The organism is Billgrantia campisalis (assembly GCF_022341425.1).
Taxonomy (GTDB): domain Bacteria; phylum Pseudomonadota; class Gammaproteobacteria; order Pseudomonadales; family Halomonadaceae; genus Halomonas; species Halomonas campisalis.
In genome coordinates this window covers 54,900-110,850 of record NZ_JABFUC010000005.1, presented here as the reverse complement: position 1 = coordinate 110,850, position 55,951 = coordinate 54,900, and the positions used below count along the sequence as shown (strand labels likewise).

Annotated in this window: 51 protein-coding genes and 2 tRNA genes (2 of these 53 only partly in view); 18 read left to right on the top strand and 35 right to left on the bottom strand. The window is 66.7% G+C overall.

Annotated elements, in window-relative coordinates; translation table 11 throughout:
* Nucleotides 1–525, bottom strand: the 5' portion of a protein-coding gene (locus HOP52_RS07670; RefSeq protein WP_238976796.1) for a SprT family zinc-dependent metalloprotease. Its footprint begins 24 nt before the window's first position; only the first 525 of its 549 coding nucleotides appear in the window; the start codon lies at nucleotides 523–525; its stop codon lies beyond the left edge, outside the window.
* 88 nt (nucleotides 526–613) lie between these two features.
* Between HOP52_RS07670 and HOP52_RS07665 the strand changes: the two genes are divergently transcribed.
* On the top strand, nucleotides 614–1,264 hold the full coding sequence (locus HOP52_RS07665; protein WP_238976795.1) for a YecA/YgfB family protein: 651 nt from the start codon (nucleotides 614–616) through the stop codon (nucleotides 1,262–1,264).
* A 281-nt stretch (nucleotides 1,265–1,545) separates the two neighbouring features.
* On the opposite strand, the gene HOP52_RS07660 is transcribed toward HOP52_RS07665, so the two are convergent.
* Nucleotides 1,546–2,667 carry a phospholipase D-like domain-containing protein gene (locus HOP52_RS07660; protein WP_238976794.1) on the bottom strand — a complete coding sequence of 374 codons (1,122 nt, stop codon included), beginning with the start codon at nucleotides 2,665–2,667 and terminating at the stop codon, nucleotides 1,546–1,548.
* Nucleotides 2,668–2,799: 132 nt separating this feature from the next.
* Between HOP52_RS07660 and plsB the strand changes: the two genes are divergently transcribed.
* Nucleotides 2,800–5,241 carry a glycerol-3-phosphate 1-O-acyltransferase PlsB gene (gene plsB / locus HOP52_RS07655; protein WP_238976793.1) on the top strand — a complete coding sequence of 814 codons (2,442 nt, stop codon included), beginning with the start codon at nucleotides 2,800–2,802 and terminating at the stop codon, nucleotides 5,239–5,241.
* A gap of 15 nt (nucleotides 5,242–5,256) precedes the next feature.
* Here the strand turns inward: plsB and HOP52_RS07650 are convergent, their stop codons facing one another.
* From HOP52_RS07650 to ampD, 6 genes are all read right to left on the bottom strand, one after another.
* On the bottom strand, nucleotides 5,257–5,958 hold the full coding sequence (locus HOP52_RS07650; protein ID WP_238976941.1) for a class I SAM-dependent methyltransferase: 702 nt from the start codon (nucleotides 5,956–5,958) through the stop codon (nucleotides 5,257–5,259).
* Nucleotides 5,959–6,014: 56 nt separating this feature from the next.
* Entirely contained in the window at nucleotides 6,015–6,719 is a 705-nt protein-coding gene (tsaB, locus tag HOP52_RS07645) for a tRNA (adenosine(37)-N6)-threonylcarbamoyltransferase complex dimerization subunit type 1 TsaB (RefSeq protein WP_238976792.1), read from the bottom strand.
* 242 nt (nucleotides 6,720–6,961) lie between these two features.
* Nucleotides 6,962–7,618, bottom strand: coding sequence for an adenylate kinase (adk, locus tag HOP52_RS07640; RefSeq protein WP_238976791.1), 657 nt, complete (start codon nucleotides 7,616–7,618; stop codon nucleotides 6,962–6,964).
* Between the two features lie 259 nt (nucleotides 7,619–7,877).
* Complete coding sequence (gene aceF, locus HOP52_RS07635) at nucleotides 7,878–9,875, bottom strand: pyruvate dehydrogenase complex dihydrolipoyllysine-residue acetyltransferase (protein WP_238976790.1); 1,998 nt, start codon at nucleotides 9,873–9,875, stop codon at nucleotides 7,878–7,880.
* 63 nt (nucleotides 9,876–9,938) lie between these two features.
* Nucleotides 9,939–12,611 (bottom strand): pyruvate dehydrogenase (acetyl-transferring), homodimeric type, encoded by a 2,673-nt coding sequence (aceE, locus tag HOP52_RS07630; protein ID WP_238976789.1) that lies wholly within the window; start codon nucleotides 12,609–12,611, stop codon nucleotides 9,939–9,941.
* 346 nt (nucleotides 12,612–12,957) lie between these two features.
* Nucleotides 12,958–13,509: a 1,6-anhydro-N-acetylmuramyl-L-alanine amidase AmpD gene (ampD, locus tag HOP52_RS07625; RefSeq protein WP_238976788.1), complete on the bottom strand. Its 552-nt coding sequence runs from the start codon at nucleotides 13,507–13,509 to the stop codon at nucleotides 12,958–12,960.
* 76 nt (nucleotides 13,510–13,585) lie between these two features.
* Here ampD and nadC point away from each other — a divergent pair, with 76 nt between their 5' ends.
* Nucleotides 13,586–14,431 carry a carboxylating nicotinate-nucleotide diphosphorylase gene (gene nadC / locus HOP52_RS07620; RefSeq protein ID WP_238976787.1) on the top strand — a complete coding sequence of 282 codons (846 nt, stop codon included), beginning with the start codon at nucleotides 13,586–13,588 and terminating at the stop codon, nucleotides 14,429–14,431.
* A 15-nt stretch (nucleotides 14,432–14,446) separates the two neighbouring features.
* Here nadC and HOP52_RS07615 read toward each other — a convergent pair whose 3' ends face one another.
* Nucleotides 14,447–14,986 carry a GNAT family N-acetyltransferase gene (locus HOP52_RS07615; RefSeq protein ID WP_238976786.1) on the bottom strand — a complete coding sequence of 180 codons (540 nt, stop codon included), beginning with the start codon at nucleotides 14,984–14,986 and terminating at the stop codon, nucleotides 14,447–14,449.
* Between the two features lie 101 nt (nucleotides 14,987–15,087).
* On the opposite strand from HOP52_RS07615, the gene tsaA reads away from it, so the two are divergent.
* Entirely contained in the window at nucleotides 15,088–15,831 is a 744-nt protein-coding gene (gene tsaA / locus HOP52_RS07610; protein ID WP_238976785.1) for a tRNA (N6-threonylcarbamoyladenosine(37)-N6)-methyltransferase TrmO, read from the top strand.
* A 74-nt stretch (nucleotides 15,832–15,905) separates the two neighbouring features.
* Here tsaA and purC read toward each other — a convergent pair whose 3' ends face one another.
* From purC to dapA, 4 genes are all read right to left on the bottom strand, one after another.
* On the bottom strand, nucleotides 15,906–16,619 hold the full coding sequence (purC, locus tag HOP52_RS07605) for a phosphoribosylaminoimidazolesuccinocarboxamide synthase (RefSeq protein ID WP_238976784.1): 714 nt from the start codon (nucleotides 16,617–16,619) through the stop codon (nucleotides 15,906–15,908).
* A 196-nt stretch (nucleotides 16,620–16,815) separates the two neighbouring features.
* On the bottom strand, nucleotides 16,816–17,610 hold the full coding sequence (locus HOP52_RS07600) for an MBL fold metallo-hydrolase (protein ID WP_238976783.1): 795 nt from the start codon (nucleotides 17,608–17,610) through the stop codon (nucleotides 16,816–16,818).
* A complete protein-coding gene (locus HOP52_RS07595) occupies nucleotides 17,610–18,581 on the bottom strand; it encodes a lipoprotein, NlpB (RefSeq protein WP_238976782.1) in 972 nt (323 codons plus the stop codon). Before HOP52_RS07595 ends, HOP52_RS07600 begins: the two co-directional genes overlap by 1 nt.
* Before the next feature lie 57 nt (nucleotides 18,582–18,638).
* Nucleotides 18,639–19,523, bottom strand: coding sequence for a 4-hydroxy-tetrahydrodipicolinate synthase (dapA, locus tag HOP52_RS07590; RefSeq protein WP_238976780.1), 885 nt, complete (start codon nucleotides 19,521–19,523; stop codon nucleotides 18,639–18,641).
* A 220-nt stretch (nucleotides 19,524–19,743) separates the two neighbouring features.
* On the opposite strand from dapA, the gene HOP52_RS07585 reads away from it, so the two are divergent.
* Complete coding sequence (locus tag HOP52_RS07585) at nucleotides 19,744–20,220, top strand: peroxiredoxin (protein WP_238976778.1); 477 nt, start codon at nucleotides 19,744–19,746, stop codon at nucleotides 20,218–20,220.
* Between the two features lie 53 nt (nucleotides 20,221–20,273).
* Here HOP52_RS07585 and HOP52_RS07580 read toward each other — a convergent pair whose 3' ends face one another.
* Nucleotides 20,274–21,374, bottom strand: a complete 1,101-nt coding sequence (locus HOP52_RS07580; RefSeq protein ID WP_238976776.1) for an AI-2E family transporter — start codon at nucleotides 21,372–21,374, stop codon at nucleotides 20,274–20,276.
* A complete protein-coding gene (locus tag HOP52_RS07575) occupies nucleotides 21,371–21,619 on the bottom strand; it encodes a sulfurtransferase TusA family protein (RefSeq protein WP_238976775.1) in 249 nt (82 codons plus the stop codon). The genes HOP52_RS07580 and HOP52_RS07575 overlap by 4 nt, the downstream gene beginning before the upstream one ends.
* Nucleotides 21,620–21,754: 135 nt before the next feature.
* Here HOP52_RS07575 and HOP52_RS07570 point away from each other — a divergent pair, with 135 nt between their 5' ends.
* A complete protein-coding gene (locus tag HOP52_RS07570) occupies nucleotides 21,755–23,209 on the top strand; it encodes a M48 family metalloprotease (RefSeq protein ID WP_238976773.1) in 1,455 nt (484 codons plus the stop codon).
* Between the two features lie 156 nt (nucleotides 23,210–23,365).
* On the opposite strand, the gene nadA is transcribed toward HOP52_RS07570, so the two are convergent.
* Complete coding sequence (nadA, locus tag HOP52_RS07565; protein WP_422677695.1) at nucleotides 23,366–24,394, bottom strand: quinolinate synthase NadA; 1,029 nt, start codon at nucleotides 24,392–24,394, stop codon at nucleotides 23,366–23,368.
* 344 nt (nucleotides 24,395–24,738) lie between these two features.
* Between nadA and HOP52_RS07560 the strand changes: the two genes are divergently transcribed.
* Complete coding sequence (locus HOP52_RS07560; protein ID WP_238976770.1) at nucleotides 24,739–24,984, top strand: hypothetical protein; 246 nt, start codon at nucleotides 24,739–24,741, stop codon at nucleotides 24,982–24,984.
* Nucleotides 24,985–25,133: 149 nt separating this feature from the next.
* On the opposite strand, the gene HOP52_RS07555 is transcribed toward HOP52_RS07560, so the two are convergent.
* A complete protein-coding gene (locus HOP52_RS07555; RefSeq protein WP_238976768.1) occupies nucleotides 25,134–25,325 on the bottom strand; it encodes a CsbD family protein in 192 nt (63 codons plus the stop codon).
* Nucleotides 25,326–25,670: 345 nt separating this feature from the next.
* Here HOP52_RS07555 and HOP52_RS07550 point away from each other — a divergent pair, with 345 nt between their 5' ends.
* Entirely contained in the window at nucleotides 25,671–26,279 is a 609-nt protein-coding gene (locus tag HOP52_RS07550; protein ID WP_238976767.1) for a PAS domain S-box protein, read from the top strand.
* A gap of 15 nt (nucleotides 26,280–26,294) precedes the next feature.
* Entirely contained in the window at nucleotides 26,295–28,877 is a 2,583-nt protein-coding gene (locus HOP52_RS07545; protein WP_238976765.1) for a chemotaxis protein CheB, read from the top strand.
* 43 nt (nucleotides 28,878–28,920) lie between these two features.
* Here the strand turns inward: HOP52_RS07545 and HOP52_RS07540 are convergent, their stop codons facing one another.
* The 4 genes from HOP52_RS07540 to HOP52_RS07525 form a co-directional block, all read right to left on the bottom strand.
* A complete protein-coding gene (locus tag HOP52_RS07540) occupies nucleotides 28,921–29,139 on the bottom strand; it encodes a DUF3185 family protein (protein ID WP_238976763.1) in 219 nt (72 codons plus the stop codon).
* 183 nt (nucleotides 29,140–29,322) lie between these two features.
* A complete protein-coding gene (locus tag HOP52_RS07535) occupies nucleotides 29,323–29,715 on the bottom strand; it encodes a PRC-barrel domain-containing protein (protein ID WP_238976762.1) in 393 nt (130 codons plus the stop codon).
* Between the two features lie 343 nt (nucleotides 29,716–30,058).
* Entirely contained in the window at nucleotides 30,059–30,667 is a 609-nt protein-coding gene (locus HOP52_RS07530; RefSeq protein ID WP_238976760.1) for a Crp/Fnr family transcriptional regulator, read from the bottom strand.
* Nucleotides 30,668–30,993: 326 nt separating this feature from the next.
* On the bottom strand, nucleotides 30,994–31,713 hold the full coding sequence (locus tag HOP52_RS07525) for a Crp/Fnr family transcriptional regulator (RefSeq protein ID WP_238976758.1): 720 nt from the start codon (nucleotides 31,711–31,713) through the stop codon (nucleotides 30,994–30,996).
* 362 nt (nucleotides 31,714–32,075) lie between these two features.
* On the opposite strand from HOP52_RS07525, the gene HOP52_RS07520 reads away from it, so the two are divergent.
* The 3 genes from HOP52_RS07520 to HOP52_RS07510 all read left to right on the top strand — a co-directional run bounded on the left by HOP52_RS07520 (nucleotide 32,076) and on the right by HOP52_RS07510 (nucleotide 35,442).
* Entirely contained in the window at nucleotides 32,076–33,185 is a 1,110-nt protein-coding gene (locus HOP52_RS07520; protein ID WP_238976757.1) for a diguanylate cyclase domain-containing protein, read from the top strand.
* Between the two features lie 220 nt (nucleotides 33,186–33,405).
* A complete protein-coding gene (locus tag HOP52_RS07515) occupies nucleotides 33,406–33,624 on the top strand; it encodes a glycine zipper 2TM domain-containing protein (RefSeq protein WP_238976756.1) in 219 nt (72 codons plus the stop codon).
* 489 nt (nucleotides 33,625–34,113) lie between these two features.
* Nucleotides 34,114–35,442: a peptidoglycan-binding protein gene (locus HOP52_RS07510; protein ID WP_238976755.1), complete on the top strand. Its 1,329-nt coding sequence runs from the start codon at nucleotides 34,114–34,116 to the stop codon at nucleotides 35,440–35,442.
* Nucleotides 35,443–35,542: 100 nt separating this feature from the next.
* Here the strand turns inward: HOP52_RS07510 and HOP52_RS07505 are convergent.
* The 9 genes from HOP52_RS07505 to HOP52_RS07470 all read right to left on the bottom strand — a co-directional run bounded on the left by HOP52_RS07505 (nucleotide 35,543) and on the right by HOP52_RS07470 (nucleotide 41,748).
* A tRNA-Lys gene (locus tag HOP52_RS07505) sits at nucleotides 35,543–35,618 on the bottom strand.
* Between the two features lie 30 nt (nucleotides 35,619–35,648).
* Nucleotides 35,649–35,724, bottom strand: a tRNA-Lys gene (locus HOP52_RS07500).
* Between the two features lie 78 nt (nucleotides 35,725–35,802).
* Nucleotides 35,803–36,660: a 23S rRNA pseudouridine(2605) synthase RluB gene (gene rluB, locus HOP52_RS07495; RefSeq protein WP_238976754.1), complete on the bottom strand. Its 858-nt coding sequence runs from the start codon at nucleotides 36,658–36,660 to the stop codon at nucleotides 35,803–35,805.
* Nucleotides 36,657–37,529, bottom strand: a complete 873-nt coding sequence (gene scpB / locus HOP52_RS07490) for an SMC-Scp complex subunit ScpB (protein ID WP_238976753.1) — start codon at nucleotides 37,527–37,529, stop codon at nucleotides 36,657–36,659. Before scpB ends, rluB begins: the two co-directional genes overlap by 4 nt.
* The gene (locus tag HOP52_RS07485; protein ID WP_422677694.1) at nucleotides 37,526–38,473 is read right to left on the bottom strand and encodes a segregation and condensation protein A; all 948 of its coding nucleotides are present in this window, start codon (nucleotides 38,471–38,473) and stop codon (nucleotides 37,526–37,528) included. The genes scpB and HOP52_RS07485 overlap by 4 nt, the downstream gene beginning before the upstream one ends.
* A 105-nt stretch (nucleotides 38,474–38,578) precedes the next feature.
* A complete protein-coding gene (locus HOP52_RS07480; protein ID WP_238976752.1) occupies nucleotides 38,579–38,827 on the bottom strand; it encodes a DUF2442 domain-containing protein in 249 nt (82 codons plus the stop codon).
* Entirely contained in the window at nucleotides 38,811–38,981 is a 171-nt protein-coding gene (locus HOP52_RS19785; RefSeq protein ID WP_422677693.1) for a DUF4160 domain-containing protein, read from the bottom strand. The genes HOP52_RS07480 and HOP52_RS19785 overlap by 17 nt, the downstream gene beginning before the upstream one ends.
* A 33-nt stretch (nucleotides 38,982–39,014) precedes the next feature.
* The gene (radD, locus tag HOP52_RS07475; protein WP_238976751.1) at nucleotides 39,015–40,862 is read right to left on the bottom strand and encodes a DNA repair helicase RadD; all 1,848 of its coding nucleotides are present in this window, start codon (nucleotides 40,860–40,862) and stop codon (nucleotides 39,015–39,017) included.
* 67 nt (nucleotides 40,863–40,929) lie between these two features.
* Nucleotides 40,930–41,748 carry a crotonase/enoyl-CoA hydratase family protein gene (locus tag HOP52_RS07470; RefSeq protein ID WP_238976749.1) on the bottom strand — a complete coding sequence of 273 codons (819 nt, stop codon included), beginning with the start codon at nucleotides 41,746–41,748 and terminating at the stop codon, nucleotides 40,930–40,932.
* A gap of 352 nt (nucleotides 41,749–42,100) precedes the next feature.
* On the opposite strand from HOP52_RS07470, the gene HOP52_RS07465 reads away from it, so the two are divergent.
* Nucleotides 42,101–42,610 (top strand): hypothetical protein, encoded by a 510-nt coding sequence (locus HOP52_RS07465; RefSeq protein WP_238976748.1) that lies wholly within the window; start codon nucleotides 42,101–42,103, stop codon nucleotides 42,608–42,610.
* Between the two features lie 105 nt (nucleotides 42,611–42,715).
* Here HOP52_RS07465 and purL read toward each other — a convergent pair whose 3' ends face one another.
* Nucleotides 42,716–46,666: a phosphoribosylformylglycinamidine synthase gene (gene purL, locus HOP52_RS07460; RefSeq protein WP_238976747.1), complete on the bottom strand. Its 3,951-nt coding sequence runs from the start codon at nucleotides 46,664–46,666 to the stop codon at nucleotides 42,716–42,718.
* A gap of 156 nt (nucleotides 46,667–46,822) precedes the next feature.
* On the opposite strand from purL, the gene mltF reads away from it, so the two are divergent.
* Nucleotides 46,823–48,286, top strand: a complete 1,464-nt coding sequence (gene mltF, locus HOP52_RS07455) for a membrane-bound lytic murein transglycosylase MltF (protein WP_422677698.1) — start codon at nucleotides 46,823–46,825, stop codon at nucleotides 48,284–48,286.
* 12 nt (nucleotides 48,287–48,298) lie between these two features.
* Nucleotides 48,299–50,281 carry a GGDEF domain-containing protein gene (locus tag HOP52_RS07450; protein WP_238976745.1) on the top strand — a complete coding sequence of 661 codons (1,983 nt, stop codon included), beginning with the start codon at nucleotides 48,299–48,301 and terminating at the stop codon, nucleotides 50,279–50,281.
* On the opposite strand, the gene tadA is transcribed toward HOP52_RS07450, so the two are convergent.
* Nucleotides 50,276–50,740: a tRNA adenosine(34) deaminase TadA gene (tadA, locus tag HOP52_RS07445; RefSeq protein WP_238976744.1), complete on the bottom strand. Its 465-nt coding sequence runs from the start codon at nucleotides 50,738–50,740 to the stop codon at nucleotides 50,276–50,278. The genes HOP52_RS07450 and tadA overlap by 6 nt on opposite strands.
* A gap of 64 nt (nucleotides 50,741–50,804) precedes the next feature.
* On the opposite strand from tadA, the gene HOP52_RS07440 reads away from it, so the two are divergent.
* Together HOP52_RS07440 and HOP52_RS07435 are read left to right on the top strand one after the other, a co-directional pair.
* Nucleotides 50,805–51,626 carry an acyl-CoA thioesterase gene (locus tag HOP52_RS07440; RefSeq protein ID WP_238976743.1) on the top strand — a complete coding sequence of 274 codons (822 nt, stop codon included), beginning with the start codon at nucleotides 50,805–50,807 and terminating at the stop codon, nucleotides 51,624–51,626.
* A gap of 8 nt (nucleotides 51,627–51,634) precedes the next feature.
* A complete protein-coding gene (locus tag HOP52_RS07435) occupies nucleotides 51,635–51,817 on the top strand; it encodes a hypothetical protein (RefSeq protein WP_238976742.1) in 183 nt (60 codons plus the stop codon).
* A gap of 70 nt (nucleotides 51,818–51,887) precedes the next feature.
* Here HOP52_RS07435 and HOP52_RS07430 read toward each other — a convergent pair whose 3' ends face one another.
* From HOP52_RS07430 to HOP52_RS07420, 3 genes are all read right to left on the bottom strand, one after another.
* Nucleotides 51,888–52,760, bottom strand: coding sequence for a bifunctional nuclease domain-containing protein (locus tag HOP52_RS07430; RefSeq protein WP_238976741.1), 873 nt, complete (start codon nucleotides 52,758–52,760; stop codon nucleotides 51,888–51,890).
* Between the two features lie 143 nt (nucleotides 52,761–52,903).
* Nucleotides 52,904–54,181, bottom strand: a complete 1,278-nt coding sequence (locus HOP52_RS07425; RefSeq protein WP_238976740.1) for a Y-family DNA polymerase — start codon at nucleotides 54,179–54,181, stop codon at nucleotides 52,904–52,906.
* Entirely contained in the window at nucleotides 54,178–54,636 is a 459-nt protein-coding gene (locus tag HOP52_RS07420; RefSeq protein WP_238976739.1) for a LexA family protein, read from the bottom strand. The genes HOP52_RS07425 and HOP52_RS07420 overlap by 4 nt, the downstream gene beginning before the upstream one ends.
* 146 nt (nucleotides 54,637–54,782) lie before the next feature.
* Between HOP52_RS07420 and HOP52_RS07415 the strand changes: the two genes are divergently transcribed.
* Nucleotides 54,783–55,951, top strand: the 5' portion of a protein-coding gene (locus tag HOP52_RS07415; protein ID WP_309674584.1) for an acyl CoA:acetate/3-ketoacid CoA transferase. 811 nt of this gene lie beyond the right edge of the window; only the first 1,169 of its 1,980 coding nucleotides appear in the window; it begins with the start codon at nucleotides 54,783–54,785; its stop codon lies beyond the right edge, outside the window.

Below are 55,951 nucleotides of genomic sequence, written 5' to 3'. Positions count from 1 at the left end.
GACCAAGGTCTGAGCACAGTGGCGGCAGCGATAACACCGCCCCTGGCGCACCAGCGCATGGCGCCGAACGCTAAAGGCGTGCTCGCGACAGGCGCAGACGTAGCGATAGGGGGCCGGGCTCGCTCGGCCGGTATCGAAGCGATGGGTCACCCGCGGCTCGAGCCGGAAGAGTCCGCGCATCACCGTCTTCCACTCGCGCCCGTGGGGCCTGGCCCGGTGCCCGTCGCTCAGATGGTGGACCAGCCAGTGGGCCATCTCGTGGGGGACGACCTCGACCAGAAAAGCGGCGCGATTCTCCCCAAAGAGCACCGGATTGAAGCGCAGCCCACCACGGCCGAAGTGCGCCTGGCCGGCGCACTTGCCGCGCAGGTCGCACCACACCGCCGGCCTGGGCAGCGTGGGGTGCACCTCGCGGCACAGCCGCCAGGCGGCTTCGACCCGCGCATGCAGCGCCTGCTCCAGGGCCGCGGGGTTGAGGGCGGCGAGCCGCTCTGGGCAGGGATCGGGAAGGGCCGGTTGATTCATGGGATGCTAGAATGGCGGGCCGGGACGGCGACGTCCAGCCCGCCGGCGTTGCCGTACCGCCACCCTGATAGCGCAAGCGAGTGATCCAATGTCCGATACGCCCCTGCCCCAGCCCCTGCTCGAGGATGACGAGCTCGAGCGGCTCGACGACTTTCTCGACTCCGAGCGGGTCGACCCCGATGCCCTGGACCTGATCTCGGCCCACGGCTTCCTGGTGGCCCTGGCGGTGGCGCCGCGGGAGGTCGAGCCGGCGGTGTGGGTGGCCGAGCTCTTCCACGGCGAGCCGGCCTTCGCCGATGACGCCCAGCGCAGCGAGATCCTCGCCCTGCTGGAGCGGCTGCGCACCAACGCCATCGCCACCCTGGAGCAGGGCGGGCTGCCCGAGCCGCCCTGCGAGGCGACCCTCGACGGCCTGCCCGCGGAGGAGACCCCCATCGGCGACTGGTGCGCGGGCTTCATGGAGGGCGTGTTCCTCGACGAGGCGGCCTGGTTCGAGCAGGACGAAGAGACCGTGGCCACCCTGCTGCTGCCCTTTATGGCGCTCTCGGGGCTGTTCGACGACGAGCCCGACATGGCCGAGTTCCTCGCCGACGGCCCGCGCCTGGAGGCCCTGGCCGCTCAGCTGCCCGAGCTGGTGCTGGACCTCTACCTACACTATCGGGTGCCACCGGAGACGCCCAAGCCCACCCCGCGCAAGAAGAAACCAGCAGGGCGCGGTCCCGGCAAGGGCAAACGGTAAGCGGCTGCGGGCAGGGGGCAGCGCGTTACTCCCTGCCTGCCGCCCCCGTATCCCAAACCCCGAACCTCACACCTCAAACCTCACCCCTCGCCCCTCTAACCTCGCCCCTCGCACCTCGCACCTCGCCCCTCGCACCTCGCACCTCGCACCTCGCACCTCGCCTCTCGAACCTCGCCCCTCGCACCTCGCACCTCGCCCCTCGCCTCTCGCCTCTCGCACCTCGCCTCTCGCCCCTCGCCCCTCGCCCCTCGCCCCTCGCACCTCGCCCCTCGAACCTCGCCCTAGCGAAGCCGCGTCAGCCAGGCATCCAGGTTGCCGAACCACCACTCCTTGAAGCGCTGAAATCGCGGCCGCCGGGCCCATTCGTGGCGGTGGATCTCGTGGCTGGCGGCGAAGTTGCGCTCGAACAGCGCAGCGACCTCGCCGGCGAAGCGGGCATCGTCCACCTCCTGGTTGGCCTCCAAGTTCCAGTGCAGGCTCCAGTGGTCGAAGTTGCACGACCCGACGCTCGACCAGTGGTCCACCAGCGAGAACTTGGCGTGAATGAAGCTCGGCTCGAACTCGAAGATCCGCACCCCGGCCTTGAGCAGGCGACGGTAGAAGCGCTGCCCCGCATAGCGCACCCCGGGATGATCATGATCCTTGCCCGGCAGCAGCAGGCGCACGTCGACGCCGCGCCGCGCCGCTCTGGCCAGGCGCAGGCGCAGACTGAAGGTCGGCACGAAATAGGGCGTGCACAGCCAGATCCGCCGCTGAGCCGAGGAGACCCGGCCGTAGAGCGAGTGGCGAATCGCCTGGTAGCGATAGCCCTGGCCCCATACCACCCGGCCGCGCATGCCGCGAAAGTCGTCGCGATGCGTAAGCGAGGTGCTCAACTCGCGCACCAACCCCGCTGGCCCCTCGCCGCGGGTCATCGGTGAGTCCCACAGCCGCGAAAAGAGTCGCACCCAGTCGGCTACCACCGGACCTTCGATGCGCACCGCCACCTCGTACCAGGCGTCGAGAAACTCGTCGACGGCACCGAAGCCCCCGGTGAAGGCGACCCGGCCATCCACCACCACCAGCTTGCGATGATCACGGGTCAGGTTGCGGGCCAGGGAGTGGAAGCCCAGGGGGTTGAACAGGCGCAGCGCCACGCCGCCCGCCTCCAGGCGCCGCCGATCCTCCCCGGCGAGCCCCATGGCCCCGTAGCCGTCCAGCACCAGCGCGACCTTGACGCCGCGCGCCACGGCCCGCGTCAGCGCATCGATCAGCGCCGTCGCCAGCCGTCCCGACTCCATCAGATAGAGCTCCACCAGCACCGAATGCCGCGCCCCCTCGATGGCCTCGAACATCGCCGGGAGGAACCGTGATGATTCCGCCAGCAGCTGGAAGCGATTGCCATCCCGCCATACCCCATGCATGGCATGCCTCCCCGTGTCCCTGTTGCACCGCTGAATTGACGCATGTTTGCGCGTCGAGGAAAAGCGCTCCCGACTGACCCTACCGCCGGGAGGGCGCTATACTGACGTCCCTCCCCCGGCACAGGCAGACGGATGGCCCTGGCACGCGCCCTGCTCACCCCCTTGCGCGCCGCACTGAAGCGACTGCTCGGCGCCTGGGTCGATATCCGGCTGATCGAGCCGGCACCCGAGGCGCTGGCGTTGGACCCGGCGCACCCGACGCTCTATGTGCTGGCGCACCCCGCCCTTAGCGACACCCTGCTGCTGGAACGGCTCTGCCAGCGCCATGGCCTGCCGTCTGCCCAGGGCAAACGCCGCTGCGGGTCGCTCGCGCTGCCCGCCTGCCTGGCCCTGCCGCCCCGTCGCCGGCGCCTGGTGCGGCGACGAGCACCGCATCGGGCGCCCTTCCACCAGGCGTTCACCTATCTGGCCGAGCAGCCGGACGCGGATATCCAGCTGGTGCCGGTCAGCGTGTTCTGGGGACGCGCCCCGGGCAAGCGCTTCGGCGTCTGGCACCTGCTGGCCGCCGACAGCTGGCAGCTCACCGGGCGCATGCGCCGCCTGCTGTCGGTGGTGGTCAACGGCAAGCGCGTGGAGGTGCGCTTCGGCGCCCCGCTGCGCCTGCGCGACCTGCTCGATGAGCGCGGCACCGAACTTGCCAATCGCAAGGCCGCCCGGCTGCTGCGGGTGCACTTCCGGCGCATGCGCAGCCGCGCCCTGGGGCCCGACCTCTCCCACCGCCGCACCCTGATCGAAGGCGTGGTACGCAGCCCCGAGGTGCGCCGGACCATCGAGGCCCAGGCAGCGGCCGAGAATCGCTCCCCGCAGCGCCTCGAGCGGCGCGCGCTGGGCTATGCCCAGGAGATCGCCTCCAACATGGCCTACCCGGTGCTGCGCTTCATGGATGGCCTGCTACGCCGGCTCTGGAACCGGCTCTATGACGGCGTCGACGTCAGGGGCCTGGCGCGGGTCAAGACGCTCGCCGAGGACCACACCCTGGTCTATGTGCCCTGCCACCGCAGCCATATCGACTACCTACTGCTCTCCTACGTGCTCTATCGCGAGGGGCTGATGCCGCCCCATGTCGCCGCCGGGCGCAACCTCGACATGCCCCTGATCGGGCCGCTGCTGCGCCGCGGTGGGGCCTTCTTCATGCGCCGCAGCTTTCGCGACGACCCGCTCTACGCCAGCGTCTTCACCGAATACCTGCACCGCCTGCTGGCCCGCGGCCATCCGCTGGAGTACTTCATCGAGGGGGGCCGCTCCCGCAGCGGGCGCATGCTGGCCCCGCGGCACGGCATGCTCTCCATGACCCTGCGCTCCTTCCGCCGCAGCGCGGCCGGCGCCGGCACCGAGCGTCTCGCCTTCGTACCGGTCTATATCGGCTACGAACGGATCATCGAGAACGCCAGCTACCAGCGGGAGCTGCGCGGCGGGAAGAAGCGCAAGGAGACACCCCTGGCGCTGCTGCGGGTCCTCGGCCAGCTGCGCCAGCCCTTCGGCCGGGTGGCGGTCAACATCGGCGAGCCGCTGCGGCTCGCCGAGTATCTCGACACCCGGGTTCCGCGCTGGCGTGACGACGAGACCGAGCCGCGCCCCGACTGGCTGGACGACACGGTGCCCCACCTGGGCGGCGAGCTGGCAAGGCGGATCAACGCCGCCGCAGCGCTCAACCCGGTCAACCTGGTGGCGCTGGTCATGCTGGCCACCCCCCACCACGCCATCGAGGCCGGGCTGATGACCCGCCAGCTAGCGCTGCTGGCCGCGCTGCAGCGGCAATGCCCGGGCGGCGAACACGCCAGCCTGCCCGACGGCGAACCCGCCGACTGGGTCGAACAGGTGATCGCGCTGAACATGATCGAGCGCCGCCCCCATCCGCTGGGCGACATCCTGGTGGCCAGCGCCGAGCAGGCCGGACTGCTGGCCTGGTATCGCAACAATGTGCTGCACCTGTTCGCCGTGGCAGGACTCGCCGCCTTCGCCTTTCACCATCAGCCGCGCCTCACGCTCGGCGAACTGCACGACCTGCTGGCGCCGGCCTGGCCGATCCTGGCCCGCGAGCTGTTCCTGCCCGAGGCCGAGCTGCGCGCGCCGCTGGCGGCGATGCTGACGGCCCTCGCCCGACAGGGCCTGCTGAGCGTGGACGGCGACGCCTGGCAGCGCCCCGCCGAGCTGGAAGCCGGCGAGCAGTTGCGGCTGCTCGGTCGGCAGATGCAGCCCTCCCTGGAACGGGGCTATCTGCTGCTGTCGGTGCTGCTGGAGCGCCCGCCCGGCAGCCTGGGGCGAGACGACCTGACCCGGCAGAGCCAGCAGATGGCGGAGCGCCTGGCGCTGCTCTCGGGGCTCGACGCCCCGGAGTTCTTCGACCCGCAGCTGTTCGCCAACCTGGTCGAGAGCCTCGTGGTCACCGGCTGGATATGGGAGGCGCAGGAGCGGCTGTGGTTCGACGAGCGCCTGGAGCAGGCCGCCCAGCGCTCCCGGGCGCTGTTCGACCCGGCGCTGCGTCATCGGCTGCAGCTGGTGACAGGTGGCTGACCCGGGCTCAGCGGGTTAGCGGGTTAGCGACCGATGGACATAAAGATCATAGCGGCTGGTCTTGCCCTCGATCACGTGGCGGGGGGCCGGTCCCGCGATGGGCGGGGCCTTGCGCGGCCGCTTGACCACCACCCGATGGCTGGCCACGTCCAGGGCCGCCTCCAGTAGCCGCGGGGCGTCCTGGTCGTCACCGGCCAGGGTGCGAAACAGCCGCATCTCCTTCTTGACCAGCGCCGACTTGTCGCGATGGGGAAACATCGGGTCCAGGTGGATCACCTGGGGCGGGAACGCCGCCTTCGCCACCAGGGCCTCGAGGTCGCAGGTCGCGTCACCGGCCACCAGCTGCATGCGCGCGGCGATCTCGGCGGTTTCCGGGTCGGCCAGGGCCCGCACCAGGCCGTCCTCGAGCAGCGCGACGATCGCCGCCACCCGCTCGATCAGCAGCACCCGCGCGCCGAGACTGGCGAGCACGAAGGCGTCGCGCCCCAGGCCGGCGGTGGCATCCACCACCGCGGGGGTCACCCCCTGACCGAGCCCGCAGGCGCGGGCAATCAGCTGCCCGCGACCGCCGCCGAAGCGGCGCCGATGGGCGGCGCGGCCGCTGGCGAACTCCACCGCCAGGGGAAGGCCGTAGCGTTTCACGTCGCCGGCCAGGGTCAGGCGGCCGTCGCGCCGCGTCAGGGCGAGTTCGGCCTCGCTCGCGACGGGCAGCCCCAGGCGCTCGGCGAGCTCGACCAGGGCCGCGTCGGTCACCGCCACCGTAGGGAGCTCGCTCACCGCGGCGTCTTCCAGGCCACCTGGTCGCGCAGGTAGACCGGCTGGACCAGATGAGCCGGCTGCCCCTCCCCGGCCTCCAGGTCGCGCATGGCCAGCAGTGCCATATCGGCGGCCTCGACCTCCAGCTCCGGCAGCCGCTGGCCGAGCCCCGCCTGCACCTCGGCGGGCATCTGCTCCCACAGCCCCCAGCCGGAACCGACACCGACCCAGTCGTGGTCGTCGTGGCCGGCCGGCAGGCGCAGGCGCTCGGGGGGCATCACCGCCTCCTCGAGGAGCGGCTCCGGCAGGCCGTTCCGGCACTGCCAGGCGGCCACATAGATCTCGCCCATGCGGGCATCCAGGGCGGTGACCAGCCAGCGAAAGTGGTGGCGGCGATGGGCGCCCAGCGCCAGCGCTGCCAGGGTCGAGACACCGAGCAGCGGACGGTCCAGGCCGTAGGCCAGGCCCTGGGCCGTGCCCGCGGCGATGCGCAGCCCGGTGAAGGAGCCCGGGCCGCGGCCGTAGGCCACGGCATCGAGTTCAGCGGGGCGCACGCCGGCCTCGGCAAGCACCTCATCGATCATCGGCAGCAGGCGGCGGGTATGTTCACGCGGCGTCATCGCGAAGCGGGCGACGAGTTCGTCGCTGGCGCCCTCGCGGCGGCGCAGCAGGGCGGCGGAGCAAGCGCTCGAGGAGGCATCCAGGGCCAGCAGGGTCGGCATAGGGTGGGCACGTCGTAACAGCGAATGAGGCGGCCATTATATCGGCATGGCCCCTAAACGACGATGGCCCGCGTTAGCGAGCCATCATGAACAGAGCGAAGGAAAGTGCGGATTTGCGTTGCGAGCGAAGAGAGGTTGATCGCCGCCGGAGCACAAAAACCGGAGCCTATGGGTTACTAGGTGAGGATTTTGAGCACCGCCGGCGGTCAAGATATCGAGCGCAGCAGCAAATCAGCCTTTCCTTAGCCCTCCAGGGCCTTTATTACCTGACCGGTGATATCGTCGACGCTGCCGACGCCCTCGACCCGGTGGTAGGCCGGCGCGGCCTGGGGGTCCTGCTTGGCCCACTGCTGGTAGTAGTCCACCAGCGGCGCGGTCTGCTCGTGGTAGACCGCCAGGCGGTTGCGCACCGTGGCTTCGCGGTCGTCGTCACGCTGGATCAGCGCCTCGCCGGTGACGTCGTCCTTGCCGGCTTCCTTCGGCGGGTTGTACTCCACGTGGTAGACCCGGCCGGAGCCCGGGTGCACGCGACGGCCGGCCAGGCGCTTGACGATCTCTTCATCCTCGACGGCGATTTCCAGGACGTGGTCGATCTTCACGCCGGCGTCCTTCATGGCGTCGGCCTGGGGAATGGTGCGCGGGAAACCGTCGAACAGGAAGCCGTTCTCGCAGTCCGGCTGGCCGATTCGCTCCTTGACCAGGGCAATGATCAGGTCGTCGGACACCAGGCCACCGCTGCTCATGATCTCCTTGACCTTGAGCCCCAGCTCGCTGCCTTCCTTGACCGCCGCGCGCAGCATATCGCCGGTGGAGATCTGCGGGATGTTGAACCGTTCGCAGATGAACTGGGCCTGGGTGCCCTTGCCGGCACCCGGGGCGCCCAACAGGATCAAACGCATCTGGTTGCTCCTTGAAAGCGTGGTAAATCTTGTGGTGATAAAGAGTTGGAAAAGAACGATAACCGTGGCGCCGCGGACAGACAACCACACCAAGGTCAATAAGACACCTAATACTGACCAAAGCGCCTGATTTTTCAATCCATTAACGGCCAACTAGCACTTTGGTATTCCCATCGACCCAGCGCCGGAGGCGACCCGAAACAGCGGCGGCGCCCCCAAGGGCGCCGCCGCTGACGTGCTGGGACGATGGCCCGCCGCCCTACAGCAGCAGGCGCCGGATATCGGTCAGCACATCGGCCAGGAAGGCCGTGAAGCGGGCCGCATCGGCGCCGTTGATCGCCCGGTGGTCGTAGGAGAGCGACAGCGGCATCATCAGCCGCGGCGTGAAGTCGCTGCCATTCCACACCGGCTTCATCTGCGCCTTGGAGACGCCGAGGATGGCGACCTCGGGCGCATTGACGATGGGCGTGAAGGCGGTACCGCCGATGGAGCCAAGGCTCGAGATGGTGAAGCAGCCGCCGGTCATCTCCTCGCGCTTGAGCTTCTTGGTCTGCGCCTTCTTGCCAAGCTCCGCCATGGTGGTGGCGATCTCGATCAGCGACTTCTTGTCGGCATCGCGAACCACCGGCACCATCAGGCCGTCCGGGGTGTCCACGGCGACACCGATATGGACGTACTTCTTCCATACCAGGGTCTCGCCGTCGCCCTTGAGGCTGACATTGAACTGCGGGAACTTCTTCAGCGCGAAGGCGCACGCCTTGACCATGAAGGGCAGCGGGGTGAGCTTGGCCCCCTGGGCCTCGGCCTCGGCCTTCATCGCCTTGCGGAAGGCCTCGAGCTCGGTGATGTCCGCCTCGTCGAACTGGGTCACGTGGGGCACGTTGAGCCAGCTGCGATGCAGGTTGGTGGCGCCCATCTTGAGCAGGCGCCCCATGGGCTTCTCTTCCACCTCGCCGAACTGGCTGAAGTCCACCTCGGGAATCGGCGGAATCCCGGCCCCGCCGGCCGCGGGCGCGGCGGCCTGGCTCGGCGCCTTGGCCTGACCGGCCATGACCTGCTTGACGTAGGCGTGCACGTCCTCCTTGAGCACGCGCTCCTTGGGGCCGGACGGCTTGACCAGGCCCAGGTCGACGCCCAGTTCCCGGGCCAGCATGCGCACCGCCGGGCCGGCATGCACCAGCTTGCCGTCGCGCGGCCGGTGAGCGGCCATCTGCGCCTCGGGGCTCGGCGAGCCGGCCGGTGTTGGGGCCGGCTTGGCGGCCTGCGGCGCGGCGGCCTTCTGCTCAGGCGCCTTCGCCGCGGGCTTGGATGCCGGCTTGGCCCCCGCCACCTCCATGTAGCCGATCAGGTCGCCCTCGGAGACGGTGTCACCCTCCTCGACGGTGAGCTCGATCAGCTTGCCCTTGTAGGGGCTCGGCACGTCCATGGAGGCCTTGTCGGACTCCAGGGTGATCAGCGGGTCCTCCTCGTCGAGCTCGTCGCCGGCGCTGGCCGCGATCTCGATGATCGGCACATCCGAGGAGCCGGAGAGGTCCGGCACACGGATCTCCTTGCGCTCCGGCTCGCCGGACGCCTCGGCGCTCGGCGCCTGGGGCTCGGGCTCGGGCTCGGAGGCCGGAGACTCGGCGGCCGGGGCCGGCTGCTCGGCCGCTGCCGCCTCGCCGCCACCCGCACCCTCGATCTCCATGGTGCCGATGACGTCGCCCTCGGAGACGCTGTCGCCCTCCTTGACCGTCAGGCTGACGAGCTTGCCGGCATGGGGGCTCGGCACGTCCATGGAGGCCTTGTCCGACTCCAGGGTGATCAGGGTGTCCTCTTCGGCCACCGTATCGCCCTCGGCCACCGCCACCTCGATGATCTCCACGTCGTCGGCGCCACCCAGGTCCGGCACCTTGATCTCCACGGTGCGCTTGCCGCCGCCGGCCTTGGCCGCGGGCTGCTGGGCGGCGGGCTCAGGGGCCTTCTGGGGGGCGGGCTCGGAAGCGGCCTCGGCCGGCTCCTCGGCCCGGCCGCCGCCACCCTCGACCTCCAGTTCGACGATGTCGTCACCCTCGGAGACGGTGTCGCCCTCCTTGACCAGCACCTTCACTACCTTGCCCCCCTTGGGGGCAGGCACGTCCATGCTGGCCTTGTCGGACTCCAGAGTGATCAGGGTGTCCTCGGCGTCGATCACGTCGCCTGCGGCGACCGCGATCTCGATGATTTCGACATCTTCACTGCCGCCGATGTCGGGAACTTTGATGATTTCGCTACTCAAGGTCGCGCTCCTTCCAAATCGTGCCTGGAACAGGCGGGCCCACGGCCCGCCCTGCCACCGGAATCAGCTGGTCAGCGGATTGGGCTTGTTGGGGTCGATGCCGTACTTCTTGATCGCCTCGCCGACGACCTTGCGATCCAGCTCACCGCGATCGGCCAGCGCCTTGAGCGCCGCGACGGTGACGAAGTAGCGATCCACCTCGAAGAAGTAGCGCAGCTTCTCGCGGGTGTCGGAGCGGCCATAGCCGTCGGTGCCCAGGACATGGTAGTCGCCCGGCACCCAGGCACGGACCTGATCGGCGAACAGCCGCATGTAGTCGGTGGAGGCGATGATCGGCCCCTCGCGCCCCTCCAGGCAGCGGGTGACATGGGGCTTGGCCGGCTCGGCATCCGGGTTGAGGAAGGCCTCGCGCTCGAGCAGCAGGGCCTCGCGGCGCAGCTCGTTGAAGCTGGTGACGCTCCAGATATCGGCGCCCACCCCCCAGTCGTCGCGCAGCAGCTCGGCGGCGGCTTCGACTTCGCGCAGGATGGTACCAGAGCCCAGCAGCTGCACGCGGGCCTTGTCGCCCTGGGTCTCGCTGAGCTGATACATGCCCTTGATGATGTCCTCGGCGGGCACCTCCTCGAGCGCAGGGTGCTCGTAGTTCTCGTTCATCACCGTCAGGTAGTAGAAGCAGTTCTCCTTGTCGGCGAACATCCGCTTCAGACCGTCCTGGACGATCACCGCCACCTCGTGGGCATAGGTGGGGTCGTAGCTGCGGCAGTTGGGGATGGTGGAGGCCTGCAGGTGGCTGTGGCCGTCCTGGTGCTGCAGCCCCTCCCCGTTGAGGGTGGTGCGCCCGGCGGTGCCGCCGACCAGGAAGCCGCGGGCCTGCAGGTCACCGGCGGCCCAGGCCAGATCGCCGATGCGCTGGAAGCCGAACATCGAGTAGTAGACGTAGAACGGCAGCAGCGGCAGGTTATGGTTGCTGTAGGAGGTGGCGGCGGCGATCCACGCCGACATGGCGCCCGCCTCACTGATGCCTTCCTCGAGGATCTGGCCCTGCTTGTCCTCGCGGTAGAACATGATCTGGCCCTTGTCGACGGGCTCGTACTTCTGGCCTTCGGAGGTGTAGATGCCGAGCTGGCGGAACATCCCCTCCATGCCGAAGGTGCGCGCCTCGTCGGGCACGATGGGCACGACCTGCTTGCCGATCTGCTTGTCCTTCACCAGGCCGTTGAGGATGCGCACGAAGGCCATGGTGCTGGAGACCTCACGGCCCTTGGAGCCGCCCATCTGGGAGGCGAAGGTCTTGTCCTCCAGCGAGGGGATCGGCAGCGCCTCGAAGTCGCTGCGCCGCTGCGGCAGGTAGCCGCCCAGGCGCTCGCGTTGCAGGTGCATGTACTTGAGCTCGGGGGAGTCGTCCTCCGGCTTGTAGTAGGGCACGTCCTTGAGCTGCTCGTCGGTGAGCGGAATGCCGAAGCGGTCGCGGAATTTGCGCAGCGCCTCGTACTCCATGGTCTTGACCTGGTGAGCCTCGTTGGCCGCCTCGCCGTCGCCGCTGCCCATACCGTAGCCCTTGACGGTGTGCGCCAGGATCACGGTGGGACGGCCGTTGGCGTTGTTGACCGCCTCATGATAGGCCGCATAGACCTTGAAGGGATCATGGCCGCCGCGGTTGAGCCGCCAGATGTCCTCGTCGGACATGTCCTTGACCATCTCGGCGGTCTCGGGGTACTTGCCGAAGAAGTGCTCCCGGGTATAGGCGCCGCCGTTGGCCTTGTAGTTCTGGTACTCGCCGTCGACCGCCTCGTCCATGCGCTTTTGCAGGATGCCCTTCTTGTCCTTTTCGAACAGCGGGTCCCACAGCCGCCCCCAGACCACCTTCTGGACGTTCCAGCCGGCGCCGCGGAACACGCCCTCGAGCTCGTCCATGATCCGCGAGTTGCCGCGCACCGGACCGTCGAGGCGCTGCAGGTTGCAGTTGATGACGAAGATCAGGTTGTCGAGCCGCTCGCGGCTGGCCAGGTGGATGGCCCCCAGGGATTCCGGCTCGTCGCACTCGCCGTCACCCATGAAGCACCAGATCTTGCGATCGTGCATGTCCCTGAGCTCGCGGGAGTCCAGGTACTTCATCACGTGGGCCTGGTAGATGGCCTGGATCGGCCCCAGCCCCATGGACACCGTGGGGAACTGCCAGAAGTCCGGCATCAGCCAGGGGTGCGGATAGGACGACAGGCCGTCACCGTCCACTTCCTGGCGATACTTGTCCATCTGCGCCTCGGTGAGGCGGCCCTCCAGGTAGGCCCGGGCGTAGACCCCCGGCGCCACGTGGCCCTGGATATAGACCAGGTCGCCCTCGAAGTCGCCGTTGGGGGCGCGGAAGAAGTGGTTGAAACCCACGTCGTAGAGGGTCGCCGCCGACATGAAGCTGGCGATGTGGCCGCCGAGACCGGGGTTCGCCCGGTTGTTGCGGATCACCTGGGCGATGGCGTTGTAGCGGATCAGGGAGCGGATACGGCGCTCCATGAAGAGGTCACCCGGCATGGGCGCTTCGCGATGCACCGGAATGGTATTGCGGTGCGGCGTCGTCACCGAGAAGGGCGCCTGCACTCCGTCACGGCGCAGCCGATCGGCCAGGCGGGTCAGCAGGTACCGGGCGCGTTCCTCGCCCTCACGATCCACGACCGACTCCAGGGAATCCAGCCATTCCGTGGTTTCGATCGGATCGAAATCTTCTCTTGCCTCAAGACTCATAGACGTCTCTCCGAGTGACAATGTGATGTCAAAATGCCCAGCGGATAGCCGGGCGTTGCGCGTGACTGACGATCAGGGGTAATCCGGGCCGTCTCGCGGCGACTTGTAGTCATTTTACAAAACGGGGCGGCAGCCAATACCACCAACGTCGCAGAACATACCGTAATCTGTCCGCGCTGCCAATTCAATTAGAATGGAAAAATTTTCCATATACGCTATATTGCATTGCACCACAGGCTGTTACGGCGACATTTCCTGGCGGATCGGCACAGCGGAACCGATATGTAATAAAACTACCGTATGATCTAGCCTCGCCCCGACTCGCATTACCATTTCGCCTCCCCTGTCACCCCAGGCAGCGGCGCAGGTAGGCCCAGTCGAAGGCGGGGCCCGGGTCCGACTTGCGCAGCGGCGCAATCTGCGCATGGCTGGTGATGCGCTCCGGGGTAAGCGCCGGATAGGCCGCCATCAGCGCCCGCACGGCAGCCGCCAGGGCTCGGTACTGGGCCTCGCGATAGGGGCGGATCTCATCGCCCTCCAGCTCGATGCCCACCGTGAAATCATTGAGCTCCCGTCGCTCGCGCCCCCCGTCGCGCCATCGCGAGCGCCCCGCATGCCAGGCCCGCGCCTGAAAGGGCACGAACTGCACGCACTCGCCGTCGCGACGGATCAGCAGGTGGGCGGACACCCTGAGCTCGGCGATCTCGGCGAAGAAGGGGTGCGCCCGGGGGTCGAGACAATTGGTGAACAGCCGCTCGATATGCTCGCCGCCGAACTCACCGGGAGGCAGGCTGATGGAGTGCAGCACCAGCGCCGAGACCTCCCCCTCGGGGCGGGCATTGTGGTTGGGAGAGGGCACGCGCCTGGCGCCCTCGAGCCAGCCGTTGTCGATTCGCATAGGCTCCCCTGACGTCCTCATCGATGTTTCCCTATAATGGCGATCCCCATGCTTCATGACCATGAGAAGGCCCGCCATGCACTATCAGGATGCCCTTGCCGAAGCGATCCGCGAAACCGCCGCCCACCTGCTGGCCGAGGACGTGGGCGGCGGCGATATCACCGCCCAGCTGATCCCGGCGTCCCGCTGGGCCAGCGCCCGGGTGATCACCCGTGAGCCGGCGGTGCTGTGCGGCGTGGCCTGGGTCGACGAGGTATTTCGCCGCCTCGACGCCACCATCACGCTCCGCTGGCATGCCGCCGACGGCGACCGCCTGGAGGCCGGGCAGTGCTTCCTCGAGCTGGAGGGGCCGGCACGCTGCCTGCTCACCGGCGAGCGGGCGGCGCTGAACCTGCTGCAGACGCTGTCGGCCACGGCCACCCGCACCCGCCGCTACGTCGACCTGCTGGACGGCACCGGGGCGCGCCTGCTCGACACCCGCAAGACCCTGCCCGGACTGCGCCTGGCCCAGAAATACGCGGTCTCCTGCGGCGGCGGCCACAACCACCGCCTCGGGCTGTGGGACGCCTTCCTGATCAAGGAGAACCACATCGCGGCCTGCGGCGGCATCGCCGCCGCGGTGAAGGAGGCACGCAGCATCGCCAGCGACCTGCCGGTGGAAGTGGAGGTGGAATCCTTCGATGAACTGGAGCAGGCCCTGGCCGCCGGCGCCGATATCATCATGCTCGACAACTTCAGCCTGGACGACATGCGCGAGGCGGTAAAGCGCACCGCCGGACGCGCGACCCTGGAGGCCTCGGGCAACGTCGACGAGACCACCCTGCGGGCCATCGCCGAGACCGGGGTGGATTGCATCTCCAGCGGCGCCCTGACCAAGGACATTCAGGCCATCGATCTGTCGATGCGCATCGTCGAACAGTAATCGAGCCCTGCGGCGTCAGGTCTCCACGGCCACCAGGCGCTTCTCCAGGCGGTGACGGCGCAGCCGCTCGCCGCCGCGCTCGACCCACTCCTCGCCCAGGTCGCGCCAGCCACGCTTGAGCAGGCTGCCGACCAGCACCAGGCTGGCCTCCATGCGTATCAGCCCGTGGCCGTGCTCCAGGAAGAGCCGCTCGGCGTGCACCAGCAGGGTGGTACCGATGCCGCGGCGCGCCAGCGAGGGCCACACATAGAGCGTGACGATGCGCGCGGCGGACATATCCAGTTCGGCGAATCCCACGCAGCGCCCGTCGCAGGTCGCCACCAGGGTGGTGTAAAGCGCGTGGCGAGCCGCCCAGGCGCAGGCTTCGCGAGGCAGCGCCGCGGCCCAGGCCTCGCGCTCGGCGCGATCGTAGTGGGCGGCCGCCCCCTGCAGCACCGCATGATGGAAGACCTCGGCCTGGTCGGCAGCGTCGCTGGCCTTGGCCAGGCGGTAGAGGATGCGCGGCCCCTGAGCGGACGGCGGGACGGCGTCCCGGGCTGTGTCGGACGAATTCATGGCGGCTCAAATCTGCGGCGATGTCGCCAGCAGACTACACAAGCCGGCGGCCGCGGCCAATCCCCCTCGCGAGGCCCCGGGCGAGCGGGCATAATGCCGCCATGAACCCGACGCCTCCCCCGCCCGGCACACCGGGCCTTTCGATGACGCCGATCGGCGTCATCGAGAGCGACTACCCCGACAAGTTCGGCATTCCCCGCCAGCCCGGCCTGGCGACGGCCGCCCGCGCCTGCCTGGTGCTGACGCCCCCCTTCGATGACCCGCTGGCGGTGAGGGGCCTGGAGACCTTCAGCCATCTCTGGCTGACCTTCGTGTTTCACCAGAGCCCGCCGCGCTGGACGCCGCTGGTGCGCCCCCCGCGCCTGGGCGGTAACGCCAAGGTGGGCGTGTTCGCCAGCCGCAGCACCCATCGCCCCAACCGCCTGGGGCTGTCGCTGGTGGAGCTGCTCGAGATCGATACCCGCCGCGGGGTGCGCCTGCGGCTTTCCGGCGCCGACCTGGTGCACGGCACCCCGGTGCTCGACATCAAGCCCTACCTGCCCTGGGCGGAGTCACACCCCGAGGCGCGCGCCGGCTTCGCCCCCGCAGCCCCGTCCCGGCTGCCGGTGGATTTCTCCCCGGCGACCGAGGCCACCCTGGCCGAGCGCCCCGACGGCGACTCGCTGCGCGAGCTGATCCGCCAGGTGCTGGCCCAGGACCCGCGCCCCGCCTACCGCACGGGGGCCGAATCGCGCACCTACGGGGTTCGGCTACGCGACCTGGACGTGCGCTTTCGTGCCGTCGCGGATGGAGCGGACAGCATCCGCCTGCGGGTGGTGGAGATCGTTTCGGTTCGGGGCGCGTAGCCCGGGGACATAGACCGGGGCGCGTAAACGACGAAGGACCCCGCAGGGCCCTTCGTGAATCGCGCCTACGGCGCTCAGGCGAAATCGACGCCGATGCGCCGACCCACTTCCTCGTAGGCCTCGATGACGCCACCAAGGCCTTGGCGGAAGCGGTCCTTGTCCATCTTGTTGCGTGTCTCGGCATCCCACAGGCGGCAGCCATCCGGTGAGAACTCATCGCCGAGCACGATCTGGCCCTTGAACAGGCCGAACTCCAGCTTGTAGTCCACCAGCAGCAGGCCGCCGTCGGCGAACAGAGCCTTGAGCACCGCGTTGACCTTGAAGGTCAACGCCTTCATCTCGGCCAGCTGCTCGGGGGTGGCCCAGCCGAAGGTCTCGGCCAGCGACTCGTTGATCATCGGGTCGTGCAGGGCGTCGTTCTTGAGGAACAGCTCGAAGGTGGGCGGGGTAAGTTCGCGCCCCTCTTCCACGCCCAGGCGCTTGACCAGGCCACCGGCGGCGATGTTGCGCACCACACACTCTACCGGGATCATCTCGAGCGTCTTGACCAGGCTCTCGGTGTCGGAGAGACAGCGTTCGAAGTGGGTGGGGATCCCCGCCGCCTCGAGCTTGCCCATGATGAAGGCGTTGAAGCGGTTGTTGACCATGCCCTTGCGCGCCAGCGACTCCATGCGCTCGCCGTCGAAGGCGCTGGTGTCATCGCGAAACTGCAGGACCACGAAGTCCGGGTCATCGGTGGCGTAGACCGACTTGGCCTTGCCGGCATAGAGTTCTTGGCGCTTTTCCATGGGAGTCTCCAGACAAGATGGGCGCTTGACGAAAAAAAAAGATGGGCGGCTTAGGGAAGCGCTGAACAAATCGCCGAGCGAGATGAAGCGCAAGGCGCACGGAGCACAGGAACCGGAGCCTATGGGGTATAGGTGAGGATTCCGCGCACCGCGCAACGCAGCGATTCGCTCGTGTAGGCATTTGTGCAGTGTTTCCTTAGGTGATCGCCTGCCAGTGTAGCCCCTGATCCTGGGCGGCGATCATCAGCCGCGAGGCGTCGCCGTCGAGCAGCGGGGTCAGCGCCTCCAGCGCCAGCTCGGGGCGGTTGTTGTGTTCCGACAGGTGCGAACAGACGATGCGCTGCAGGCGGTCCAGCCCCAGACGCTGGAGCAGTGCCGCCGCCTGGCCATTGGCCAGGTGCCCCCAGTTACCCCCCACGCGACGCTTGAGCCGCGGCGGATAGGGGCCCTCGGCGAGCATCCGCACGTCATGGTTGCACTCCAGCACCAGCGCATCGCAGCCGGCGAAGGCGCTGGCCACGTGCTCGGTGGGATGCCCCAGGTCGGTGAGCACGCCGAGGCGGCGACCGCCCGCCTCGAAGCGAAACTGCACCGGCTCACGGGCGTCGTGGGGCACGGTGACCGGGTCGATGGTCAGCCCCTTGATGGCGAAGCGCGCCTGAGGGGTGATCCAGTGACGCTGCGGCACCTCGCCCAGGCGACCCGACAGCCAGGTGCCCGGGGTCAGGTAAACCGGCACGCCGTGACGACGCGCCAGCGGCCCTACGCCGCGCAGGTGGTCGCCGTGCTCATGGGTGACCAGCACCGCATCGAGCTGGCGCGGATGAAGGCCCAGCCGGGCCATCCGCCGCTCGGCCTCGCGCAGGCCGAAGCCACAGTCGACCAGCACCCAGGTCTCGCCATCGCTGACCAGGGTGGCATTGCCCTTGCTGCCGCTGCCCAGGGAGGCGAACCGCAGCCCGCCGGCGGCGTCGGCACGGCCCGCGGTCATCAGCGCAGCAGGCCCGACACCCGCTCCAGCAGCTCGCGGGCATCCCCCTCGGTGAAGCGCCGCTCGCTTTCGTTGACGGCGCGCAGCCGGGTCTGTCGCGGCCCCGCCTCCTCCAGCACCAGGCGAATCCGCTGGGACATCTGACGCACGTCGGGACTGAGCACGATCTGCACGAAGCCGCGCTCGCGCTCGCTGGCGGTCATGTAGTCGATTAGGAAATCATGCGACTGGGGGTTCCGCTCGAGCAACTGACGACGCTCCTCGACGGTGAAGTCGGCCTCCAGCTGATGGCTCAGCTCGGCCCAGACCCGGTCGATCTCCAGTGGGATCCGCACCACCCATTCGCCGCTGTCGAGTTGGTCGAGGCGCAGGCGCTCTTCGTCGGCCAGCTGCTGGCCGGTCAGTGACGCGGCGCTGGCGGTGGCGCTGCGGGCGCTGAAGTGCTCCTCGAGCGCCTCCAGACAGGCTGCCACGGGGCGGCCCTGTCGGTCGCAGCGCACCTCGCTGTCGCCGGTGCGCAGCCCCTGGCGCACGCTCAGCCGGCCCTCGGCGGTGTTCAGCACGCCACGTTCGGGGTCGCTGGACTCGACGCTCAGGCCGCGAGTACGCGCGAAATCCTGCAGCTGCGGCCAGACCATGCCGGGGTCGGCGCCGACCACCAGCCAGCGGTCATCGCCCACCACGCGGCGCTCGACGAAGTCGCGCTCCACGGCCTGCCCGGTGGCCAGCCGCTCGGGGCTGGGGGCACGGAAGCGCCCGCCGTCGCTGCGCAGGGTGCCGGTGGCCTGGGGCACCGGCATGGCATCCCGATAGCGCTGTTCGTCGCGGCTCGCCGGCAGCGACAGGGGCGCGCTGCGCTGGGCCTCCACGTAGTCGATGTTGCGATCATCGTAGAAGCCGTCGCGGGCACAGCCGGCGGTGACCAGGGCGATAATGGCCGCCAGCGGCATCCATTTCAGCGCAGAATTCATGCATCCACCTTGCATTGTGTTGTCGGGCCTTGAATGACTCGTCGGGCGTCGAAACGTTCAGTCGTCGATCACACCGGCCAGCTGCAGGGCCTCATCCACCGTTGCGTGGTACTTCTCGGAGAGCCAGGTCAGCGGCAGCCGAATGCCGGGCTCCGCCAGCCCCATGCGATGCAGGGCCCACTTGACGGGAATCGGGTTGGACTCGATGCCCAGATTGGTGTGCAGCGGCATCAGCCGCGTGTTGAGCTGGTGGGCACGGTCGGCATCGCCACTCACCGCCGCGGCACACAGCTCGTGCATGGCCCTGGGCGCCACGTTGGCGGTGACCGAGATGTCGCCATGGCCGCCCATCAGCATGAACTCGCAGGCCGTGCCGTCGTCGCCGGAGTAGAGCATGAAGCCGCTGCCCTTCAGGCGGGCGATGAGATCCTCGGCACGCTCGAGGTTGCCGGTGGCATCCTTGAGTCCGATGATATTGTCGACTTCTGCCAGGCGCAGCACGGTCTCGTTGTAGAGGTCGGAGCAGGTGCGGCCCGGCACGTTGTAGAGGATCACCGGCAGGCGGCTGCCGTCGGCCACTGCCTTGAAGTGCTGGAACAGGCCGTCCTGAGTCGGCTTATTGTAGTAGGGGCACACCGAGAGGCAGTAGTCGGCCCCCACCTCGCTGGCGTAGCGCGCCAGCTCCACCGCCTCGGAGGTGGCGTTGGCCCCGGTACCGGCGATCACCGGGATGCGCCCGTTGACCTCCTCCACCACCGCGCGGATCACGTCGAAGTGCTCGGCAAACGACATGGTGGTGGGCTCACCGGTGGTGCCCGCGGCCACGATGCCGTCGGTACCGTTTTCCAGGTGGAAGTTCACCAGGCGGCGCAGCGCCTCCCAGTCGATATCGCCATTGACCTTCATCGGCGTCGCCAGGGCGACGATGCTGCCAGTGATCATCCTGTCATTCCTCTCACTCATGCCCCGCTCGAGTGCCGGTCCGGCCTTCGCCGACAGCGACACCCCGCAGCCAAAGGGTAAATGGTACTCAGGCGGTGGAAGGCTGTACAGCGGCGCGCGGCCTCTCTTTGACAGCGTGCCCCCGGTTGCGTGTAATCAGCACCGGCTTGCAGGTACTTTTTCGCGGCCACCCCTTCCCTGACACACCAAGGAGCGCCCCATGACGCTTGCCATCGGCCAGCCCGTCCCCGACTTCACCGCCGACGCCACCGGCGACACCCGCGTGAGCCTGTCCGAGCTGCGCGGCCGGCAGGTGGTGGTCTACTTCTACCCCAAGGCCAGCACCCCCGGCTGCACCACCGAGGGCGGCGACTTCCGCGACCACAAGGCCGCCTTCGATGCCGCCAACACGGAGATCCTCGGCGTTTCCCGTGACGGCATTCGCGCCCAGGAGAACTTCAAGGCCAAGCAGGGCTTCAACTTCGCGCTGATCTCCGACAAGGACGAGACCCTCTGCCGGCTGTTCGATGTCATCAAGCTCAAGAAGCTCTACGGCAAGGAGCACATGGGCATCGAGCGCAGCACCTTCCTGATCGATGCCGAGGGCCGACTGGCCCGCGAGTGGCGCGGGGTCAAGGTGCCGGGCCATGTCGAAGAGGTGCTGGCCGCCGCCCAGGCGCTGCACGCCGAAAGCTGATCGCCAGCGCCGCTCGTCATCGACGGGCGGCGCTGCCTAAGGCCCCGGCTCGCTCACTTCTCGACGGTCTCCTCCGTCGTCCCCTCGGCGTAATACTGCTTGATGCCCCGCGGCCAGGCGTAAACCAGGGCCTTGAGCAGGGTGGCCAGCGGGATGGCGAAGAAGATCCCCCAGAACCCCCAGACACCGCCGAAGAACAGCACCGCCACGATGATCGACACCGGGTGCAGGTTGACCGCCTCGGAGAACAGGATCGGCACCAGCACGTTGCCGTCCAGGGCCTGGATGATGCCGTAGGCGATCAGCACGTAGACGAAATGGTCGCTGATGCCGAAATGAAATCCCGCCACCGCCGCCACCGGCAGGGTGGCCACCGCGGCGCCGATATAGGGCACCAGCACCGAGAGCCCGACCAGCACCGCCAGCAGCGCCGAATAGGGCAGCCCGAAGAAGGCGAAGGTGAAGAAGGTCACGGTGCCAACGATGATGATCTCGACGAACTTGCCGCGCACGTAGTTGGCGATCTGGTCGTCCATCTCGTTCCAGATGCGGGTCATCAGGGTGCGTTTCTGGGGCAGCAGCGAGAGGGTAAAGGCGACCAGCTGCTCGCGATCCTTGAGCAGGAAGAACACCAGGATCGGCACCAGCACCAAGTAGATGATCAGCGACAGCACGTTGCCCAGCGACGCCAGTGACAGGGTCAGGGCGCGCTGGCCGAACTGGGTCATCTCGCGGCCGGCGACCCCGATCCACTCCTGTACCTGATCGGGCGTCACCAGGTTGGGGTAGCGCTCCTGAACGTCATCGAGCCAGCGCTGACCGCTGGCCACGATGCGTGGCGTTTCCTGCACCAGCCCCACGAGCTGATTCCAGATCAATGGCATCAGGATGAAGGCCAGCGCCATCAGCACGCCGATGAACCCCAGGAACACCAGCGTCACGGCCAGCACATGGGGCACCCCGCGACGCGTCAGGGCGTTGACCCCGCCCTGCAGCAGAAAGGCGATCACCAGGGCGGTGAGGAAGGGCGCCAGCATGCGTCCGAACAGGATCAGGGCGCTGAAGCCAAGCACCAGCACCACCAGCAGGATCACCGCCTCTTCATCGGAGAAGTAGCGCTCGACCCAGCTCTTGAAAACGGCGCGAAGGGTCATGGAGCGGCGTCCCCACCCTTACGGATCCAATAGTGGAAGACCTCGCCGCGCTCCTCGCGGGCGACCAGTTCGTGGACGCTCTGCTCGGCAAAGGTCTCGAAATCCCGCCACGAGCCGGCATCGGTGGCCACGACCTCGAGCAGCTGGCCAGGCACCAGGCGGGCCAGCGCCTGCTTGGCCTTGAGCAGCGGCAGCGGACAGGGCAGCCCGCGGGCATCGAGCACGTCGTCTGGTTGCACAGCCATGATGTCTCCCGGGAGAATGCTGAAATACGACGCCCCGCGACCGGTAGCGTCAAAACCCTTGGGATTTAAAGGCACTTTGCAGGCCGAATCAATGTCGGAAAGTGACCCGACCGCCCCATCATGACGAGGATGGCCATGCCCCGCGACTTTCGATCCTGCCTCAGCGCCGGTGCCCTGGCGCTGATCCTGGCGTTCACCCCGCTCGCACCGGCCGGGGCGGCGGATGACTATGGCCTGCCCAGCCTGACGGGTAGCAGCCAGGCCATCAGCGGCGAGGAGTACCGTTTGGGCCGCGCCTGGCTCCGTCAGTTCCGTGCCCAGGCGCCACTTTGGCATGACCCGATCGCCCAGGACTACGTGGAATCCCTGCTCGCCAGGCTCACGCCCCATAGTGGCCTCTCCGATGCCCGCACGGTGGTGACCCTGGTTGAGAGCCGTCAGCTCAATGCCTTTGCCGTGCCCGGCGGGGTCATCGGCGTCAATGCCGGGCTATTCGCCTTCGCCGACGAAGAGGACGCCGTGGCCTCGGTGCTGGCCCACGAGCTGGGCCACCTGTCGCAGCGCCACTACGCCCGCGGCCAGGCCCGCGCCGAGCAGACCCAGGTGCCCGCCATGGCCGCCATGCTGGCGGGCATGCTGATCGCCGCCGCCGGCGGCGGCGACGCCGGCATCGGCGTGGCCATGGGCTCCCAGGCCGCCTTCATCCAGGACCGGCTCGCCTACTCGCGGCGCTTCGAGCAGGAAGCCGACCGCATCGGCCTGCAGGCCATGGCCCAGGCCGGCTTCGACCCCCAGGCGATGGTCCGCATGTTCCGCGCCATGCAGCGCCAGGCCAGCCTGCAGGGCGGCAACCCGCCGGAATTCCTGCTCACCCACCCGCTCACCGAGTCACGCATCAGCGACGCCGAGGACAGGGCCTCCCAGCTTACCGCCAGCGACCGCCGCCATGGCGATCCGAGCTATCACCTGGTTCGCGCCCGGGCGCTGCTGACCATTCACCGGCGCGACCCGCAGCAGGCGGTCACACGGCTGGAGCAGGATGGCGCCCCGGCCGAGGCGCAGCGCTACCTGGCCGCGCTGATCGCCGCCGAGCGCGGCGACAGCGACTCGGCGCTGAACCAGCTGGACGCCCTGGCCCAGGCGCTACCGGACCTGGCGATGATTCCCGCCAGCGCCGCCGAGGTGGCTTTCGCGTCCGGGCGCTACGACGATGCCATCGAGCGCAGCCGACGCCTGCTGCGGCTGATGCCGGGCCATGTGCCGGCCCGTCAGGTGCTGGGCGAGGCGCTGCTGCAGCGTGACCCCGACGAGGCCTACCGGGTGCTTCGCGAGCTTGCCGAGCGACGCCCGGAGGACCCGCAGGTCTTTACCCTGCTGGCCGAGGCCGCCGGGCGCAGCGGCCGCGAGGCCTGGGGCCACCTGGCCCGCGCCGAGCATCAGCAGCTCAGCGGCGAGATCGACCGCGCCATTCGTCAGCTCGAGGTGGCCCGCCAGGTCGCGGAGCAAAGCGGGGATAGCAACGCCGCAGCGCGCATCGCGCAGCGGCGGGAAGAGTTCGTGGGCTATCGCGAGACGCTGGAGAAGTTTTAACGAGGAACGCGGCTTCTCCGTCGACAGGCCACCGCGGAGGCGCTGTGAACCCTTCCCTGGGCGCTACATTTGCCATCCATGGCAAATGACCTCCGCTTAGGCCTGCCCCCGGGGCCGCTTGCCTTAGCGCTGGCAGCAACGAGCCCAGTGGACACATTACTTCTGGAAGTTAAGCATCCGCTCCAGCGGCTTGAGCGCCCCCAGGCGCAGCGCGGCATCCACATGGATCTCGCCGCTGCCGTGGCGCAGGGCGCCGGCTAGGTTGTCCAGGGCGTTCATGGCCATCCAGGGGCAGTGGGCACAGCTCTTGCAGGTGGCGCCGTTGCCGGCGGTGGGCGCCTCGAACAGGGTTTTGCCCGGCACCGCCTGCTGCATCTTGAAGAAGATGCCGCGGTCGGTGGCCACGATCAGCTTGTCGTGGGGCAGCTCTTTGGCGGCCTTGATCAGCTGGGAGGTGGAGCCCGCCACGTCGGCCAGCTCGACCACCGCTGCCGGCGACTCCGGATGCACCAGCACCGCCGCTTCCGGATAGAGGGCCTTGAGATCCTCGACGCCCTTGGCCTTGAACTCCTCGTGGACGATGCAGGCGCCGTCCCACATCAGCATGTCGGCGCCGGTCCGCTTCTGGATGTAGCCGCCCAGATGCTTGTCCGGGGCCCACAGGATCTTCTCGCCGCGGGCCTGCAGATGCTCGATGACGTCCACGGCGATCGACGAGGTCACCACCCAGTCGGCACGCGCCTTCACCGCAGCGGAGGTGTTGGCATAGACCACCACCGTGCGGTCGGGGTGGGCGTCGCAGAAGGCGCTGAACTCGTCCGCCGGACAGCCGATATCCAGCGAGCAGGTGGCCTCCAGGGTGGGCATCAGCACGCGCTTCTCCGGTGAGAGGATCTTGGCGGTCTCGCCCATGAAGCGCACCCCGGCCACCACCAGCGTCTTGGCCTCGTGACGGGCGCCGAAGCGTGCCATCTCCAGGGAATCGGCCACGCAGCCGCCGGTCTCCTCGGCGAGCTGCTGGATGGCGTCGTCGGTATAGTAGTGAGCCACCAGCACGGCGTTGTGGGCCTCGAGCAGACGCTTGATCTCCTCGACGCGGGCCTCGTCCTCGGCGGGAATGCGGGTGGGGCAGTAAGCGCGAGCCAGGTGATCGCGCACCTCGACTCGAGAAGTCATGATCGTCATCGTGTCTACCACTGTGACTGGCAGGGGCTCCCCCTGCGTTTTACCAGGTACCGCCGCGCGTGCGCTCCGCACGGGACGATACGCCAGCGGGCCAACCCTGTGCGTCTCTCGCCGTGGTCGACCCGAATCTCTATTCTAGACCAGAATGCTGGGGTATTGGCTACCCCCGGCTAGAAAAGCGTCCTGTAGGAGAAATGGGGGCGCCACCCGGAAGGATCAAGGGCGCTTGGCGGTATCGGTGGCGTCGGTGTGTTAGCGCACCGACGGCGGCGTGGCGCTGCGCCAGACTCGCGCTACCGATGCTTCACGACATCGTGAAGGCCGGACAGTGACGCGAGGTCACCATGCCACACTCCATCCCGCACACCGCTCCCCCGCCGGAGGCGTTCACGACATTCACACGCCTGCCCGACCGCGCGCCAGGCGAGCAGCAGCACGGCTACCCCTTCAAGCCTGAACGCTTGCCCGAAGCTCCCCTCAAGACGCCTCCCGAAGAGCAGCTCGATGAGCCCGTCAGGCACGCCGCCGAAGGCGACGACGATCTGATGAGCCAGGATGTCAACGCAAGCGTCCCAGACGCCCCCTCCTGACGGCCCGGCTGGCACGCTCTCCCAGAGCGCGCCAGCCGATACCATCACGGTGTGCCGCCTTCGGTGATGACCCGACGGTAGAAGCATTGGCCAGAGTCATAGCAGCCACGAAAGGCTTCGTGGCTGCTATTACTGTATCGCTGAATCGGTCATTTCGTGGCTTTCTTGAAATCACGCTTGATATCGCGCTTGATATCGCCATACTTCGCCTCAGCCTTGCCGCCATGCTTTTCCGCCTTGCCTTTGTGCTCCATGTTTTTATCCCCACTCATCTTGCCCGCAACCTCCTTGACCTTTCCTTTCGCCTCTTTTGCACGACCTTTGACTTGATTCTTGTTCATGAGCGGATCTCCAGATGACAGTTCTACTTGGGCTTTATCTACACCACGCCAACATGAACTCATGCTGATTCTGGGTGATACTCCAACAATACCTGAAGATCGAGGTGCGGTCTGTGCGGTGCCTAACCTAGGCGAAGTAAACTCTTAGATCATAGAGATCTCTGGTGTTTTTGATTCGTCACAAAGCCGATCAAAATTGGCACGACCGGATCCTAATCAACAACCCACCCAGTCCCTTGAATTTAACACTGCACACATGCCGAAAACAGCAAGAGACTCGTACTAATTCCCGCCGGGATACGCTACCATGAGAAATATATCCGGAGAGTACGCTTGGAGCCTCACATGCCGACAATCAGTAATGAAACCAATGTCGATACACAACTGCGAGACAAAGCTGAGGCTAAGCTGCAGGCGGGCACGGCACCGACAGCGCTTCAGTGGTCGGTGAGCGTTGACGCCCTGAGCCTGCTCCACCGGCTGTCCAGCAATCCCGACAACGCGGCAGACGCCCTCAAGCTGCTCCATGAGCTCCAGGTTCACCAAGTGGAACTTGACCTGCAGAACGAGGAGATCGCCGCCAATGAACAGGCACTCGTCGATGATCTGACCCTTTACCGGGAGCTTTACGACGCGGCCCCCTTTGGCTATCTCCTCGTCGACCTTGAGGGCAAGGTTGTTCAGGGCAATCTTGCCGCCGCGGAACTCTTGGGCATTGGACGTGACGACCTTGTAGGGCACCCCGTCAGCACGCACCTGCTCCCGGAGAGTCGACCACTGCTGTTTGGCCTGCTACAGCATGTCGCACAGAGCGGCACCGGGGATTGCTGTGTAGCCGAGCTGGCTGGGAGCGCACAGGGCTCCCGGCACTTACGGTTTCTTGCATCCATTCCACCGGGGAGCGCGCATATTCTGTTAGCCTGCTGCGAGCACACCAGTGTAAATTCCCCCTGAGCGTCGCTCTTTGCCATGTCTGCCTTGCCTCCCGCCAATGCACCGGAAACGCCCCTGGAAGCTGTACGCATCGTGGGCATCGGTGCATCCGCCGGTGGCCTGGCGCCGCTGGAACAGTTCCTTGCCCGGATTCCGCCCCACAGCCACATGGCCTATGTGGTGGTGCAACATCTCGACCCCACCCATAGGGCGTTGCTGCCAGAATTACTCCAGCGCGTCACCCCGATGTCGGTACGGCAGGCGTCACAAGGCATGCGCATCGAGCCTGACTGCGTGTATGTGATCAAGCCGAATACGGAACTCAGCGTTGTCGACGGCTTGCTGAACCTGGCAAAGCCCATGGAACCCAGGGGCATGCGCCTACCCATCAACGTACTGTTTTCCTCCCTGGCCCGCGCTCAGGGAGCACAATCCATCGGGGTGGTCCTGTCCGGCATGGGCTCCGATGGCACCCAGGGCTTGCAGGCGATCAAGGCCGTGGGCGGCCTCACGGCGGTACAACAGCCCGACACGGCACAGTTCGATGCCATGCCCCAAAGCGCCATCGCCGCAAACTGCGCCGATATCATTGCCCCGCCTGGCGAGTTGCCCGCCCGCATCCTGGCCTGCATTGCCCAGGCATCCACCCCACAAGCCCCTATCGGGCCTGCGGCAGAAGATTGGCAGGCGCCTACGCCATTGCAGCGCATTCTGCATCTGCTTCAGCAGCGAACCCGCCACGATTTCTCGCTCTACAAGCCCAGCACCCTGCACCGGCGCATGGAACGGCGCATGGCGATCCATGAGATCACCACCTTGGCGCGTTACGCGGATTATCTCCAGCGCAATCCACAGGAGATCGACCTGCTATTCAAGGAAGTGCTCATCGGAGTGACCGGTTTTTTCCGTGACCCCCAGGTCTGGCAGTATCTGGCCGATATCGCCCTGCCAGCACTGCTGGCAAGACAGCACAGGGAGCCTCACCTGCGTGCCTGGGTGGTTGGCTGTTCAACCGGCGAAGAGGCCTACTCCCTGGCCATGATCTTCACGGAGGCGCTGGATAAGCTGCCACGCCCCCATGAGTTTACCCTGCAGATCTTCGCCTCCGACCTGAGTCCGGATGCCATTGCGACGGCTCGCCGCGGCTATTACCCTGCCGACATCAGCCACAGTGTCTCGGCGGAGCGCCTGGCGCGCTTTTTCAGCGCTCATGGTGACGGCTACCAGATCAATGGAGATATCCGTGACCTGGTGCTGTTCGCCCAGCAGGACGTGGTGCTTGATCCCCCCTTCACTCGCCTCGACCTGATTTCCTGCCGCAACCTGCTGATCTACTTCGACCAGAGTCTGCAACGCAAACTCATCCCGTTATTTCACTACAGCCTGCGCGCCGGCGGAGTCCTGTTGCTGGGAAGCTCAGAGACGGTAGGACGCTATACTCAGCTGTTTGCTCCCATTCAACCCAAACTGCGAATTTACCTGCGCCAGGATGATGCCCAGAGCCGCGACACACAGCTGCCGCTCAAGTCGTTCCCCCCCCTGGCCTGGATAGCCAAGGAGCTTCCCGTGTCACCCAGCAAAACATCCTCCCACACGAATGATAACCTTCAAGCGGCAGCTGACCAGGTGTTACTGCAGGTCTACGCCCCCGCCGCGGTGGTGGTCAATGAGGAGGGTGATATCGTCTATATCAGCGGGCGCACGGGAAAGTACCTGGAACCCGCCGCCGGCAAGGCAAACTGGAATTTTCACGCCATGGTGCGGGAAGGCCTTCGGACACCCATCGCCAGCGCTTTGCGCCAGGCCGCCAACCGGCGCGAACCGACGCACTTACACGGCCTGCAAGTGCAACTTCCCGGCGGGACCACGCAGAGCGTCGATGTCACCGTACAGGCACTGCGCGAACCGACTACCCTGCGCGGGATGAAGATGGTCGTGTTCCGCGATATCGCCCTGGCTCATGCCAGCCCGGCCAACAAAAGCACGTCGAAAGCAGCCACCCAAGATACTCATACCACAGAGCTGCAACAGTATCAGGATGAAATCCAGGCGCTGCGGGAGGAAAATCGCGCATCCCGCGAGGAGTTGCAGTCAGCCAATGAGGAGCTGCAGTCGACCAACGAGGAACTGCAGTCAACCAACGAAGAGCTGACCACATCGAAGGAAGAAATGCAGTCCATGAACGAGGAGCTGCAAACCATCAACGCGGAAATGCAGACTAAGCTCGACGATCTCGCCCTCGCCCAGAGTGATATGAAAAACCTGCTTAACAGCATCGAGATCGCCATTGTGTTTCTCGACCAGAACCTGAACGTCCGCCGTTACACTGACAGGGCATCAAAGATCATCAATATCCGTGAAAGCGATGTCGGTCGCCCCCTCAGTGATCTCACCACCAGCCTGCTATACCCGGAGCTGAATGAAGACGCTCTCACCACCCTGAGCACCTTGATGTTTTCCGAGAAGCAGATTCTCGCCACAGACGGTCGCTGGTTCATGGTGCGAATCATGCCCTATCGCCGACTGGACAATATGATTGACGGGGTGGTGATCACCCTTGTGGATATCACCGAGACCAAGAAGCTGGAACAAGCCCTGCGCAAGGATCTGAAATCGTAAAGGAAAGACCATACCCCCAGACACGGGGACCGACCGGTCAACCCTAGTCGGTGTTGGCGACCTTACCGAACAGCAGCAACCCAACACCTGCTGCCGCAGACGCCGCGCCAAGGACAATCAACCAGGTAGTGGAGTCAGTGAAGCGACCGGTAACAGCCTCCGTCACCTGATCTCCCAGGCTTTGGGATGACTGGTACGCAAAGAAAAGCAGGATACAACCCACAACAAGCAACACAAAAGCCAGGACTCTATTAATCGCCATTTCAATCTCCTTCTTCTGGATGGAAGATTACACCCCCGCTCAAGGGTAGCGTTACTCTATGAATCCAGACTTGAATGGTCCAACGCAACCCTTTGCCGCCATGATCATGGAATCGCCGGCGCGTTTGATCCGGATAGTCGACACCAACCGGACCTTCCGCGCACTGCCTTCTGAGAAATCCGTTTACCGGATATAGTAGGACTCGACGGTCGAACTCCAGGTGGCGTCAGCCATATTTGGCCATTGACCCTTGTCAAACCCAGGCGCGTTCTTTAATTGCTCAACATCTACGTCGAGCACGAAGCGCTTATTCTCCTTATCCAGCTTCAAGGCCTTCCAAGGAATAGCGAAAAAGCGATCACCCATACCGAGGAAACCGCCCGACGCCAAGACTGCGTAACGTATCTTACCCTCAACTATATCGAGCATAATGTCTTGAATCTTTCCAAGCTTTTCATTCTGCATATTGCAGACTTCGTCACCGAAAATAGTGATCGCACTTAGCAACGCATTGCCAGCCAGCAAGTCACCTGAAGTATTGATCACACTTTTCGATTGAATCGTTGAATCGTTCATTTTACTTCCTTCCCGGCATTGCCATTGATACCTTGCAATATGACTCTATCCTTCCGACATATTTCTCGGACCCACTCGTTATCTCCGTACGTTCCTTGTCGGAAATCTTGACGAGAGAGGACTGGAACTTCCAGGATAGTGAAAGACCGAGTCGTGGTCTGTGCGGTATCTAACGTATGCAGAGTCTTTTTCTCAGGCAACTCTCTCGCAAGAGCCTGCGTCAGAGGATGACGACTTTGTGTGTGGCTGAAATATATTTTTGCTCCGCACTCGTCCCAGACGCGTCGCCGTTAACACACGACATGCAGGATGCAGCGACGGAAAAAGCACACGCCGGCCGCTGTCATACTGCGCCGCCTTCGGTGATGACCCGACGGTAGAGGCGACAATCGGCGGCATAACAGCCACAGGCGGCCTCGATCAGCCTCGTTCGGTCCAGCACCGTGATATCCCCGCGGTGATAGCGGATCAAGCCGCGCGCCTGAAGCGCCATGGCGGCCAGGGTGATACCGGCACGCCGGACCCCCAGCATGGTGGCCAGAAACGCGTGGGTGAGATGCAGGTGATCCGAGTGCGCACGATCCTGGGTCATCAACAGCCAGCGAGCCAGGCGGGCCTCGACATGATGAAAGTGGGTACAGGCCGCCACCTGGGATAGCTGGTGCATCAGCACGTAGAGATAGCGTTTCAGCAGCGCCTGAAGCGCAGGGCTCTGCGCCAGATGCTGGCCAAAGTCAGCCGCCGGCATGCGCAGCGCCGGCCCCGCGCCCTGCACCAGGGCACGCAAGGGCGACTCATCGAGCCCCAGGATCAAGGGCATCCCCAGCATGCCCTCACTGCCGACCATCGTCACCTCCAGCCGCTCTCGGCCACTGAGCTGGGCAATCAGGGATACGAAGCTGTTGAGGGGAAAGTAAACATGCTGGATCTGTCCGTCAGGCTCGCTGATCACCTCACCAAACACTAGGTTAACGGCCTCGCAGTGGGTGAGAAAAGACGCCCTGTCCTGACACGGCAAGCAGTCGAGAAGATAATTGGTCGACGGCCTGAGAGGTAAAGGCTTCATGTGCACGCTCCTGGTGGAAAACCGGCAATCGGCACATGGCAAGCAATTACCAGGTGATGATGCCGACGGCAGCCAGGGAGTGACAAGAGAATCACCGGCAAACCGCTACACGAACACTGGCATGTCCATCCCCATACCGTCGGTGCGCCAGGAAACACACGCAGGACGCGCTCTGCTCGACACCCCTTCCGGCCCACGAGGGAAAATCCCCTTCAGCCGGGGCGATGATTGCTCAGCAGGCGATCGTACTCCTTCTTGACGACCCCATAGCATTCACAGACTCGCGCCTCCAAACCAGGCCTATTCAGGATGCTGATATGCCCGCGGTGGTAGGCAATCAAACCAGCCTTCTGCAGTTTTCCGGCCGACTCGGTGACACCCTCTCGGCGGACACCCAGCATATTGGCGATCAGCTCCTGGGTCATGACCAGCTCATTGGTCGGCAAGCGATCCAGGCTCAGCAATAGCCAGCGGCAAAGCTGCTGGTCCAGGCTGTGATGCCGGTTACATACCGCCGTCTGGGCCATCTGGGTAATCAACGCCTGGGTGTAACGCAGCAACAAATGCTGAAGCGTGGATGCGCGATCGAACTCGTCTTTAAGCAACTGCCCCTTGAGGCGATAGGCGCTGCCGGCACTCTGCACGACGGCACGGCTCGGCGTGGTTTCACCGCCCATGAACAGCGAGATGCCGACGATACCCTCGGGACCGACAACGGCAATTTCTGTCGAATCACCGTCTTCCATGACACAGAGTAGCGATACGATGCAATCCGTCGGAAAATAGACGTGATTCATCACCTTTCCCGACTCGGCCAGTGAGTCCCCGAGGGTCAGTTCAACCCGCTCGAGGTGGGGCGCCAAGCGCTCATACCCATCCTTCGGCAGGGCCGCCAGCAAGTGATTCTGACGAGGATCATGTGGCTGGACCATGGCTGATACTCCGTACGGTAAGCCAGCCCCTCCCCTCAGGGTTAGGAAAGGGCCTACCCGAAGGCAGTTGACGTGGGGAGGCAAGCACGCAGGAAGCGAGGCACATGCTATGTACGCTAGCGCACAGAAGTGACCCCGTCACGCCACTACGCTCGGTGGGCATGCGCCAAGACGCAAGCGGCAGGTCAGGAAACTCCGTCCCACCGGGGCGCCGGAACAGGAAACGGACTCATGGTACTCCTATCGCTCTGCAATGATAACGCCTGTTTTCACATGAGCCTGCACGCCACACCGGGAGTGGCGGCGCCGGCTTCACCTCTAGGGATGGTTTCCACAGGCCCTGCGCGCTCCCAGGCCGAGTGATGAAGGATGACTCGCCGCCCCAGGGCACCATCTGGACACAGCCCTCCTCCTTCTTGAGTGACGAGTCGGTATGGCAAGGTCACGCCGAGTCACACGCCTTGCGAGGGGGCAGCCTAGCGACCCTGGATGCCGAGCACGCATGGGCTCGGGTAGCGCTCAACGCCATTGGCGACGCCGTGTTGACGATAAACCTTCACGGCACGGTCACCTTCATGAATCGAGTGGCTGAAACCCTGACCGGCTGGTCGGAGCCCGAGGCGATCGGTCAGCCACTTTCCCGAGTGCTCCCCGTTGTCGATGGCAAGACACATCAAGCCACGGCTCCCCCCGGGCGGCGTGCCATGGAGGAAAACAGAACGGTCAGCCTCGCCCTGGACTGCGTGCTGGTCCGCCGGGATGGTAGCAAGCTCGATATCGAGGATTCCGCAACGCCTATCCATGACCGAGACGGTCGAGTCACCGGCGCCGTGATCGTGTTCCACGATGCCTCTCATTCAAAGGCCATGCTGGAGAGAATGGCCTACCTGGCGCAGCATGACGCGCTCACCGGCCTGCCCAATCGCACTCTGCTGGCGGAACGACTCTCCCGCGCCATTGGCCTGGCCCGACGACACCGACACCGGGTCGCCCTGCTGTATCTTGACCTTGATGCCTTCAAGCCCATCAATGACTCACTCGGTCACGCCCTGGGTGACCGCCTGCTCCAGGCGGTGGCGACCCGCCTCCAGGGCTGCATGCGCAGCATCGACACCGTCTGCCGTCAGGGTGGCGACGAATTCGTGATCCTGCTTGCCGAGATCAGTAAACGCGAAGATGCCACCCGGGTCGCGGAAAAACTCCTTGCCGTGCTGGGCAGGCCGTACCGTATCCAGAGCCATGACCTCCTGATCACGCTAAGCATCGGCATCAGCCTCTACCCGGAGGATGCCGACGATGCGGATACCCTCATGCACAGCGCCGACGCGGCCATGTACCACGCCAAGCGAAATGGCCGAAACGGGCATCAGTGCTTCGCGGCAGAGATGACTACCCTGCCCATGCAGCGAAGGCGCATCGAACCTGATCTGTATCCTCCTCTCCAGCCATCGCAGCTTTGTTTCGAGTTTTAGCGGCAAGTTGGGGCAAGTCGTTCCCGCGAAGAAGCCCTCGCTCAGGAGTGAACTTGCCTCGGTCCTGACCAGGTGCGTCGCGGTGCCATGACATGCCCTGTGTGCGATACCAGACCGACGATGCTCCAATGACGGAATATGCTCGAATCAACGGTAAAAGGCAGCGCCACCGTTTTACTGCCCTACCTGCTGCCGAGTTACACATGAAAAGGATCAGCCCATGAACACCATGAAACGCTTCCTGATAAGCGTTACTACTGCAATGCTGCTCCTGGGCCTGACCGCATGCGCCGGCATGTCAGCCCAGGAAAAAGGCACGGTCATCGGCGCTGGCGCCGGCGCCGTCGGCGGCTCGGTGTTAACCGGCGGTAGCGCACTCGGCACCGTTGGCGGTGCTGCCGTCGGCGGCGTCATCGGTCATGAAGTCAGCAAGCCATGAACGTGAAAACTGAGTTCAGGAAAGACAGTTCACAGCACAAGAGGCCCTCGTTGTCTCCGGGAGACGCCCCCAGGGGCGCCTCTCTCTATTACAAACTCTATTACAAGCGACTCCCTCTATGACACACGAAGAGGAAGATGGGACTTGTGTACGCCAGCGAACAGATGGAATGCCGCCAGTGACATATTCTCACCAGGAGTGAGGCAGGGAATTGCCGGTACAGGGAGTTACACCAAGCGTCGCAAGGACAGCGACGCCATCATGACACGCAACATCTTGCAACCTCCTGAAACAGGAGAGTGCTCCGCAGAGGTAAAGCTTCATGAACAACATCGTCTATATCGTCGGCGCAGTCGTCATCGTGCTGGTGATTCTATCGGTTCTCGGTCTTCGTTGAGAAAAACGCAACGCGCAACGAACAGCCAGGCAGTGCGGTAAAGCACAAAAACTGCCGGCCGACGCTGACACCCCGCTCACCGGAGACACCTCGTGATCATCCTCAAAGGATTGCTATTCCTGCTCCTACTGTTCGGTCACCCCGCGCTGGCCAGCGCCGATGATAGCTACCGCAATGCCCTGCAGACCTACGAACGGCAGGAATACCGCCAGGCATTGCCGATGTTCGAACGGCTTGCCAGCACCGGCGACGCCGAGGCCCTGTACATGCTGGGTCAGATGCACGAGGCCGGACAAGGGACGCTCCAGGACTTCGTGGAGGCCCACAAGTGGTACAACCTGGCCTCGGCTCGCGGCCACCGCCATGCCGCCACGGCGCGGGATGCCGTGGCATCGCGGATGACCGCGCAGCAGATCAGCGAGGCCCAGCAGACAGCCCGGGCCTGGCAGCCAAGGGCAACACCGTCACGGCTAGCACCCGAACCATCGCCTCGCGTCGAGATCTTGACCGACCGGCAGCGGGTGGCCGACGTCCAGCGTGAACTCAACCGGCTCGGCTACGACGCGGGCCCGGTGGACGGCCTCATGGGAACGCGCAGCCGTAATGCGATTCGCACCTACCAGGGCAGCGTGGGCCTGGCTCAGGATGGTCAAGCGACAACGGCACTGCTGGCGAGGTTACGGCAAACGGAGCAGGCGCCCCAGGCCAGGGCGGCCCCCGAAGCGTCGACACCGGCAAGACGGGTTGCCCTGGACGACACCTTCAGCGATGGCGATTTCCGGCGCAACCCAGCTTGGACCGTACTCAGCGGTCGCTTCAGCATCGATGAGGGCGGGTTACGCAGCATTGTGGAGCCAGCGCAGGTCGCCAGGCCCACCTCGCCGACACTCCGCCCAGAGCGACCGGAGGAGATCGGCCTGGCGATGCTCCAGTTGATCCTCCAGCAGACGAGTGGGCAGACGCCAGAGGCGACATCGCCGGTGTCGGCGGAGGTCGAGTTCGAGGAAGCGGCCCAGATTTTCGTCCATGCCCCGGTCGGCAACGCCTTCCGGCTGGACCTGGAACTGGCCTCCTATCAGCGGCCGGGCAGCCTGGAAGTGGGGCTGTTCCAGGGCTATCAGCCAGGCGGAGGCTACCGTCTGGTCTACAATGCGGGCTCACGGCCCGGACTCAGCCTGGTACGCATGACCGCGGAGGGGGGCGAGGTAATCGCCAGCAGCGAGGGCGCGCTCGCCCTCGAGGATGGCCGCTTCCATACGCTGAGCTGGACCCGCCACGCGAACGGGAACATGCAGGTCCTGGTGGATGGCCGGCGTGTGCTGCAGGCACAGGATCGGCGCCTGCGCCAAGGCTTCCAGGGCTTCACGCTGGTGAATCATGGTGGCGACTATAATCTGCGCCGGGTACGGCTGGAGCACTAGACTTTTCGTACATAGCCTTGCGGGTCACGTGGCCCCATACGACCAAGCGCACCACGAAAAAGCGCCCTCGCTTCGGAAGCGAGGGCGCTTTTCGGTATTCTGGTGGGTCGTGTAGGATTCGAACCTACGACCAATTGGTTAAAAGCCAACTGCTCTACCAACTGAGCTAACGACCCGGCGCTTGCGAACAAGCATACAGGCTCGGATGGTGGGTCGTGTAGGATTCGAACCTACGACCAATTGGTTAAAAGCCAACTGCTCTACCAACTGAGCTAACGACCCGTCCGAACGGGTGCAGATATTACTGGTCGCACCCTTCACTGGCAAGGACTTTTTTGCCTTTGGTCGCAGCCGGCGCCCTCACCGGCTGCGTTGGCCCTTGGGCTTGCGCATCGCCTGCACCGGGCGACGCTTGTTCTTGTCGCGGCTCCAGCGATTCTTCTCATCCGGCGTCAGCTCCGGCACCTTGCGCGGCGCCAGCCCGGCATTCACCGCCAGGTCGTCGATCTCATCCTGGGAGAGCTCGACCCACTCGCCGGCCTTGGCCCGCTTGTCGAGGAAGATATTGCCGTAGCGCACCCGCTTGAGGCGACTCACCGTCAGCCCCTGGGACTCCCACAGGCGGCGCACCTCGCGGTTGCGGCCTTCGGTGATCACCACATGGAACCAGGTGTTGATGCCCTCGCCGCCAAACTCCTGGACGTCGGTGAAGCGCGCCGGGCCATCCTCGAGCATGACCCCCTCGACCATGGCCCGCACGTGCTCCTTGGTCACCTCGCCCATGACCCGCACGGCGTACTCCCGCTCGATCTGGGTGGAGGGGTGCATGAGGCGGTTGGCCAGCTCACCGTCGGTGGTGAACAGCAACAGGCCGCTGGTATTGATATCCAGCCGGCCGATGGCGATCCAGCGCTCGCCCTTCAGGCGCGGCAGCCGCTCGAAGACGGTGCGCCGGCCCTCCGGGTCCTTGCGGGTGCACAGCTCGCCTTCCGGCTTGTTGTACATGATCACCCGCCGCGGAGTCTCCTCGGCGCCGCGCAGGGTCACCGGCCGCTCGTCGAAGCTGACCCGGTCGCGCAGCTCGATGCGGTCGCCCAGGGTCGCCGGCTTGCCGTTGACCTTGACCCGGCCGGCGGCGATGGCCGCTTCCATCTCGCGGCGCGAGCCGAGCCCGGCGCGGGCGAGAACCTTCTGCAGTTTTTCGGTGGTGTTGCTCATGGGTCGTCAGACCTCTCTTCGGGTATGGATTCCGCCCCCGCTCCGCCGTCTTCAGCGACGCTGGTGCGAGCACGTTCGGCCAGGCGAGCCTCGAGATCGGCGAAGCTCAGCCCGGGCCGGTCGGACGCCGTCCCGGCGTGTGTCTCGTCGGCCATCCCGGCCGTCGTTGGGTGATGCTCCCGCTCGCCGCCTGCCCGCGCAGCGTCGGCGATGGCGCCTGACGCCGCGTCGGCAGCGTCGTCCGGCCCGGGCGCATCGGCCTGGGCCAGCACCTCGGCCGGCGCGGCGGGCGGCGCCTCCTGGGCGAAGGGCTCGCCGAACGGCGATTCGTCGAGGTCCTTCAGCTCATGCATGGGTGGCAGTTCGTCCAGGGTCTTGAGCCCGAAGTCGTCGAGGAAGGCCCGGGTGGTGGCATACACCGCCGGGCGCCCCGGCACATCGCGATGCCCGACCACCCGCACCCAGCCGCGCTCGGCCAGGGTGCGCATGATCGAGCTGCTCACCGCCACGCCGCGCACCTCCTCGATGTCGCCGCGGGTCACCGGCTGACGATAGGCGATCAGCGCCAGGGTCTCCAGCAGCGCCCGGGAGTAGCGCTGGGGGCGCTCGTCCCACAGCCGCGAGACCCAGGCCGAGAGCCGGGGGCGAATGCGCAGCTGGAAGCCCGAGGCGGTCTCGAGCAGCTCCATGGCGCCGCGGTCATGGCGCACCTCCACCCGGGTCAGCGCCTCGCGCAGCGCCCGGCGCGGCGGGCGCTCGTGATCGTCGAACAGCGCCTCCAGCCGCTCCAGCGACAGCGGCTCGCCGGCCGCCAGCAGCGCCGCCTCGAGGATCTCGTCCAGGCTGCCCGGCTGCTCCATGGCCGTCATAGCGCCTCGCCTCCGTCACCATCGCCATCGGCAAAGGGGCTCTCGCCCGGCTCGTCCTCGCCAGCCGCCTCCGATGCTAGCGCTGGCTCGACGGCCTCCTCGTCGTCACGCGGCGTCCGGGCGCGCAGGTGAATCGGCGACAGCGGCGCATTCTGCACGATCTCGATCATCGCCTCCTTGGCCAGTTCCAGGATCGCCATGAAGGTGACGATCACGCCTGCGCGCCCCTCCTCCAGGGTGAACAGCGCCTCGAAGGGGGTGTAGCGCTCGTGGTCCAGCCGCTCCATGATCGCCAGCATGCGCGCCCGGGTCGAGAGCACCTCGCGGCTGATCTGGTGAGCCTGGTTGAGCTCGGCTCGCTTGAGGATGCCGGCCAGGGCGCCGAGCAGCTCGCCGAGTTCCACCTCGGGATGGATCACCCGCGCCTGCAGCGGCGGCAGGGCGGCACGGGCCGGGAACCAGTCGCGCCCCACCCGCGGCAGCTCGGCCAGCGCCTCGGCGGCCTGCTTGAGCTGCTCGTACTCCTGCAGGCGGCGGATCAGCTCGGCCCGCGGGTCCTCCTCCTCGTCGCCCCCGCCCTCCTTCGGCGGACGCGGCAGCAGGGTGCGCGACTTGATCTCGGCGAGCATCGCCGCCATCAGCAGGTACTCCCCGGCCAGCTCGATCTCCATGGCCTTCATCAGCTCGACGTACTCGATGTACTGGCGGGTGATAGCGGCCACGTCGATGGTCAGGATATCCAGGTTCTGGCGGCGAATCAGATAGAGCAGCAGGTCCAGCGGCCCCTCGAAGGTCTCCAGGAAGACCCGCAGCGCCTCCGGCGGGATATACAGGTCTTCCGGCAGCTCGGTGATCGGCTCATCGAACAGGCGTCCCAGCACGGCAGCCTGTCCGGCGGCAACGGCGCTCTGCTCGGGGCTGGCGGTATCGGGGGTGGCGCTCACGCGGCGTGCCTCTCCGGGGACGCAGATTTAACGCGCCAGTCTAGCAAGATGGCGGCGCAGGAGACAGCCTGGAGCCAGCGGCACCACACTAACCTACGCGTAACATCACGCCACCGCCTGACGGTGGCGCGTCATGTCACCACGCCCAGCCAGAATGCCTTCTACCGAAATGTCTTCGTCCAGGTCATCCCAATGGATTCCACGGGGACTCAGCTCATAGTTGGCAAGCTGCTCAAGTGGCGCATTCAGCAGCCGTGGGTACCAAGCGAGAGGCACCCCAATCGTGCGGCCGTCGCTTAGCTCGACCCAGAAGCTATCTGCGTCAAAGGTGACACGCTTAGGCGAAATATTCATGCCAGGCTTCCTCCAGTACCTCACGGTGGCTCACCACCATTGAGGAGATGCGGCGTAACATCCGCGCATCAAAACCATCATTTCGGGCCAGCTGAACCTCCGGGCTCAACCAGAACTTGGCTTCCGACCCCGCCTTGAACACCCCAAAAACCATTCAACAGCGGCCATCTTGAGATAGCAAGCCGCCCTACTCCGCCTCGGCGGCCTTGCGATAGCGCCCGGTGTAATCGAAGAGCTTCTCGCGCACCCGCCAGTGGCGGCCCACCTTCCGGCCCACCACGAAGTCGGGGTGACGCAGGCGGCGGCGCTCGGCGATCACCGCTTCGGGAGTGGTGGGCCGGAAGGGCACGCCGGGGGCGCGCAGGTGGTCGCGCAGGAAAACCGCGGCGAAGGCGGCCCGCTGGGGCGGCGTCTCCAGGGCGAACCACTCGGCAAGGGTTTCCCCGTCCTCGTCGTGGTAGGTGACCTTGAGCCGGGGTAGCCCGCGGCCGTTGACGGTGGCCTCGAGCTGCATGCCGGCCACGCGCAGCACGCGGGCGTCCTTGAGGCGCAGCGCCTCCTTCAGCTTGTCGTCGGCGTCCACCAGCAGGGTGTCGCAGCCATGGCAGCGCCGGGCGGCGATATCGTTCTCGGCGCCGCAGTCGCCGCATACCTTGAAGCGAAAGCGGAAGGAACATTGCTCCATCGCAGATGATGCCGGTTTTGACTCTGTGCCTTTCGCGCGGGGTCGGGCGCGATGAGAAAGAACCAGCCCCTGACAGCGACGGCCGAAGTGCTCGATCACCAGTTCGCCGTCGCGCTTGCCCCAGAAGAGGTTGGCGTGGCCGCAGGCGGGGCACTCGACCTGCACCGGCTCGGCGTCGGAGGCGGGACGCGGTGAGCCCACCTCCGGCGCGTAGAGGTCCCAGGGGTTGCCGGCATAGTCCAGTATCAGACAGTCACGCTTGCCGGGTGAGAGGCGCAGGCCGCGGCCGACGATCTGCTGGTAGAGGCTCACCGACTCGGTGGGGCGCAGGATAGCGATCAGGTCCGCATGGGGGGCGTCGAAGCCGGTGGTGAGCACCGCCACATTGACCAGGTACTTGAGCTTGCGCGCCTTGAAGGCGGTAATCAGCCGTTCGCGCTCGGCGGAGGGCGTCGCCCCGGTCACCAGCGCCGCCTCGGCTTTCGGCAGGTAGCCCAGTATCTCCTCGGCATGGGCCACGGTGGCGGCGAACAGCATCACCCCCTGGCGGTCGCGGGCGTGGGCGATCACCTCGGCGATGATCCCCGGTGTCGCGCGATTGCCCGCCGCCACCCGATTGAGCGCCTCCTCGCGAAAGAGGCCACTCGCAGACGGCGCCAGCGCCGAGAAGTCGTAGCGCAGCGCTTGCCCGTCCTTGAAAAGCGCCGCGTCGATCCGCACCGGCTCGGCCAGGTAGCCCTGCTTGACCATCAGCCGCAGCGGCTGCTCGAAGACGCAGTCGGCAAAGAAGCAGCCCTCCTCGCCGCGCACCATGCCGTGGTAATGGCGGTGATAGATAAACCCCTGCCCCAGCCGATAGGGGGTGGCCGTGAGGCCCAGCACCTTGAGCCGCGGATTGGCCGCCCGCAGGCGGTCGATCACCCGGCGGTAGCTGGCGTCTTCGGCCGGCGAGACCCGGTGGCACTCGTCGATCACCAGCAGCGTAAAGGCGCCATCGGCAAAGGCCCGCAGGTTGCGCACCACCGACTGCACCGAGCCGAACACCACCTGGCGGCTCGCCTCCTTGCGCCCCAGGCCGGCGCTGAAGATATCGGCCGCGAGGCCGTAGGCCTGGTACTTGGCGTGGTTCTGCTCGACCAGCTCGCGCACATGGGCCAGCACCAGCACCCGCCCCCGAGCCAGGCGCGCCAGCTCGGCGATTACCAGCGACTTGCCGCTACCGGTGGGCAGCACCACCACGGCGGGGTCGTCGCTGGTGCGAAAGTGCGCCACCACCCGGCGCACCGCCTCCTGCTGATAGGGACGCAGCGCCGGGGGCGTGGGGGCGGCAGTGGCGACAGATGTCGGCATGGTGAGAAGGCGGGGCAATGAACAAGCCGCCATCTTAGAGCGAATTCACCGGCGTGACGAGGGACGCTCAGGCGGGCGGAAAGCGGGCCGCACGACCGGTGAGGCGAGCGGCCATGGCCTCCTGCTGCTCCGCCCCGCCAAGCAGCTCGCCCTGCAGACGCGCCTCCAGCGCCAGGCGCGCCCGCGCGTCCAGCCCGGGGGCCTGCGCGAAGAGCGCGGCCGCCGCGGCCACGGCCCTGGGCGAGTGCCCGGCGATGGCGGTTGCGATCTCCCGCGCGGTATCCCGCGGCGCCTGTGACAGCCGGGTCGCCAGCCCCAGGGTCACGGCCTCCTCGCCGCTGACCTTGCGCCCGGTCCAGGCCAGCTCACGCAGCACATCGCCGCGGATATCGGCGCCGGTGACGCTGATCGCCATGTCGGGGATGATGCCCCAGGCGATCTCCAGCAGCGCCAGTCGCGCCTGGGGATGGACCACCCGGATATCGGCGCCCAGGGCGATCTGCAGGCCGCCGCCATAGACATGGCCGTGCAGGGCGGCAATCACCGGCACCCCGGCGTCGCGCCAGCCCAGCGCCAGGCGCTGCACCGGGTTGATGCCATCCTCCGCCGCCTCGAGCAGGCCGGGTAGGCGCTCGGGCTGGGCCATGATGGCGGCCATGTCGAGGCCAGCGCAGAAGCTCTCGCCCTCCCCTACCAGCACCACGGCACGCAGCTGCCCTGGTTGACGCCCGGCGAGTTCGGCCAGGTGACGCTGTGCGGCCAGCAAGCCATCGATCATCGCCCAGTCCAAGCCGTTGTGCCGGTCGGGCCTTGCCAGCCCGACCTCGGCCACCCCGTTTTCGATTTCCAGCGTTACCCGCTCATAAAAGCGCTTGCTTATGGTCATGCCTGCCCCCGGGTGCGTTTGCCAATGATGATAGTCTGGCGTTTTGGCGGGCGATATTCAAACATCCGTTTTATTTGCGCCCAGCCGCGCATCCCCACTCCACGATACGCGCCCTTGGTCTATAGTGAGCTAACGTGCCGAATCAGACGAAAGCCGTAGCCTGTCTGGGGAATCGAGGGGGGAGGCAGGCCGATGACTTTCATCATGCCGCATGCACCAAATCGCTGGTTCATTGGCACAAGAACCGCGAGCTCTTGACGAAGATCAAGAAACCCAGGGGTTCAATTCATCAGGATGATTCACTAGTCGAACACCCCTGGACCTTGCCCCACCCCTTTTCGAGGAACTGCCCATGCCGAGGACTCAAACAACGACAGCTAGGCTGGTGCTGGTATTGGACGAGCTGCTGACGCTGGCCGATGCCCACGAGCGGGCCGAGCTGACCCGCTACCGACGGCTCGCCTTCAACTTCCTGACCTTCAACACCGCCACCAGCCGCCTGATGGCGTCCCTGGGCATTCAGTGCGAGATACGGGTCGAGGAGCTGCAGCGCATCGCAAGACAGCTGGGAATCGACCCCTCACCCACCGGCGGCACCAAGCAGCGCCAGGGCCATAATGGCAGATCGACCCACCGTTTCTTCATCGACGGCCCGGACGCCGCCCTCGATGAACTCCAGCAGGCCATCGCCGGTGCCGAATACTCGCTGCATTTCTACGAGCACCTGCGCGATGCCAGCGCCATTCCCGACCTCTTCCCCGCACTGTCGGCGATGATTCGTCAGAAGCGCGCCGAGCACGCCGTACTCGAGGAGTATCTCGCCTCCTTCCGCGAAGCCGGCCGGGCAGCGTCGGCGGGCTAACCCGAGGACACGTCGCTCGAACGCACCGCGAGTTCGAACGCACCGCTGGAAAGAGAAGAGGCGGCCCCAGGCCGCCTCTGAACCGACTCCAATCGCAGGGAACGCTCAGCCCAGCCAGACCCGGGCATTGCGGAACAGGCGCAGCCAGGCGCCGTCCTGGGTCCAGTCGGCGGGTCGCCAGGAGTTGGTCACCGCCCGCACCACCCGCTCCGGATGGGGCATCATGATGGTCACGCGACCGTCCGGCGTGGTCAGGCCGGTAATCCCCGAGGGTGAGCCGTTGGGGTTGGCCGGATAGCGGGTGGTCACCTGGCCGTAGTTGTCCACATAGCGCAGGGCCACCTGGGCGCTGCCCTGGATGCCCCGCAGGTGGGCGCTGTCGCGGAACTCGGCGCGGCCCTCGCCATGGGCCACGGCGATGGGCAGGCGCGAACCCTCCATGCCGGCCAGCAGGATCGACGGACTCTGCTCCACCTGGACCATGGCCACGCGGGCCTCGAACTGCTCGGATTCGTTGCGCACGAAGCGTGGCCAGGCCTCGGCACCGGGAATCAAGTCCTTGAGCTGGGCAAGCATCTGGCAGCCGTTACAGACCCCCAGCGAGAAGCTGTCGTCGCGGCTAAAGAAGCCCGCGAACTGCTCCCGGGCCCGTTCGTTGAACAGCACCGATTTGGCCCAGCCGCCGCCGGCGCCCAGCACGTCGCCGTAGGAGAAGCCGCCACAGGCCACCAGGCCCTTGAACTGTGCCAGGGACACCCGCCCCTCGAGGATATCGCTCATGTGCACGTCGACGGCCTCGAAGCCGGCCCTGTCGAAGGCCCAGGCCATCTCCAGATGGCCGTTGACGCCCTGCTCGCGCAGCACTGCCACCGCCGGACGCGCCTGGTTGACATAGGGGGCGGCGATGTCCTCGTGGATATCGAAGCTGGGGCTCGCCGAGAGGCCCGGGTCGCGGCCGTCGAGCAGGTCGTCGAACTCGCTCTTGGCGCAGTCGGGATTGTCGCGCAGCGCCTGCATCCGGTAGCTGGTCTCGGCCCAGGTACGCTGGGCCAGCAGCCGGGTGGTCTCCAGCAGCGGCTCCTCGAAGAGGGTGACCCGCACCTGGTCGTCGTAGCGCGGCCGGGCGATGACGCCGCAGGTCTCGATGCCGGCGGCGGCGAACTGGGTCAGCACCGCTTCGGTGTGCTGGCGGTTGACCTGGATCACCGCGCCGAGCTCCTCGGCGAACAGCGCATCCACCGCCTCCCCGGGCTCGTCGACCAGCCAGTCGAGCTTGATCTCCAGGCCTGCGCGGGCGGCGAAGGCCATCTCCAGCAGGGTCACCAGCAGGCCGCCGTCGCTGCGGTCATGATAGGCGAGCAGCTGGCCCTCGGCGTTGAGCCCCTGGATCACCGCGAAGAAGGCCTTGAGATCCTCCGGGTCGTCGAGGTCGGGGCAGTCGCTGCCCACCTGGCCATAGACCTGGGCCAGGGCCGAACCGCCCAGGCGATTCTTGCCGCCGCCCAGGTCGATCAGGATCAGGTCGGACTCGTCCTGTTCCAGGTTGACCTGCGGGGTCAGGGTCTTGAGGGCATCGGTGACCGGGGCGAAGCCGGTGATCACCAGCGACAGCGGCGAGGTGATGCTCTTCTCCTCGACCTCGCCCGCCTCGTCCCCTTCCTGCCAGGCGGTGCGCATGGACATGGAGTCCTTGCCCACCGGAATGGCAATACCCAGCGCCGGGCAAAGCTCCATACCCACGGCATGCACGGCCTCATACAGCGCCTGATTCTCGCCGGCATGGTCGGCCGCGCTCATCCAGTTGGCGGAGAGCTTGATGTCGCCGATCTTGTCGATGGGGGCCGCAGCCAGGTTGGTGATCGCCTCGGCCACCGCCAGCCGGGCGCTGGCCGCCGGGTCGATCAGCGCCACCGGGGGCCGCTCGCCCATGGCCATGGCCTCGCCGGCGTGGGTGTCGAAGCTCGCCGTGGTCACGGCGACATCGGCCACCGGCACCTGCCAGGGGCCGACCATCTGGTCGCGGGCCACCATGCCGGTAATCGAGCGGTCGCCGATGGTGATCAGAAAGCTCTTGGACGCCACGGCGGGCAGGCGCAGCACCCGCTCCATGGCCTCGCGCAAATCGAGGTTGTCGAGCATCACCCCGGGCATTTCGCGGCTCTCGCGGGAGAACTCGCGGGTCATCTTGGGCGGCTTGCCGAACAGCACGCTCATCGGCAGGTCGACGGGCTTGCTCTGGAAGTGGCCATCATGCACTTCAAGGTGATGCGCCTCGGTGGCCTCGCCGACCACGGCATAGGGGCAGCGCTCGCGACGACACAGGGCGTCGAAGGTGGCGAGATCCTCTGGCGCCACCGCCAGCACATAGCGCTCCTGGGCCTCGTTGCACCAGATCTCCAGCGGGCTCATGCCGGGCTCGGCGTTGGGCACCGCGCGCAGATCGAAACAGCCGCCACGGTTGCCGTCCTTGACCAGCTCGGGCAGGGCGTTGGAGAGCCCCCCGGCGCCCACGTCGTGGAAGAAGCGAATGGGGTTGGCCTCGCCCAGCGCCCAGCAGCGGTCGATCACCTCCTGAGCGCGACGCTCGATCTCGGGGTTCTCGCGCTGCACCGAGGCGAAGTCGAGATCGGCGCTCGACGCACCGGAGGCCATGCTCGAGGCCGCCCCGCCGCCCAGCCCGATCAGCATGGCTGGCCCACCCATCACGATCAGCTTGCCGCCCACCGGGATCTCGCCCTTCTGGACATGGCCGTCGCGGATGTTGCCATAGCCGCCGGCGATCATGATCGGCTTGTGGTAGCCGCGCCGCTCGATACCGTTCGCCCCCAAGGCGTCCTGCTCGTAGCTGCGGAAGTAGCCGGCGAGGTTCGGCCGGCCGAACTCGTTGTTGAAGGCCGCACCGCCGATGGGCCCCTCGAGCATGATGTCGAGCGCCGACTGCATGCGCTCGGGCTTGCCGTAGTCGAAGGCCTCCCAGGGCTGGACGAACTCGGGGATGCGCAGGTTGGAGACGGTGAAGCCAGTGAGCCCCGCCTTGGGCTTGCCGCCGATGCCGGTGGCGCCCTCGTCGCGGATCTCGCCGCCGGCGCCGGTGGCCGCCCCGGGATAGGGGGCAATGGCGGTGGGGTGGTTGTGGGTCTCCACCTTCATCAGGATCTGGATCGGCTCCTCATGGGCGGCGTAGCTGGCCCGCTCGCCCTGCTCGCCGGTCAGGGGCGCGGCGAAGAAACGCGGGGCCGTGCTCCCCCGGATCACCGCGGCGTTGTCGCTGTAGGCGGAGAGGATGTCGTCGGGAGATTCCTGGTAGGTGTTCTTGATCATCTTGAACAGCGAGTGGCGCTGCGCCTCGCCGTCGATCACCCAGTCGGCGTTGAAGATCTTGTGGCGGCAGTGTTCGGAGTTGGCCTGGGCGAACATCATCAGCTCGACGTCGGTCGGGTTGCGACCGAGCTCCTGGAAGGCGCCGAGTAGGTAGTCGATCTCGTCCTCGGCCAGCGCCAGGCCCAGTTCGCCGTTGGCGGCCACCAGCGCCTCGCGTCCGCCCTCGCGGATATCCACGCTGCCTAGCGGCGCCGGCGCATGGTGGGCGAACAGCTTGGCCGCGTCGCTGGCGTCGGTGAGCACCGACTCGGTCATGCGGTCGTGCAGGGTCGCAACGATCGCCAGGAAGGCGGCTTCGGACATCGGCGCCTTGAGGACCACGCGATAGGCGATGCCGCGCTCCAGGCGACGCACCTGGCCGAGGCCGCAGCTGTGGGCGATATCGGTGGCCTTGGACGACCAGGGCGACTGGGTGCCGATGCGCGGCACCACCAGAAACAGCTGACCGTCGCCGCCGGCCTGGCGATCGCCGGCCGCCCCCTCGGCCTTGACGCCATAGTCGAGCAGCTGGGCGAGCAGGTTCCGCGCCTGGTCAGACAGCTCACCGTCGTGATCCACGAAGTGCACGTAGTCGGCCTGCAGCGACTCGATCTCGGGAACCCGCGCGCGCAGGGTAGCCAGCAGCTTGGCATGACGGAAAGCGGAAAGGGCGGGCGCGCCTCGAAGTTCGAGCATGTCTTGGAGCCTCTGAAGCAAGCATAAGGAGGGGCCGCCGCGGGCGGCGCAGAAAGCGCCCATGATACTGGAAAGCGGGGGCCTGGCGAAATGCGGCGGATGACAGCCGCCGCGACGGCCGCTATCGTGTGGCTCTCATCGCCGACCGTCGCCTACATGTCCGGATTGCCGTCCTACCCAGTGCTGCGCCATCTGCGTATCGCCACCGTCCTGCTGGCGGGCGTGGCGCTGTGCCTCGTGCCTTACCGCTACCTGACGCCCCCGGACGGCCAGCTCGAGGCGGTGCTGGCCCGCGACTTCCTCAGCGTGCACACCCGCAACACCCCCACCACCTACTACGAGGGCCGCCACGGCCCCACCGGCTTCGAATATGAGCTGATGCGCCGTTTCGCCGACCATCTGGGCGTCAGCCTGACCCTGGATGCCAGCCACTCCATCGAGAGCGTGCTCGAGACCGTGGCGCGGGAAGGCGACCTGGGCGCCGCCGTCCTGCCCCTGGAGCCGACCCGTGAGGGCCTGATCTACAGCCGGCCGATTCTCGACCTGCAGCCGCTGCTGGTCTATCGCCGTGGCCTGCCGCCGGTCACCGATATCGAGCGCCTCTCCGGGCTCGACATCGGCACCATTCGCGGCTCCGGCGCCGACCGGGTGCTGCGTGAGCTTCAGGCCGAGCACCCGGAGCTTGGCTGGCGGGAGTCCTCCGACGTGGAGGTGGCCGAGCTGCTCAGCCGGATCGAGAGCGGCAGCCTGGATGCCGCCGTGGTCTATGAGCATCAGTTCCGGCTCAACCGACTGTTCTTCCCCGACGTGGAGCGCGGCTTCACGCTGGGCCGGCCGCTCTCCATGGCCTGGGCGTTTCCTGACCGGGGGGGCCTGGGGCTGCAGCAGGAGGCCAACCGCTTTCTGCACGCCCTGCGCCAGGAAGGGATGCTGGACGCCCTGGTGGCCCGCTACTTCGGCCATGACGACTACCTGGAATACGTCGGCGCCCGGGTGTTCATCGGCCACGTGCATGATCGGCTGCCCGACTATACCGAGCTGTTCCGCGAGGCCGCCCGCGACACCGGCTTCGACTGGAAGTTGCTGGCCGCGCTTGGCTATCAGGAGTCCCACTGGGACCCCGAGGCCACCTCACCCACCGGGGTGCGCGGGCTGATGATGCTGACCCTGCCCACCGCCGGCGAAATGGGCGTCGACGACCGCCTCGACCCGGCCCAGAGCATCGACGGCGGCTCACGCTACCTGCGCCATATCAAGGACCGGCTGCCGGAGTCGATCACCGGAGAGGATCGCCTGTTCATGGCCATGGCCTCCTACAACGTGGGGCTTGGCCATCTCTACGATGCCCGGCGCATCGCCGAACAGCTCGGCGGCGACCCCGACACCTGGGAGGACGTGCGCGAGGCACTGCCGCTGCTGCAAAAGCGCGAGTGGCACAGCCAGACCCGCCACGGCTACGCCCGCGGCGGCGAGCCGGTGATCTACGTGCGCAACATTCGCCGCTACTACGAGATCCTCACCCACGTGGATCGCAGTCAGCAGCAGTACCTGCAGCTCAACGAATTGCTCGACGGCGAGGACGACGACCGAGAATTCGAGATCGTGCCCCCTATTCTCTAGAAGGCGATGCCCATGTTCCGCCCAGCCATCCCGATCACCGGCGGTGTCTTGATTCTGGCGATTCTGTCAGCGCTTGCGGCTGTGTTCGATGGCGATACCATGGCGCTCTCCTTGCTGGGACCGATCGGCCTGGTGGCACTGGCCCAGCTAGCGATGCTGCTGCGTCGAACGCTATCTGCCTGGCTCCTGTTGGTAGCCGCACTATCCTTCCTCGGCATCACGCTGCTCAGCTATCTGTTGCCGGAGTACTGGGTCTCACTCGCCCAGTGGGATCGAGCCAGCGCCTGGCTGTTCGGCGGCATACCTCTCGATGCCTGGCGCCCCGCCCTGAGCGTCACCCTTTGCCTGATGGCACTGGCGATCAATGTGGCAATTCGCAGCCGCGCCGTCTATGGCGGCCCTTTGCTGGCCGGCATTGCCCTGCTGCTGCTGCTGATGCAGCTGATCGCGAGCCTCATCGGCAGCGACTATGTGGTGCCGTATGCTGCCGCCCCCCGGGAACAGCTACTCCTCTGGGGGCTGCTGGCGGGCCAGGTGCTGGCCGCTCTGCCGGGCTGGCGAGCGGGGGCGCTGATCATCCAGCGTACGCTGTGGCTTGCGCTGGCACTCGCTGCCATGGTCATGCTGTTCTGGTACCAGCAGAAACAGCTGACCGAAGAGCAGCTCCGTGCTCAGGTCCAAACCACTGGCCAACAGCTCGCCGACCGCCTGACACGTGAGATCGATGAGCACCTCTCGGCCATGCAGCGTTTCGCCAATTTCTGGACGCTGTTCGACCGGCCGCCCAGCCAGGCTGAGTGGGGCCACCAGGCCGCGCCCTTCCACCGTGACTTCCGCTACTTCCTCAATATTGCCTTCATCGACCCCGACAGCCGTGTCAGGCGCATCTACCCGCACAGCGATATCAACCGCCAGGCCCTCGGTGTCCGGCTGTTTGACGCCCAGCCACAGGGAAGAGCAGCACTCAGCCAGGCCCTCATCGAGCAGCGTACGGGGCGCACCGGGGTCATCGAGCTGCTGCAGGGCGTGCCCGGAATCATCCACTATCTGCCGATTCCCCTCGACGAGCGGCAAACCCTGGGCGCCGTGGCCATGGTGGTTAGCCTGCCGCTGCTTGCCGACACCCTGTTTCAACAGACCGATACTCGACAGTTCGCCCTGTCGCTCTACGCCGGTCAGGGAGAGCGTGAGCTGCTCAGCCATTGGCCTGAAGCGGCCCTGGGACCCTGGCAATATGCGGCACGCCTCGACGTGGCGGGGCAGCCGCTGGAACTCAGGATTCAACCGAGCCGAGCCAGCCTGGTGCAGCAGCTTCCGCGCCACCCGGCCGTCAGCCTGGTCATCGGCCTGACCCTCGCCTACCTGCTCTATCTGATGCGCCATGCCTACGCCAGCCTGGCCCGGCAGCACCGCGCGGCGCACGCCGCCAACGCCGAGCTGCGCCGCGAGATCCGCACCCGTACTCAGCTTCAGAAGGAAGTCGAGTGGCTGGCAAGCCACGACGAACTGACGCGGCTACCCAACCGACGCCTGTTTCTGGACACCCTGAAAGCCAACGCCGAGCAGCTACCGCTCAGCGTGATGATCTGCGACATCGACCACTTCAAGCGCATCAACGACCACCACGGCCACCTGGTCGGCGACCGCTTCCTGAACCAACTGGGTAAGATCGGGCACGAGATCATCGAGAGCCATGGGGGGCTATTCGCCCGCTACGGCGGTGAAGAGTTCGTCGCCTGCCTGCCCGGCACGCCCGCCGAACAGGCCATGATGGCTGCCGAGCAAATCCGCCTGGGCCTCCAGGCCGCCAACCTGCTGCACCATGACGGCAAGCCGCTGACCATCAGTATCGGCGTGGTCACCCAGGTGGCGGGCGCCGTCGAGCTCGCCTCCCTCATGCAGGCTGCCGACGACGCCCTCTATCGCGCCAAGGCCGAGGGCCGCAACCGGGTCATACTGGCCCACAGCGACCATGGCATCCTCAGTGACTCATGAGCCTGCGCTGCGACGCGCGTCAAAGAATGCCTTGAGCAACCGCGACGACCGTGCCGCCAGCAGGCCACCCTCTACCTGCACCCGGTGGTTGTGCCAGGGCTGGGCGAAGAGGTTGGCCTTCGACTCCACCATGCCGGTGCGTGGCTCGGCGGCACCGTAGACCAGCCGGGCCAGGCGCGCATGAATGATCGCCCCGGTGCACATCAGGCAGGGCTCCAGCGTCACGAAGAGGGTACAGCCGTCGAGCCGGTAGTTGCCCAGCCGCGCCCCGGCGTCGCGCAACGCGCGGATCTCGGCGTGGGCGCTGGGGTCATGGCCCGACAGCGGCGCGTTGTAGCCTTCCCCGACGATCTCCCCGGCGGCGTCCACCACCACCGCGCCTACCGGCACCTCCCCGGCGGCCAGGCCGAGGTGCGCCTGGTCCAGGGCGCGGTGCATGTAGAATTCGTCGCTGCGCATCGACCGGCACTCCGTGTATGCTGACAGTGAAACAACCGTATGAGACGCCCCTGAGGAATCCCCCATGTCGGACGCGCTGAATGCCCTCGTCGACCTGCTCGGCCTGGAAGAGCTGGAAGAGAACCTGTTTCGGGGTCGCAGCCAGGATCTCGGCCTGCCACAGCTGTTCGGCGGCCAGGTGCTGGGCCAGGCCCTGTCCGCCGCCACCCACACGGTGGACCCCGCCCGTCGCGCCCACTCGCTGCACGGCTATTTCCTGCGCCCCGGCGACCCGCACCGGCCGGTAGTCTATCAGGTCGACGCAGTGCGCGACGGCGGCAGCTTCACCACCCGCCGCGTCACTGCCATCCAGAAAGGGCGGCCGATCTTTTTCTGCAGCGCCTCCTTCCACGGCGCCGAACAGAGCCTGGCCCATCAGATGGCGATGCCCGCGGTGGCCCTGCCGGACGCCCTGATTGACAGCCCCGACGCCCGCCTGGAACGCTTCCCCGGCCACCCCATCGAATTCCTCCACCTGGGGGACGAGGCCGAGCCGGGCCAGCCCGGGCGTAAGCGGCTGTGGTTCCGCCTCACCGGCGAGCTGCCCGACGACCCGGCGCTGCACCGCTACCTGCTCGCCTACAGCTCCGACTTCAACCTACTGACCTCGGCCCTGGTGCCCCACGGCATCACCTACCGAGACCCCAAACTGCAGATCGCCAGCCTCGACCATGCCCTGTGGTTCCATCACGACGTGAGGGTCAACGACTGGCTGCTCTACGACATGGAGAGCCCTTGGGCCGGCGGCGCCCGCGGCTTTGCCCGCGGCAGCCTGTTCGACAGTGACGGTCGCCTGGTGGCCTCCACCGCCCAGGAGGGCCTCACCCGACTGCGCAAGGCGACCTGAGCCGGATCATGACCACCGCACAACGCCTCACCATCACCGCCCTGGCCGGCGCCGGCGTCATGGCCGCCGCCATGACGGTGCGCGCCATCGCCGGCCTGGAGCCGTTCATCGCCCACGGGCTGACCAGTCCGGTCTTCTTCGGCGCCTGCGCCGCCCTTATCGCCTGGGTGATCACCCGCTCGAGGGAGTGAAAGTGCCGCGCATTCACACGACCGCCCCCGACGCAGGGTCGGGGGCGGCGCAAGCAGGGTCCAAGCGGCCTCAGGTACGAATGGCGGGAGCCTCGGGGCGCTGACGCGGGGCCGGGCGCGGCGAGGGAACGTCGGTGGAGAGCTCCAACTCGTGCTCCTCGCCTTCCTGCCAGTAGCGTAGCTGGGCCTCTTCCCCCGGGGGCGTATCGCGCACCAGCTCGAGGAACTGCATCGGCGTGCTCGGCACTTCCCCATTGACCTCCAGCAGCAGCGCCCCGGGGGACAACCCGGCATCCAGGGCCGGCCCGCTGGCGTCACTGACCAGCACGCCCTCCTGGTCCGGCAGGCCGAGGGCCTCGCGCAGATCGTCGCTGACCGGCGTCACGGTGATCCCCAGGGCGACCACCGCCTGATCCTCCAGCCCTTCGTATTCGATCTGCCGGGCGGCCTCCAGCACCTGGGGCGCCACATGGATGCTCGCCCCGGCATACAGCGCCAGGGCGATGGCGTCGCTGGGCCGGCTGTCGATACGCACCGGGTCATCGCGGCCTTCCAGCCGCAGCTCCAGCATGCCCAGGAAGGTGTTGTCGACGATGGCATCGACGTAGACCCGCTCCAGGGTGGCGTCGATGCCCTCGAGCACGCTGCCGAGCAGCTCATGGGTCATGGGTCGCGGGGTGCGATCGCCGCTCAGCCCCCTGAGGATGGCGCCGGCCTCATTGGGGCCGATGAAGATCGGAATCACCGCCTGGGCGCCGGGCTCGCGCAGCAGCACCACTGGCGGACCGCCGGGCCCCGCCACCCCGACGGTGGCGATCTCCACCTCGACCATGTCGGCGGGCTCGGCCGCCAGGTCGCGGGCGGCGGCGTTATGGAAGCCAAGCAGCAGCAGGCTTCCCAGCAGCAGGGGCGCCAGATAGCGCCGGATCGACGGCAGTGACATAGGCCTCCTTCTTCACCGGGATTCGGCGACAGGGATGTGCCTACAGGATGGCACCCTGCGGCCCTCTCTGCCATTCCCGCCGGTAACGCCCTTGCCGATGCTCGGTTCAGGAGCGGCCACGCCCTGCAGCCGCCAGCGATGTTTCAGGCCGTCTTGACGCGCATCAGCTCATCCCAGCGCGTGGTATAGCGCGGCGTGCGCCGCTGGCAGCGCAGCGCCCAGGCGCTGTCCCGGCGCGGCAGGCCGAAGCGCACGGTGTCGCGCCCCATCTCGCGATTGAGCCGGTCCAGCGCTGCCATCAGCCGCCGACTGCGATCGCGCCTGGCCTCGCCCGCCGGCCCGTCCAGCAGGGGGAGCTGGCGGCGCTCGGCCTCCACCAGATCGAGCAGCATCACGCCGCACTTCTGGTAACGATAGCCCTCGAGGAAGAGTGCCTCGAGCCCCCGCGACGCCGCCTCGAGCACCGCGCGGCTGTCGTCGGTGGGCTCGGGCAGCGCCACCACCACGCTGTTGCGGTACTGGGGCTCGCCGGCCAGAAAAGGATTGGTACGCAGAAACACCTGCAACGCCCGGGCCTGGCTGCCCTGGCGACGCAGCTTCTCGGCCGCCCGGGCACCGTGCTGGCGAACGGCCGCCCGCAGCTCGTCGAGATCGCCGGTGAGCCGCCCGAAGGAGCGCGACACCAGGATACGCTGGCGCGGTTCACTCATGTCATCCAGGGTGATCGATGGACGACCGCGGAGTTCCCAGATGAGACGCTCCATGACCACCGAGAAACGGCTTCGCACCCAGCGAGGATCCGCCTCGCGCAGCTGCCAGGCGGTATCGATCCCCATCAGCGCCAGCCGCTCACCGCTGCGCCGCGCCACGCCCCACAGCGCGGTCACCGGCAGCCGCTCGAGGACCCGGCGGGTCGCGGCGTCATCCGCCCCCAGCAGGCACACCCCCTCGTGGGCGGGCTCGCGCTTGGCCTGGTGGTTGGCCACCTTGGCCAGCACCCGGGTCGGGGCCACGCCAACTCCGACGGGAATCCCGGTCCACCGGCCCACGGTATCGCGCAGCGCCCGGCAGTGGGCCTCCAGGCGCGCCGCGGGAAAGCCATCGAAGCCCACGAAGCTCTCGTCGATGGAGTAGGGCTCCACGTCCGGCGAGAACTCCGCGAGCACCTGGTTCACCCGCCGGCTCATGTCGCCGTAGAGCGCATAGTTGCTGGAGAGCAGCGCCGCGCGCCGGCGAATGTCCGGCGGCAGCAGGTGCAGCGGCGCCCCCATCGCCACGCCCAGCGCCTTGAGCTCCTCGGAACGCGCCACCACGCAGCCGTCGTTGTTGGAGAGTACGCCCACCGGGCGGCCCTCCAGGCGCGGGTCGAAGACCCGCTCGCAGCTGACATAGAAGTTGTTGCCGTCGACCAGGGCGATCATGGCGCCACCTCCGGCAGGGCATGCACCACATGGGTGACCACGCCCCACACATGGCACTCCCGCCCGGCCAGCGGAATCGGTGCGAAACGCGGATTGCTGGCCAGCAGCACGATGCCCTCGCCTTGCCGCGCCAGCCGCTTGACGGTGGGCTCGCCGTCCACGGCGATGACGACCACCCGGCCCGGCAGCGGCTCGAGGCTGCGGTCCACCACCAGCAGGTCGCCGTGATGGATGCCGTCACCGCGCATGGAGTCGCCCTCGGCGCGCACGAAGTAGGTGGAGGCCGGCCGGCGCACCACATGGGCGTGCAGGTCGATCTCCACGTCCAGGTGATCATCCGCCGGGCTGGGGAAACCAGCCCGCACCCGGCACCCCATCAGCGGCTGGGTGCCGCCTGCGGGCTCGATCATGGCTCGACCGAACAGACGCACGGCCGGTGGCAAGGCCTGTCGCATGGGCACCTCCCGAAACTGTATTTTAATACAGTATCAGAGAGATCCGGCAGCTTGGCAACTCCCCGCTCGCCAGGCGTTGTGCGGTCTGTGGTAATGTGCGTGGTAACGTGCCATGACAACAACAATAGCCCTCAGGGAGCCCGCCCATGGACCGCCAGACTCACCCGCTGCTCTCCCGCCGCCCCTTCACCGAGAAGGGCAAGATCGTCTCCGCCCGCGAAGCCATCGACCTGATCCGCGACGGCGACGCCGTGGCCACCGGCGGCTTCGTCGGCATCGGCTTCGCCGAGCATCTGGCGGTGGCCCTGGAGGCGCGCTTCCTCGAGACCGGCCACCCCCGCGACCTGACGCTGATGTACGCCGCCGGCCAGGGCGACGGCAAGAGCCGCGGGCTCAACCATCTCGGCCACGAGGGGCTAGTGGCGAAGGTAATCGGTGGCCACTGGGGACTGGTGCCGGCCCTGCAGCGGCTCGCCATCGAAGGGCGCATTCAGGCCTGGAACCTGCCCCAGGGGGTGATCTCGCACCTGTTTCGCGACATCGCCGCCGGCAAGCCGGGCACCCTGACCCGGGTGGGCCTCGGCACCTTCGTCGATCCGCGTCTCGGCGGCGGCAAGATCAACGACATCACCACCGAGGAGCGGGTGCGTCTGCTGCCCATCGACGGCGAGGAGTACCTGTTCTATCCGGCCTTGCCGCTGCAGGCGGCGCTGCTGCGCGGCACCACCGCCGACACCCTGGGCAACGTGAGCATGGAGCGCGAGGCCCTGGTGCTGGAGGCACTGGCCATCGCCACCGCGGTGCGCAATTCCGGCGGCCTGGTGATCGTGCAGGTCGAGCGGCTGGCCGAGCGCGGCACCCTGCATCCCAAGGACGTGCACATTCCCGGCATCCTGGTGGACTGCGTGGTGGTCTGCGATGAGCCCGAGCACCACTGGCAGACCTTCCGCACCCCCTACAACCCGGCCTACTCCGGCGAGATCAAGGCGCCCATGGCCACTCCCGAGGCGCTGCCGCTGTCGGCGCGCAAGATCATCGCCCGGCGCGCCGCCTTCGAGCTGGCCCCCAACAGCGTGGTGAATCTGGGGATCGGCATGCCGGAGGGGGTCGGCGCGGTGGCCAGCGAAGAGCGGGTGCTGGAGCTGGTGACGCTCACCACCGAGCCCGGGGTGATCGGCGGCCTGCCCGCCGGCGGGCTCGACTTCGGCGCGGCGCTCAATACCCAGGCGATCATCGACCAGCCGGCTCAGTTCGACTTCTACGATGGCGGCGGGCTGGACGTCGCCTTCCTCGGCATGGCCCAGGTCGATGGCGT

Excerpts from the sequence above, each read along its gene's own strand:
- HOP52_RS07540 (WP_238976763.1), bottom strand. The coding sequence starts at position 29,139 with ATGGCGATTAATAGAGTCCTGGCTTTTGTGTTGCTTGTTGTGGGTTGT.
- HOP52_RS07420 (WP_238976739.1), bottom strand. The coding sequence starts at position 54,636 with ATGCGACAGGCCTTGCCACCGGCCGTGCGTCTGTTCGGTCGAGCCATG.
- HOP52_RS07570 (WP_238976773.1), top strand. The coding sequence starts at position 21,755 with ATGCCCCGCGACTTTCGATCCTGCCTCAGCGCCGGTGCCCTGGCGCTG.
- HOP52_RS07425 (WP_238976740.1), bottom strand. The coding sequence starts at position 54,181 with ATGATCGCCCTGGTCGACGGCAACAACTTCTATGTCAGCTGCGAGCGG.
- HOP52_RS07550 (WP_238976767.1), top strand. The coding sequence starts at position 25,671 with ATGCCGACAATCAGTAATGAAACCAATGTCGATACACAACTGCGAGAC.
- plsB (WP_238976793.1), top strand. The coding sequence starts at position 2,800 with ATGGCCCTGGCACGCGCCCTGCTCACCCCCTTGCGCGCCGCACTGAAG.
- HOP52_RS07470 (WP_238976749.1), bottom strand. The coding sequence starts at position 41,748 with ATGACCATAAGCAAGCGCTTTTATGAGCGGGTAACGCTGGAAATCGAA.
- nadA (WP_422677695.1), bottom strand. The coding sequence starts at position 24,394 with ATGACGATCATGACTTCTCGAGTCGAGGTGCGCGATCACCTGGCTCGC.
- HOP52_RS07600 (WP_238976783.1), bottom strand. The coding sequence starts at position 17,610 with ATGACCGCGGGCCGTGCCGACGCCGCCGGCGGGCTGCGGTTCGCCTCC.
- nadC (WP_238976787.1), top strand. The coding sequence starts at position 13,586 with ATGCACTATCAGGATGCCCTTGCCGAAGCGATCCGCGAAACCGCCGCC.
- dapA (WP_238976780.1), bottom strand. The coding sequence starts at position 19,523 with ATGATCACTGGCAGCATCGTCGCCCTGGCGACGCCGATGAAGGTCAAT.
- rluB (WP_238976754.1), bottom strand. The coding sequence starts at position 36,660 with ATGAGCAACACCACCGAAAAACTGCAGAAGGTTCTCGCCCGCGCCGGG.
- HOP52_RS07535 (WP_238976762.1), bottom strand. The coding sequence starts at position 29,715 with ATGAACGATTCAACGATTCAATCGAAAAGTGTGATCAATACTTCAGGT.
- HOP52_RS07435 (WP_238976742.1), top strand. The coding sequence starts at position 51,635 with ATGACCACCGCACAACGCCTCACCATCACCGCCCTGGCCGGCGCCGGC.
- HOP52_RS07520 (WP_238976757.1), top strand. The coding sequence starts at position 32,076 with ATGAAGGATGACTCGCCGCCCCAGGGCACCATCTGGACACAGCCCTCC.
- HOP52_RS07575 (WP_238976775.1), bottom strand. The coding sequence starts at position 21,619 with ATGGCTGTGCAACCAGACGACGTGCTCGATGCCCGCGGGCTGCCCTGT.
- HOP52_RS07665 (WP_238976795.1), top strand. The coding sequence starts at position 614 with ATGTCCGATACGCCCCTGCCCCAGCCCCTGCTCGAGGATGACGAGCTC.
- HOP52_RS07480 (WP_238976752.1), bottom strand. The coding sequence starts at position 38,827 with ATGAATATTTCGCCTAAGCGTGTCACCTTTGACGCAGATAGCTTCTGG.
- adk (WP_238976791.1), bottom strand. The coding sequence starts at position 7,618 with ATGCGTTTGATCCTGTTGGGCGCCCCGGGTGCCGGCAAGGGCACCCAG.
- radD (WP_238976751.1), bottom strand. The coding sequence starts at position 40,862 with ATGCCGACATCTGTCGCCACTGCCGCCCCCACGCCCCCGGCGCTGCGT.
- ampD (WP_238976788.1), bottom strand. The coding sequence starts at position 13,509 with ATGCGAATCGACAACGGCTGGCTCGAGGGCGCCAGGCGCGTGCCCTCT.
- HOP52_RS07515 (WP_238976756.1), top strand. The coding sequence starts at position 33,406 with ATGAACACCATGAAACGCTTCCTGATAAGCGTTACTACTGCAATGCTG.
- HOP52_RS07430 (WP_238976741.1), bottom strand. The coding sequence starts at position 52,760 with ATGTCACTGCCGTCGATCCGGCGCTATCTGGCGCCCCTGCTGCTGGGA.
- tsaB (WP_238976792.1), bottom strand. The coding sequence starts at position 6,719 with ATGCCGACCCTGCTGGCCCTGGATGCCTCCTCGAGCGCTTGCTCCGCC.
- scpB (WP_238976753.1), bottom strand. The coding sequence starts at position 37,529 with ATGACGGCCATGGAGCAGCCGGGCAGCCTGGACGAGATCCTCGAGGCG.
- HOP52_RS07465 (WP_238976748.1), top strand. The coding sequence starts at position 42,101 with ATGCCGAGGACTCAAACAACGACAGCTAGGCTGGTGCTGGTATTGGAC.
- mltF (WP_422677698.1), top strand. The coding sequence starts at position 46,823 with ATGTCCGGATTGCCGTCCTACCCAGTGCTGCGCCATCTGCGTATCGCC.
- HOP52_RS07615 (WP_238976786.1), bottom strand. The coding sequence starts at position 14,986 with ATGAATTCGTCCGACACAGCCCGGGACGCCGTCCCGCCGTCCGCTCAG.
- HOP52_RS07525 (WP_238976758.1), bottom strand. The coding sequence starts at position 31,713 with ATGGTCCAGCCACATGATCCTCGTCAGAATCACTTGCTGGCGGCCCTG.
- aceE (WP_238976789.1), bottom strand. The coding sequence starts at position 12,611 with ATGAGTCTTGAGGCAAGAGAAGATTTCGATCCGATCGAAACCACGGAA.
- HOP52_RS07585 (WP_238976778.1), top strand. The coding sequence starts at position 19,744 with ATGACGCTTGCCATCGGCCAGCCCGTCCCCGACTTCACCGCCGACGCC.
- HOP52_RS07560 (WP_238976770.1), top strand. The coding sequence starts at position 24,739 with ATGCCACACTCCATCCCGCACACCGCTCCCCCGCCGGAGGCGTTCACG.
- HOP52_RS07580 (WP_238976776.1), bottom strand. The coding sequence starts at position 21,374 with ATGACCCTTCGCGCCGTTTTCAAGAGCTGGGTCGAGCGCTACTTCTCC.
- HOP52_RS07595 (WP_238976782.1), bottom strand. The coding sequence starts at position 18,581 with ATGAATTCTGCGCTGAAATGGATGCCGCTGGCGGCCATTATCGCCCTG.
- HOP52_RS07450 (WP_238976745.1), top strand. The coding sequence starts at position 48,299 with ATGTTCCGCCCAGCCATCCCGATCACCGGCGGTGTCTTGATTCTGGCG.
- tadA (WP_238976744.1), bottom strand. The coding sequence starts at position 50,740 with ATGCGCAGCGACGAATTCTACATGCACCGCGCCCTGGACCAGGCGCAC.
- HOP52_RS07660 (WP_238976794.1), bottom strand. The coding sequence starts at position 2,667 with ATGCATGGGGTATGGCGGGATGGCAATCGCTTCCAGCTGCTGGCGGAA.
- HOP52_RS19785 (WP_422677693.1), bottom strand. The coding sequence starts at position 38,981 with ATGGTTTTTGGGGTGTTCAAGGCGGGGTCGGAAGCCAAGTTCTGGTTG.
- HOP52_RS07545 (WP_238976765.1), top strand. The coding sequence starts at position 26,295 with ATGTCTGCCTTGCCTCCCGCCAATGCACCGGAAACGCCCCTGGAAGCT.
- HOP52_RS07555 (WP_238976768.1), bottom strand. The coding sequence starts at position 25,325 with ATGAACAAGAATCAAGTCAAAGGTCGTGCAAAAGAGGCGAAAGGAAAG.
- HOP52_RS07440 (WP_238976743.1), top strand. The coding sequence starts at position 50,805 with ATGTCGGACGCGCTGAATGCCCTCGTCGACCTGCTCGGCCTGGAAGAG.
- tsaA (WP_238976785.1), top strand. The coding sequence starts at position 15,088 with ATGAACCCGACGCCTCCCCCGCCCGGCACACCGGGCCTTTCGATGACG.
- purL (WP_238976747.1), bottom strand. The coding sequence starts at position 46,666 with ATGCTCGAACTTCGAGGCGCGCCCGCCCTTTCCGCTTTCCGTCATGCC.
- purC (WP_238976784.1), bottom strand. The coding sequence starts at position 16,619 with ATGGAAAAGCGCCAAGAACTCTATGCCGGCAAGGCCAAGTCGGTCTAC.